General features: G+C 45.0%; 59 protein-coding genes (1 of these 59 cut by a window edge). 40 read left to right on the forward strand and 19 right to left on the reverse strand.

All coding sequences use genetic code 11. From position 1 onward, the window contains the following. Window positions 1-471: the 5' portion of a UTP--glucose-1-phosphate uridylyltransferase GalU gene (galU, locus tag AC0VZ9_RS04600; protein WP_034297303.1), read on the reverse strand. The gene continues 390 nt to the left of window position 1, outside the view; 471 of the gene's 861 nt are visible here — the first part of the coding sequence; it begins with the start codon at window positions 469-471; its stop codon lies off the left edge, out of view. Window positions 472-642: 171 nt separating this feature from the next. Between galU and AC0VZ9_RS04605 the strand changes: the two genes are divergently transcribed. Genes AC0VZ9_RS04605 through AC0VZ9_RS04615 form a run of 3 tightly spaced genes read left to right on the forward strand, consistent with a single transcriptional unit; the run spans window position 643 to window position 3,719 of the window. Then, the gene (locus AC0VZ9_RS04605) at window positions 643-2,274 is read left to right on the forward strand and encodes a DUF6044 family protein (protein ID WP_372675475.1); all 1,632 of its coding nucleotides are present in this window, start codon (window positions 643-645) and stop codon (window positions 2,272-2,274) included. Between the two features lie 16 nt (window positions 2,275-2,290). Then, window positions 2,291-3,328 carry a glycosyltransferase family 2 protein gene (locus AC0VZ9_RS04610; RefSeq protein WP_217035854.1) on the forward strand — a complete coding sequence of 346 codons (1,038 nt, stop codon included), beginning with the start codon at window positions 2,291-2,293 and terminating at the stop codon, window positions 3,326-3,328. Next, a complete protein-coding gene (locus AC0VZ9_RS04615) occupies window positions 3,303-3,719 on the forward strand; it encodes a GtrA family protein (RefSeq protein WP_251263894.1) in 417 nt (138 codons plus the stop codon). The genes AC0VZ9_RS04610 and AC0VZ9_RS04615 overlap by 26 nt, the downstream gene beginning before the upstream one ends. A 91-nt stretch (window positions 3,720-3,810) precedes the next feature. On the opposite strand, the gene AC0VZ9_RS04620 is transcribed toward AC0VZ9_RS04615, so the two are convergent. Next, the gene (locus AC0VZ9_RS04620; protein ID WP_009335137.1) at window positions 3,811-4,344 is read right to left on the reverse strand and encodes an MEDS domain-containing protein; all 534 of its coding nucleotides are present in this window, start codon (window positions 4,342-4,344) and stop codon (window positions 3,811-3,813) included. 573 nt (window positions 4,345-4,917) lie between these two features. Between AC0VZ9_RS04620 and AC0VZ9_RS04625 the strand changes: the two genes are divergently transcribed. After that, window positions 4,918-5,118, forward strand: coding sequence for a cold-shock protein (locus tag AC0VZ9_RS04625; RefSeq protein ID WP_009335135.1), 201 nt, complete (start codon window positions 4,918-4,920; stop codon window positions 5,116-5,118). Window positions 5,119-5,346: 228 nt separating this feature from the next. On the opposite strand, the gene AC0VZ9_RS04630 is transcribed toward AC0VZ9_RS04625, so the two are convergent. Then, on the reverse strand, window positions 5,347-6,174 hold the full coding sequence (locus AC0VZ9_RS04630; RefSeq protein WP_475397060.1) for a MerR family transcriptional regulator: 828 nt from the start codon (window positions 6,172-6,174) through the stop codon (window positions 5,347-5,349). Window positions 6,175-6,273: 99 nt separating this feature from the next. On the opposite strand from AC0VZ9_RS04630, the gene norA reads away from it, so the two are divergent. Both norA and AC0VZ9_RS04640 read left to right on the forward strand, forming a co-directional pair. Continuing rightward, on the forward strand, window positions 6,274-7,461 hold the full coding sequence (gene norA, locus AC0VZ9_RS04635; protein ID WP_009335133.1) for a multidrug efflux MFS transporter NorA: 1,188 nt from the start codon (window positions 6,274-6,276) through the stop codon (window positions 7,459-7,461). Between the two features lie 89 nt (window positions 7,462-7,550). After that, the gene (locus tag AC0VZ9_RS04640) at window positions 7,551-7,994 is read left to right on the forward strand and encodes an SRPBCC family protein (RefSeq protein ID WP_019379388.1); all 444 of its coding nucleotides are present in this window, start codon (window positions 7,551-7,553) and stop codon (window positions 7,992-7,994) included. Window positions 7,995-8,100: 106 nt separating this feature from the next. On the opposite strand, the gene AC0VZ9_RS04645 is transcribed toward AC0VZ9_RS04640, so the two are convergent. After that, window positions 8,101-8,250, reverse strand: a complete 150-nt coding sequence (locus AC0VZ9_RS04645) for a hypothetical protein (protein ID WP_157380255.1) — start codon at window positions 8,248-8,250, stop codon at window positions 8,101-8,103. Window positions 8,251-8,947: 697 nt separating this feature from the next. On the opposite strand from AC0VZ9_RS04645, the gene AC0VZ9_RS04650 reads away from it, so the two are divergent. The 3 genes from AC0VZ9_RS04650 to AC0VZ9_RS04660 all read left to right on the forward strand — a co-directional run bounded on the left by AC0VZ9_RS04650 (window position 8,948) and on the right by AC0VZ9_RS04660 (window position 11,251). Further along, window positions 8,948-9,397, forward strand: coding sequence for a GreA/GreB family elongation factor (locus AC0VZ9_RS04650; protein WP_009335131.1), 450 nt, complete (start codon window positions 8,948-8,950; stop codon window positions 9,395-9,397). Between the two features lie 221 nt (window positions 9,398-9,618). Further along, on the forward strand, window positions 9,619-10,740 hold the full coding sequence (locus AC0VZ9_RS04655) for an NADH-dependent flavin oxidoreductase (protein ID WP_009335130.1): 1,122 nt from the start codon (window positions 9,619-9,621) through the stop codon (window positions 10,738-10,740). Window positions 10,741-10,972: 232 nt separating this feature from the next. After that, window positions 10,973-11,251 carry a DUF3951 domain-containing protein gene (locus AC0VZ9_RS04660; protein ID WP_475397061.1) on the forward strand — a complete coding sequence of 93 codons (279 nt, stop codon included), beginning with the start codon at window positions 10,973-10,975 and terminating at the stop codon, window positions 11,249-11,251. Here AC0VZ9_RS04660 and AC0VZ9_RS04665 read toward each other — a convergent pair. Together AC0VZ9_RS04665 and AC0VZ9_RS04670 are read right to left on the reverse strand one after the other, a co-directional pair. Then, window positions 11,248-11,742 (reverse strand): FixH family protein, encoded by a 495-nt coding sequence (locus AC0VZ9_RS04665; RefSeq protein ID WP_256816008.1) that lies wholly within the window; start codon window positions 11,740-11,742, stop codon window positions 11,248-11,250. The genes AC0VZ9_RS04660 and AC0VZ9_RS04665 overlap by 4 nt on opposite strands. Beyond that, the gene (locus AC0VZ9_RS04670; protein WP_009335127.1) at window positions 11,735-13,108 is read right to left on the reverse strand and encodes a PepSY-associated TM helix domain-containing protein; all 1,374 of its coding nucleotides are present in this window, start codon (window positions 13,106-13,108) and stop codon (window positions 11,735-11,737) included. The genes AC0VZ9_RS04665 and AC0VZ9_RS04670 overlap by 8 nt, the downstream gene beginning before the upstream one ends. A gap of 191 nt (window positions 13,109-13,299) precedes the next feature. On the opposite strand from AC0VZ9_RS04670, the gene AC0VZ9_RS04675 reads away from it, so the two are divergent. From AC0VZ9_RS04675 to AC0VZ9_RS04700, 6 genes are all read left to right on the forward strand, one after another. Beyond that, window positions 13,300-13,695: an MmcQ/YjbR family DNA-binding protein gene (locus AC0VZ9_RS04675; protein WP_192908237.1), complete on the forward strand. Its 396-nt coding sequence runs from the start codon at window positions 13,300-13,302 to the stop codon at window positions 13,693-13,695. A 422-nt stretch (window positions 13,696-14,117) separates the two neighbouring features. Then, a complete protein-coding gene (locus AC0VZ9_RS04680; RefSeq protein ID WP_475397062.1) occupies window positions 14,118-15,671 on the forward strand; it encodes a vanadium-dependent haloperoxidase in 1,554 nt (517 codons plus the stop codon). A gap of 300 nt (window positions 15,672-15,971) precedes the next feature. Then, complete coding sequence (locus AC0VZ9_RS04685) at window positions 15,972-17,171, forward strand: S1C family serine protease (RefSeq protein ID WP_475397063.1); 1,200 nt, start codon at window positions 15,972-15,974, stop codon at window positions 17,169-17,171. A gap of 14 nt (window positions 17,172-17,185) precedes the next feature. Further along, on the forward strand, window positions 17,186-18,064 hold the full coding sequence (locus AC0VZ9_RS04690; protein ID WP_009335123.1) for a peptidylprolyl isomerase: 879 nt from the start codon (window positions 17,186-17,188) through the stop codon (window positions 18,062-18,064). Between the two features lie 13 nt (window positions 18,065-18,077). Continuing rightward, a complete protein-coding gene (locus tag AC0VZ9_RS04695; protein ID WP_475397064.1) occupies window positions 18,078-19,538 on the forward strand; it encodes an ABC transporter permease in 1,461 nt (486 codons plus the stop codon). Between the two features lie 14 nt (window positions 19,539-19,552). After that, window positions 19,553-20,251: an ABC transporter ATP-binding protein gene (locus AC0VZ9_RS04700; RefSeq protein WP_475397065.1), complete on the forward strand. Its 699-nt coding sequence runs from the start codon at window positions 19,553-19,555 to the stop codon at window positions 20,249-20,251. A 145-nt stretch (window positions 20,252-20,396) separates the two neighbouring features. Here AC0VZ9_RS04700 and AC0VZ9_RS04705 read toward each other — a convergent pair whose 3' ends face one another. Next, complete coding sequence (locus tag AC0VZ9_RS04705) at window positions 20,397-21,014, reverse strand: TetR/AcrR family transcriptional regulator (protein WP_217036199.1); 618 nt, start codon at window positions 21,012-21,014, stop codon at window positions 20,397-20,399. Window positions 21,015-21,131: 117 nt separating this feature from the next. Here AC0VZ9_RS04705 and kynU point away from each other — a divergent pair, with 117 nt between their 5' ends. The 6 genes from kynU to AC0VZ9_RS04735 all read left to right on the forward strand — a co-directional run bounded on the left by kynU (window position 21,132) and on the right by AC0VZ9_RS04735 (window position 27,309). Next, entirely contained in the window at window positions 21,132-22,400 is a 1,269-nt protein-coding gene (gene kynU / locus AC0VZ9_RS04710; protein WP_475397066.1) for a kynureninase, read from the forward strand. Next, entirely contained in the window at window positions 22,397-23,026 is a 630-nt protein-coding gene (kynB, locus tag AC0VZ9_RS04715) for an arylformamidase (protein ID WP_019379373.1), read from the forward strand. Before kynU ends, kynB begins: the two co-directional genes overlap by 4 nt. 306 nt (window positions 23,027-23,332) lie before the next feature. Continuing rightward, entirely contained in the window at window positions 23,333-24,184 is an 852-nt protein-coding gene (gene kynA / locus AC0VZ9_RS04720; RefSeq protein WP_019379372.1) for a tryptophan 2,3-dioxygenase, read from the forward strand. An 80-nt stretch (window positions 24,185-24,264) separates the two neighbouring features. Continuing rightward, window positions 24,265-25,608 (forward strand): sodium-dependent transporter, encoded by a 1,344-nt coding sequence (locus tag AC0VZ9_RS04725; RefSeq protein ID WP_009335116.1) that lies wholly within the window; start codon window positions 24,265-24,267, stop codon window positions 25,606-25,608. Window positions 25,609-25,811: 203 nt separating this feature from the next. Next, a complete protein-coding gene (locus AC0VZ9_RS04730) occupies window positions 25,812-26,648 on the forward strand; it encodes an STAS domain-containing protein (protein ID WP_475397067.1) in 837 nt (278 codons plus the stop codon). Between the two features lie 73 nt (window positions 26,649-26,721). Further along, entirely contained in the window at window positions 26,722-27,309 is a 588-nt protein-coding gene (locus tag AC0VZ9_RS04735; RefSeq protein ID WP_342025962.1) for a class I SAM-dependent methyltransferase, read from the forward strand. A 33-nt stretch (window positions 27,310-27,342) separates the two neighbouring features. On the opposite strand, the gene AC0VZ9_RS04740 is transcribed toward AC0VZ9_RS04735, so the two are convergent. Together AC0VZ9_RS04740 and htpX are read right to left on the reverse strand one after the other, a co-directional pair. Continuing rightward, a complete protein-coding gene (locus tag AC0VZ9_RS04740) occupies window positions 27,343-27,576 on the reverse strand; it encodes a DUF378 domain-containing protein (RefSeq protein WP_009335113.1) in 234 nt (77 codons plus the stop codon). Window positions 27,577-27,830: 254 nt separating this feature from the next. Beyond that, on the reverse strand, window positions 27,831-28,712 hold the full coding sequence (gene htpX / locus AC0VZ9_RS04745; protein ID WP_009335112.1) for a protease HtpX: 882 nt from the start codon (window positions 28,710-28,712) through the stop codon (window positions 27,831-27,833). A gap of 175 nt (window positions 28,713-28,887) precedes the next feature. Between htpX and AC0VZ9_RS04750 the strand changes: the two genes are divergently transcribed. The 6 genes from AC0VZ9_RS04750 to AC0VZ9_RS04775 all read left to right on the forward strand — a co-directional run bounded on the left by AC0VZ9_RS04750 (window position 28,888) and on the right by AC0VZ9_RS04775 (window position 32,500). Continuing rightward, complete coding sequence (locus AC0VZ9_RS04750) at window positions 28,888-29,619, forward strand: DUF1836 domain-containing protein (protein WP_009335111.1); 732 nt, start codon at window positions 28,888-28,890, stop codon at window positions 29,617-29,619. 292 nt (window positions 29,620-29,911) lie between these two features. Next, window positions 29,912-30,091: an alpha/beta hydrolase gene (locus AC0VZ9_RS04755; protein ID WP_009335109.1), complete on the forward strand. Its 180-nt coding sequence runs from the start codon at window positions 29,912-29,914 to the stop codon at window positions 30,089-30,091. A gap of 90 nt (window positions 30,092-30,181) precedes the next feature. Then, window positions 30,182-30,334, forward strand: a complete 153-nt coding sequence (locus AC0VZ9_RS04760) for a hypothetical protein (protein ID WP_475397068.1) — start codon at window positions 30,182-30,184, stop codon at window positions 30,332-30,334. Between the two features lie 198 nt (window positions 30,335-30,532). After that, window positions 30,533-31,462: an iron-hydroxamate ABC transporter substrate-binding protein gene (locus tag AC0VZ9_RS04765; RefSeq protein ID WP_475397069.1), complete on the forward strand. Its 930-nt coding sequence runs from the start codon at window positions 30,533-30,535 to the stop codon at window positions 31,460-31,462. Between the two features lie 244 nt (window positions 31,463-31,706). Next, window positions 31,707-32,051, forward strand: coding sequence for a MerR family transcriptional regulator (locus tag AC0VZ9_RS04770; protein ID WP_019379364.1), 345 nt, complete (start codon window positions 31,707-31,709; stop codon window positions 32,049-32,051). Then, complete coding sequence (locus tag AC0VZ9_RS04775; protein ID WP_009335105.1) at window positions 32,048-32,500, forward strand: SRPBCC family protein; 453 nt, start codon at window positions 32,048-32,050, stop codon at window positions 32,498-32,500. The genes AC0VZ9_RS04770 and AC0VZ9_RS04775 overlap by 4 nt, the downstream gene beginning before the upstream one ends. Before the next feature lie 40 nt (window positions 32,501-32,540). Here the strand turns inward: AC0VZ9_RS04775 and AC0VZ9_RS04780 are convergent, their stop codons facing one another. Together AC0VZ9_RS04780 and AC0VZ9_RS04785 are read right to left on the reverse strand one after the other, a co-directional pair. Then, window positions 32,541-33,878 (reverse strand): ABC transporter permease, encoded by a 1,338-nt coding sequence (locus tag AC0VZ9_RS04780; protein WP_475397070.1) that lies wholly within the window; start codon window positions 33,876-33,878, stop codon window positions 32,541-32,543. Further along, window positions 33,875-34,564, reverse strand: a complete 690-nt coding sequence (locus AC0VZ9_RS04785) for an ABC transporter ATP-binding protein (protein WP_019379362.1) — start codon at window positions 34,562-34,564, stop codon at window positions 33,875-33,877. Before AC0VZ9_RS04785 ends, AC0VZ9_RS04780 begins: the two co-directional genes overlap by 4 nt. Window positions 34,565-34,770: 206 nt before the next feature. On the opposite strand from AC0VZ9_RS04785, the gene AC0VZ9_RS04790 reads away from it, so the two are divergent. Continuing rightward, entirely contained in the window at window positions 34,771-35,997 is a 1,227-nt protein-coding gene (locus tag AC0VZ9_RS04790) for a DUF819 family protein (RefSeq protein WP_475397071.1), read from the forward strand. Window positions 35,998-36,282: 285 nt separating this feature from the next. Next, on the forward strand, window positions 36,283-37,590 hold the full coding sequence (locus AC0VZ9_RS04795; RefSeq protein WP_217036172.1) for a uracil/xanthine transporter: 1,308 nt from the start codon (window positions 36,283-36,285) through the stop codon (window positions 37,588-37,590). 26 nt (window positions 37,591-37,616) lie between these two features. Here AC0VZ9_RS04795 and AC0VZ9_RS04800 read toward each other — a convergent pair whose 3' ends face one another. From AC0VZ9_RS04800 to AC0VZ9_RS04815, 4 genes are all read right to left on the reverse strand, one after another. Beyond that, window positions 37,617-38,495, reverse strand: coding sequence for an aminoglycoside 6-adenylyltransferase (locus tag AC0VZ9_RS04800; protein ID WP_475397072.1), 879 nt, complete (start codon window positions 38,493-38,495; stop codon window positions 37,617-37,619). Window positions 38,496-39,119: 624 nt separating this feature from the next. Then, window positions 39,120-39,284, reverse strand: coding sequence for a hypothetical protein (locus AC0VZ9_RS04805; RefSeq protein WP_386850070.1), 165 nt, complete (start codon window positions 39,282-39,284; stop codon window positions 39,120-39,122). Between the two features lie 369 nt (window positions 39,285-39,653). Further along, entirely contained in the window at window positions 39,654-41,138 is a 1,485-nt protein-coding gene (locus AC0VZ9_RS04810) for a class I adenylate-forming enzyme family protein (protein ID WP_071157523.1), read from the reverse strand. A 29-nt stretch (window positions 41,139-41,167) separates the two neighbouring features. Next, complete coding sequence (locus tag AC0VZ9_RS04815) at window positions 41,168-41,557, reverse strand: MerR family DNA-binding protein (protein WP_009335098.1); 390 nt, start codon at window positions 41,555-41,557, stop codon at window positions 41,168-41,170. Between the two features lie 93 nt (window positions 41,558-41,650). On the opposite strand from AC0VZ9_RS04815, the gene AC0VZ9_RS04820 reads away from it, so the two are divergent. Next, window positions 41,651-43,264, forward strand: a complete 1,614-nt coding sequence (locus tag AC0VZ9_RS04820; protein WP_475397073.1) for an acyl-CoA dehydrogenase family protein — start codon at window positions 41,651-41,653, stop codon at window positions 43,262-43,264. Window positions 43,265-43,361: 97 nt separating this feature from the next. On the opposite strand, the gene AC0VZ9_RS04825 is transcribed toward AC0VZ9_RS04820, so the two are convergent. Next, on the reverse strand, window positions 43,362-43,619 hold the full coding sequence (locus tag AC0VZ9_RS04825; RefSeq protein ID WP_217025827.1) for a DUF3949 domain-containing protein: 258 nt from the start codon (window positions 43,617-43,619) through the stop codon (window positions 43,362-43,364). Window positions 43,620-43,753: 134 nt separating this feature from the next. On the opposite strand from AC0VZ9_RS04825, the gene AC0VZ9_RS04830 reads away from it, so the two are divergent. Further along, entirely contained in the window at window positions 43,754-44,125 is a 372-nt protein-coding gene (locus tag AC0VZ9_RS04830) for a hypothetical protein (protein WP_019379353.1), read from the forward strand. A gap of 163 nt (window positions 44,126-44,288) precedes the next feature. Next, a complete protein-coding gene (locus tag AC0VZ9_RS04835; RefSeq protein WP_009335094.1) occupies window positions 44,289-45,050 on the forward strand; it encodes a MerR family transcriptional regulator in 762 nt (253 codons plus the stop codon). Between the two features lie 46 nt (window positions 45,051-45,096). On the opposite strand, the gene AC0VZ9_RS04840 is transcribed toward AC0VZ9_RS04835, so the two are convergent. Beyond that, window positions 45,097-45,339, reverse strand: a complete 243-nt coding sequence (locus AC0VZ9_RS04840) for a hypothetical protein (protein ID WP_475397074.1) — start codon at window positions 45,337-45,339, stop codon at window positions 45,097-45,099. Continuing rightward, window positions 45,336-45,662 (reverse strand): hypothetical protein, encoded by a 327-nt coding sequence (locus AC0VZ9_RS04845; protein ID WP_475397075.1) that lies wholly within the window; start codon window positions 45,660-45,662, stop codon window positions 45,336-45,338. Before AC0VZ9_RS04845 ends, AC0VZ9_RS04840 begins: the two co-directional genes overlap by 4 nt. Window positions 45,663-45,802: 140 nt before the next feature. Between AC0VZ9_RS04845 and AC0VZ9_RS04850 the strand changes: the two genes are divergently transcribed. After that, the gene (locus tag AC0VZ9_RS04850; protein ID WP_475397076.1) at window positions 45,803-46,357 is read left to right on the forward strand and encodes a CBO0543 family protein; all 555 of its coding nucleotides are present in this window, start codon (window positions 45,803-45,805) and stop codon (window positions 46,355-46,357) included. A gap of 417 nt (window positions 46,358-46,774) precedes the next feature. On the opposite strand, the gene AC0VZ9_RS04855 is transcribed toward AC0VZ9_RS04850, so the two are convergent. Beyond that, a complete protein-coding gene (locus AC0VZ9_RS04855) occupies window positions 46,775-49,834 on the reverse strand; it encodes an efflux RND transporter permease subunit (protein ID WP_475397077.1) in 3,060 nt (1,019 codons plus the stop codon). Window positions 49,835-51,006: 1,172 nt separating this feature from the next. Here AC0VZ9_RS04855 and AC0VZ9_RS04860 point away from each other — a divergent pair. The 7 genes from AC0VZ9_RS04860 (at window position 51,007) to AC0VZ9_RS04890 (ending at window position 56,502) form a co-directional block, all read left to right on the forward strand. After that, window positions 51,007-51,312, forward strand: coding sequence for an antibiotic biosynthesis monooxygenase family protein (locus AC0VZ9_RS04860; RefSeq protein WP_009335090.1), 306 nt, complete (start codon window positions 51,007-51,009; stop codon window positions 51,310-51,312). After that, entirely contained in the window at window positions 51,309-51,674 is a 366-nt protein-coding gene (locus tag AC0VZ9_RS04865) for a globin family protein (RefSeq protein WP_019382658.1), read from the forward strand. Before AC0VZ9_RS04860 ends, AC0VZ9_RS04865 begins: the two co-directional genes overlap by 4 nt. A gap of 1 nt (window position 51,675) precedes the next feature. Continuing rightward, window positions 51,676-52,320 carry a cobalamin B12-binding domain-containing protein gene (locus tag AC0VZ9_RS04870; protein WP_019382657.1) on the forward strand — a complete coding sequence of 215 codons (645 nt, stop codon included), beginning with the start codon at window positions 51,676-51,678 and terminating at the stop codon, window positions 52,318-52,320. Beyond that, complete coding sequence (locus tag AC0VZ9_RS04875) at window positions 52,307-53,092, forward strand: STAS domain-containing protein (protein ID WP_475397078.1); 786 nt, start codon at window positions 52,307-52,309, stop codon at window positions 53,090-53,092. The genes AC0VZ9_RS04870 and AC0VZ9_RS04875 overlap by 14 nt, the downstream gene beginning before the upstream one ends. A gap of 105 nt (window positions 53,093-53,197) precedes the next feature. Further along, complete coding sequence (locus AC0VZ9_RS04880; RefSeq protein WP_475397079.1) at window positions 53,198-54,403, forward strand: benzoate/H(+) symporter BenE family transporter; 1,206 nt, start codon at window positions 53,198-53,200, stop codon at window positions 54,401-54,403. Window positions 54,404-54,459: 56 nt separating this feature from the next. Beyond that, window positions 54,460-54,843 carry a MazG nucleotide pyrophosphohydrolase domain-containing protein gene (locus tag AC0VZ9_RS04885; protein WP_448897484.1) on the forward strand — a complete coding sequence of 128 codons (384 nt, stop codon included), beginning with the start codon at window positions 54,460-54,462 and terminating at the stop codon, window positions 54,841-54,843. Window positions 54,844-54,915: 72 nt separating this feature from the next. After that, on the forward strand, window positions 54,916-56,502 hold the full coding sequence (locus AC0VZ9_RS04890) for a helix-turn-helix domain-containing protein (RefSeq protein ID WP_256816146.1): 1,587 nt from the start codon (window positions 54,916-54,918) through the stop codon (window positions 56,500-56,502). Window positions 56,503-56,508: the final 6 nt, after the last annotated feature.

The following is a 56,508-nucleotide window of genomic DNA, read 5'->3' on the forward strand; positions in this document are numbered from 1 at the left end:
GCATCCGAGGATGCTTGCCCCCGTTTGGTTATACTGCTCAATCATTTGCAGCATGGCAGGAGGTTCCCCATCAATAATATCATCGCCAAGGAGGACGGCAAACGGCTCCCTGCCAATGAACTTTCTCGCGCATAAAATGGCATGCCCCAATCCGAGCGGCTCCTTTTGCCTGACATAATGGATATCAGCCAGATTGGTTATTTGGCGCACTTCCTCAAGCATTTCAAGCTTTCCGCTTTTCTGTAGGAGCAGCTCCATTTCAACCGATTTATCAAAATGGTCTTCAATGGCCCGTTTGTTTCTCCCCGTTATGATGATAATATCCTCAATTCCTGAAGCAATAGCTTCCTCCACAATATATTGAATGGCGGGCTTATCGACAATAGGGAGCATTTCCTTTGGCTGTGCCTTTGTGGCAGGCAGGAAACGGGTTCCGAGGCCTGCAGCGGGAATGACCGCTTTTTTAATCATAAAAATCCCCCTTTCCACTCTATTTTTATGTAGGTGGAGGGTTGTATTATCCCTTCCTGAATATTTTGCCCCTGTTCGTGAACCCTAAAATTGTAAATAATCTTGAACCCAGAGGTGTAGAGATTGCTTTTGAAAAAAAATAAAGCCGAGAAAAATCTCCTTATTCTGGCCATGATTGCCCTGGTCCTGTTTGTATCCCCCCTATACATATTAGGTGAAGACGCGCATATCCGCGTTCATGATAATCTTGACAGCAATCTGGCATGGTATAAAGTCCTTGCTGAAAGCGGACAGCTGAGAGGACCGATTGACGCTGTCATTCCACAAGTTATGAACGGAAATTTGTCCCGCAATGCGTTTGGCTCGGAATTCACATTAATTGTTTGGCTGTATGCCCTTTTTCCGCCGATGATTGCTTATGCACTCAGCCAGACGATCACAAGGGTGTTTGCTTTTATCGGTATGTATGTGCTTTTGAAAAAGCACTTTCTTAAAGAAGAAAAGTGGGCGCCCATTACGATTGGGACAGCCCTTGCTTTTGCCTTCACGCCATTCTGGCCCTCCGGTATGCTGAGCACGCTTGGGATGCCGCTTGCTCTGTGGGCCTTCTTAAATATCAGGCAGGGGGAAAGGTCGTGGAAAAATGTCCTTGTATTAACCCTATTGCCTTTTTATGCGAGCATTGTCCTTGGGTTTTTCTTTTTTTTGAGCGCGATGGGGATCTTCTGGCTGACGGACGTCATCAGGAAAAAAGCATGGAATTGGCCATTTCTTTTATCGATTGTGTATATGACCGGAATTTTTTTCATCGTGGAATACAGGCTGGTTTATTCCTTTCTTTTTGACGATGAGCCAAACAGCCGGGATGAGTACTTCCATGCGAGGCTCACTTTCTGGCATTGCGTCAGGCTGACATTCAAGAACTTTGCTTTGGGGCACCACCATGCTGCCTCGATGCATACTCTGGTCATTCTTCCGCTGATGTTTGTAGCTCTTTTTATGACGCTAAGGCAGAAAAAGGGGAAGAAGGACAAGGTGTTTTTGTTCCTGTTTCTTCTTAACTTTGCCCTATCAGCATGGTATGCCTTCTGGTTTTATAAAGGCTGGCTGCCTCTGACAGAGCGTTTTCATGTTCTTGATACCTTCAACTTTGCCAGGTATCACTTTTTGAGGCCGCTGGTTATCTATTTGCTTTTCGCGCTGACCCTGAAAATCATTTGGTCTCATGGACCGTTCTGGAGGCGCCTTGTTCCGGTTTTTGTGCTTGCACAGATCATGACCGTTTCCTTTTTCAACGAGGAAATTCTTTTTCAGGATAAGCCAACGGTCAAGCAATTTTACGCAGAAGAACAATTCTCGGCTATTAAAGAATACATTGGGCTTCCGCAGGAGGATTACCGGGTGGCAAGTATTGGGCTTCATCCGGCCATTGCCCAGTATAATGGCTTTTACACGCTGGATTCGTATAATAATTTCTACCCCTTAACATACAAATATCAGTTTAGGAAAATCATTGAGAAAGAGCTGGAAAAAAATAAAACACTCCGAATTTATTTTGATGAATGGGGCGGAAGATGCTATCTCTTCACGGACGAGCTTGGCAAGCATTATATGTTTAAAAAGCGAACGAAAAAAAGGCTGAAGAATCTTGAGTTAAATACAGAAGCCTTTAAGGCCATGGGCGGTTCCTATCTTTTTTCATCTGTACCGATCGATAATGCGGAAGAGAATCTGCTTCGGCTGGAGAAGGTTTTTGAATCAAAAAGCTCTGTGTGGAAAATCTACCTTTATAAAGCCATATAAGCAGGAGGAATTAAGAATGACCAACCCAGTACTCACCATCGTAGTTCCTTGCTATAACGAAGAGGAGGTACTGCCGGATACAATTAATCAGCTGAATGGGCTGCTTGAAGAATTGCTGGATGATGAACTTGTTTCTGATAAAAGCAAAATTTTGTTTGTAGATGATGGCAGCAGGGACCGGACCTGGCAGATCATTTATAAGCAGAGCCTGAATAACCCCAAAGTGCGAGGGCTGAAGCTTGCCAGAAATGCGGGACATCAGAATGCTCTGCTTGCGGGCTTAACAGCTGCAGGGAAGGCTTCGGATTGCACGGTGTCCATCGATGCCGATCTTCAGGATGATATTGCCGTGATCCGGGAGTTTATCCTGAAATTCCGCGAAGGATATGACATTGTCTATGGAGTAAGAAAAAAGAGGGACCGTGATACGTTTTTTAAAAGAAACACGGCACAGGGATTTTATAAAATAATGAAGATAATGGGTGTCGATCTTATCTATAATCATGCTGATTTTCGCCTGATGAGCAAGCGTGCGTTGGAAGAACTGCAGCGCTATGAGGAAACCAATCTTTTTTTGCGCGGAATTGTGCCTTTGCTGGGCTTTAAAACGGCCAATGTTTATTATGACCGCAAAGAGCGTCTTGCCGGGGAAACAAAGTATCCGCTGAAAAAGATGCTGGCCTTTTCCTTTGAAGGCATTACTTCTTTTTCCGTTACACCGATTCGAATGGTATTGGCATTGGGCATCGGCTCTTTTTGTATAAGTTTTCTTTTTGGCCTCTACTTTCTTGGATTGCGTTATTATGGTGAAACCGAAACCGGCTGGACCTCGTTAATCACCTCGATTTGGATGCTGGGGGGACTTCAGCTGACAGCCATTGGCCTGGTGGGGGAATATATAGGGAAGATCTATAAAGAAACGAAACGCAGACCTAAATTCTCTATTGAAGTAGATGCGTTTAATCTGCCGATTTCCCGCCATTTGATTACGGACGGAGACCATGATGATGAGCACGCGGACATTCATTTTGGAACATTATCTGAAACGAACTAATACCTTTATTCGATTTTTGCTTGTGGGAACAGTCAATACAATTGTGGGGCTATCCATGATATTTATGCTGCTGGATTTAGCGGGGCTGACGTATTGGACTGCAACATTTCTGGGGAACAGTATGGGGGCAGCGGTCAGTTATTTCCTTAACAGAACGTTCACCTTCAGGAGCAGGGACAGCCTTCAAAGCAGTGCGGTGCGCTTCATTCTTATTTTGTTTCTGTGCTATATTCTTTCTTATTCCATAAGCGGCATGGCTGCAGAATTTATGCAGACTGTTACGATTCTCAGGCATGATGTTTCACCTGAAGAGCTTGCGGTTCTTTTAGGAGCTGGCATTTACACATTAACTAACTATATCGGACAAAAATACCTCGTTTTTACTAAATAGAGAAAGTGAACTGCCAGCAGAGCAGGTTCTTAGGAGAAGGTTCACAGGGGAGCTAAATTAGTCTCACTTATTAAAGGTGAGACTAATTTTATCATTCATTTACAAGAAAATTGTGGCAAGATAGGAGACTTTCTTTTAATTCATTACTAACCCTTTCTGAATCGTAGGCACAAACGGATAGAAGTTTTGTTTTGGCAACGATCAGATCCGCTTCTTTTTCAGATACCGATAATTTTTTACAGACTTCCGGTTCTTCACGCCATTCGACATGAGCCCAGCTTCTGACAGCTAAATCCTGTTCTGAATAACCTTCAATTAAGTTCGGAAGATAATCGAAAATAGAATTAACTCTAAAGTCCCCCTTGGCATAATAGAAGTCATAATTATTGACGAACATTACTTTTTTCAGACAGTTATTATTCAATTTCTCTGTGAGACTTTTCTTAATCAATGGAGTCATTCGGTCATTTTCTATAATGATGCAGTATTCATTTCGTTCTAAGCCCGAAAGAACAAATTCAATGACATTTGAAATATAGTGGTCCGGATTCTTGAAAAAATATAATACATGTCCCTTAGTAAGGTCTTGAATTTCATGGACTTCTTTTAAATGTAAACTTTCCAAATTTGCACCCCATTGAATTTTGTCATTTTATGCCTGCAAATTTAGTTTATCATACTTTGATATTGAAAGGGTTCACTAGCGAAAGGAGAAACTCTGCTTATTAAGAGCCCTGTTGATTGATTGTAAATCAAATGCAATAGTGTTACCCTGAAACGACATAGTGTTTTTCCCTATGTAAAAAGGAGCGAATACACTATGCTTAGTAAGGAAGAAAACTTACTATTCATTAGAGAACTTGGACGTTTACAGGCTGATTTTGAGAACTGTAGCGATGATCAAGTACGCAACAGCATTCATCAGGATATTCTATTACTTCTTAAGGCACTATCCATGACTGCTATGAAATAGCAGTCTTTTTTATGGTTAATTTCGAAGTTTTTGCATGCCCGCATGGAGAAATAATGTTTTCCTTTTTGTGTTTTCTTGCATATAATTCAGAAAAGTGTTAAACTAAATAAGAATTATTTTTGTTCGGTGTAAAGGATAGTTTGAGTAAAACTTTACGTCTTGATGATCACTGAGAGCAAGGATAGTAACACAATGTGTGTTTATACGCACAAGGAGGCAACAAAAATGGAAAATGGTAAAGTAAAATGGTTTAACAGTGAAAAAGGCTTCGGATTCATCGAACGCGAAGGTGGAGAAGACGTATTCGTTCATTTCTCAGCTATCCAAGGCGAAGGTTATAAATCTTTAGAAGAAGGTCAAGAAGTGACTTTCGATGTTGAGCAAGGTCAGCGTGGAGCTCAAGCAGCTAACGTGCGTAAAGCTTAATTAAAACCAAAACTCAGGGCAGGCTCTTTATGGGCCTGTTTTTTTGTGTGTGAAAATAAGGAAGTATTAATTTTGAACGTTGATAACTGTCTAGCTCTACGCTTTTCTAATAAGGAACCCCGCTCACGAATGAGCAGGGCACATGTACACAGTAAATCAAATGGTAAACAAAGTGTATCATATTATTGCGAATTTTCCTAACACCTTTGATAAAGATTGGCGGAAATCCTATCCCCTGATAATCTGCATCATAATTTTAGTGACAAACTGCTCCTTATTATTCTGTACAACGGTATCATAAATGTACTCTTCAAAAACATGCTCCCCTAAGGTTAAATGCAGCCGCTCCATCTCTGAGAAAAACCGCTTATATGTATGGCTGATGGTTTTTTCGCTCCCAACATGATAGCCGATGAGAAAATCACCTTTTACAGCCCGAAAATACGGATGTCCTTCCTTTGGATTTGGCTGCTCGATATACAAGTAACTGTAATTGGAGAATTCCCCTTTCAGCACCTGTTCCCGCTTCGTTATAGTTCCAATCGGATACCCTGAATCAAGCTGTGAGATCTGCAATTCATTAATGAAATCCGAGATGACCTCAACAAATTCTTCATCAGATATATTTTGGATGTTCCTGCTTAGATAGAGGGTTGCTTCCGGCAATGGCTGAAGCGCAATTCGATTAAAATCAAGCTTGGAAGCTTCTTCCATTAATCCGATTTTGGCCTCGATCATTTTCTCCTTCATTTCGATCTCCTGCCGTTTTTTTATAATCTCTTCTTTTTTCCGGTACATGATGGATAAAAAGCTTTCGGGCGATTTGTTTTGCATATACTGCTGAATATCGTTAAGCGACATGCCAAGATCCTTTAATAAATCAATCACAAAAAATAACTCTAATTGATGAATGGAATAATAGCGATAGCCTTTTTCATTTTTCTTTACCGGGGACAAAATCCCGATTTGATCGTAATAAAAGATTGTCTGCTTGTTAACCTTGCAAAGCTTTGCGAATTCGCCAGTCGTTAAATATTTGCCATCTTTTTTACTCATTTTTTACATCACCGCCCTTGACTATATAGTTACTATATACACTAGGATAAAACGTATAAATAAATCAAGTTTGACTGTTTTGTAAGGAGCATGATATAGATGAAGACACAAAAAATCACTTTAGGTTTATTATTGACGAATTTATTTATAGCCTTTCTGGGAATTGGCCTGGTCATTCCTGTTCTGCCTACATTGATGAATGAATTGGGCATAACGGGCACAACGATCGGGTATTTAACAGCCGCATTTGCATTGGCTCAGCTTATTGTTTCCCCGTTTGCAGGGAGAGCAGCCGATAAATGGGGCAGGAAAATCATGATTGTCACCGGCCTATTTATTTTCGGTTTATCGGAGTTTTTATTCGGGATCGGCCAAGAGATCGAGGTGCTATTCGTTTCCCGGATCTTGGGCGGAATTAGTGCGGCCTTTATTATGCCGGCCGTGACTGCCTTTATCGCGGATATCACGACGACGGATACCCGTCCAAAGGCACTCGGGTATATGTCAGCGGCCATTAGTACGGGATTTATTATCGGTCCCGGCATCGGCGGATTTTTAGCGGAATTTGGAACGCGTGTGCCATTCTTCTTTGCAGGAGCAATGGGTGCACTGGCAGCTGTGCTTTCGATGATTTTATTATCTGAGCCTGAACGCATTGAAGAAGAAAATCAAGAAGGGGCTCCAGAGGGCAGAAGCGGCTTCAGACGCGTAATGGAGCCAAAATATTTCCTGGCCTTTATTCTGATTTTCATTGCCTCATTTGGGCTGGCTGCGTTTGAGTCATTCTTTAGCTTATTTGTGGATCACAAGTTTGCTTTCAAACCATCAGATATCGCCATTGTGATTACAGGCGGAGCCATTTTCGGAGCTGTATCGCAAATTCTGCTGTTTGACCGCCTGACCCGTATTTGGGGAGAAATCAAACTGATCCGCTACAGCCTAATACTATCCGGACTGCTTGTGTTTTTAATGACTGTAGTGCATTCCTACTTCGCGATTTTACTTGTAACATTCATTGTGTTTGTAGGATTCGACTTATTCCGTCCGGCTGTCACTTCCTATCTTTCCAATATCGCCGGCAATGAACAAGGCTTCGTGGGCGGCATGAACTCGATGTTTACAAGTCTGGCGAATATCAGCGGACCTATTATAGGAGGGATGCTGTTTGATATCGATATTAACTACCCATACTACTTTGCGACGGTCATAATGGCATTGGGGATTGGGCTGACCCTGCTCTGGAAAAAGCCTGCAGAGAAGGCATCCAAAGTGGTGAAAGCAGTATAGCAGCTAATTAACATACTCATTCCACAAAAATAAAAGAGTTCAGGATATAATAAAAGAATATTGATTACCTGAAAGAGAGTTGATTTATTGTGGATACTCAAATAACTGCGAAATTAAAAATAAATAAGCCAGCCAGCGAGGTGTTTGATGCCATCGTTGACCCAGTTAAAATCGGTCATTTCTGGTTCTCATCGAGTTCAGAAAGATGGGCACAAGGCAAGTCCATTACTGTGAAATATGATGAATATGGCGCAGAAGGCATTTTAAATGTATTAGATTTTGAGGAAAATAAGAAAATCGTGTTTTCATGGGGCGTAGAAACGAATGAAGAAACAGTTGTTGCCATTACACTGAATGAGACGAATCATTTGAGTACCATCATTGAGGTGAACGAATCCGGTCTTGACGAAAATGACCCTGAAGCCGTAAGCAAAATGCTGGGGCAAAAAGAAGGCTGGATCTACATGCTGACTTGCCTTAAGGGCTATTTGGAACATGGCATTAGTGATTTGAGAGCAGCTTTAATCCATTAATAAGATTTCGATTCTGTTATCGACTGTACCAGGCGTAATGATTGGGAGGCTTGCATGCTTAAAGCAAAAAGAGTGAATTAACGTCTAATTCACTCTTAGCCTATCATTAACTTTTAGCACCATTATCCGGGTATGGCTGACCGTACCCTTCTACTTTCCCAGCACGCTCTCTTTCGTATTCTGAACCTGAACCTTGACGATTTTCAACTGAGGGTTTCGCTGCTTGCTTCTCTGACTTGCCGTTCTGATGTGACAATATCTTCACCTCCCATACACAGTTTAGATTGCTTAATAATTGTGAAACTATTCAAGTGGGATGAGGAGAAGTGTAGCTGGAGCGATATTTGATAAGAGGGACCGGACATCTGTCCCTCTTTTTACTGTTCGGACAAGACCGGAGGGAATCCGGTTGGAGGAGTCCGAAGCGGGTTTTCCTTCGGACGGATTAGGTAGAAATCCTAGGGGAAGAGTCCGAAGTTGGCGGACCTTCGGACAAGATAGATGGAAAACCAAATGGATGAGTCTGAAGTTAGTGGACCTTCGGACACAAGAAGGACAAATCCGAGTAAAGGAGTCCGAACCCGACACATAAATTCTGGGATGTGCAAAAAAGCGTTCCTGCAAAAACAGGAGCGCTTTTTTTTGCCTAAGGCGGCTTAGATAAAAAGGAAAAATGATACAAAAGGAGAATTATTTGGGGAGAAGGAGTGGTTTTTTTGGCGGATGTACAAATGTTCAATTCGACAATAAAATCCTCCGAAAGCCTGCCAATGACCCACAAGTTAGCTGGCTTTTCAGGTACATATATGCTATGTTGTAAATATATAGTAGACCTTTCTTTATAAACGGGAAAGGTCTGCTTTTTATATATTCAAAAGAAGGATGGTGCATGGAAATGACAGTAGAAATGAAGTTTTGCAAGGTGTTTGATCCCAGCAGGGGGGTTATCTACTATGAACCATAGTATCCCCGCCCTCACTGAAAAAGAGTACTTTATTAAGCAGCTGACGTTTATTGATGATAACTATCAGGATCTGAATAGCCTTTATTTATCTTCCACTCCGCTCAAGGAGAGGAAAAAGGACTTCCTTAGTAATTATGTAAGTGAAGTGGAGAAATACATTACACTTTGTAATCAAGCTCCAGCAGAACCCCCTTTGCGAAAAGTATTGATTGGAACAAAGGTAACTGTGTTATTTGACGGGGAGGATGACCGGGAGGATTATCATATCTGTCTGCCCGATCAGTCTGACCCTGATAATGGCTGCATTTCATTCTTATCCCCGGTTGGCAGGCAGCTTCTGTTAAAAAATATGGGTGAACAAACATCCCTGATTATCCCAAGCGGCCAGCTGGATGTAGTTATCGAAAAAATATCATACTGGGACAAGGAGACAGGTTAACGGATATTATTTGGAGCGGAGGGACAAATTTGTCCCTCTGTCCAGGCGGAGAGAGCTTCCGATTCAAATAATTGACTTCCTGAACTGTAACATATAACATTACAGTAATCTTTCGCTGCCTTCTTGCAGGGTAATTCTCAATTTGCGCAGTTTACTATGCGTAAACAGAAGAAATAAATAACAAACTAGGTTTGAAAGGTTATAAAAAGGAGTGTTTTTTTGTGAATCCAAGCTATAAACCGCTATTAGAATCTCTTAAGTTAAAGAATAATGTGGAGTTAAAAAACAGAGTGGTTCTGGCTCCAATGACCAATTTCTCATCCCATGCGGATGGAACCGTGTCAGATGCCGAGATTGATTATTACGTACACCGCTCCAAAGGGGTAGGAATGGTGATTACGGCTTGTACAAATGTGACAGCAAACGGAAAAGGATTCCATGGTGAATTTGGCGGCGATCACGATGGGATGATTCCAAGTCTTTCGAGGCTGGCAGCCAGCATTAAAGAGCAGGGTGCCAAAGCAATACTCCAGATCTTTCATGGCGGAAGGGAATGCCCTCCAGAGCTCGTTCCAAATGGCGAAACAGTCAGTGCCAGTGCGGTTGCTTCTGAAGGAAGCGGGAACACTCCAAGAGCACTGACGGAAAAGGAAGTGGAGGACATCATTGCCGCTTTCGGCGAAACAACCCGCCGGGCCATCCAGGCAGGCTATGATGGCGTTGAAATCCATGGAGCCAATGGCTATTTAATTCAGCAGTTCTTTTCTCCGCATTCAAATCGCCGTGAGGACCGATTCGGAGGAAGCCTTGAAAAGCGCATGACGTTCCCTCTTGCTGTGGTGGACGCAGTCCAAGAAGCGGTAAAAGAACATGCGAAAGAGCCATTCATTGTGGGGTACCGTTTTTCACCGGAAGAGCCTACTGAGCCGGGAATCACCATGGAAGATACTCTTCAATTGGTCGATGTACTGTCAGATAAAGGGCTGGACTATCTTCATGTCTCCCTGATGGACTTCTGGTCCAAACCGAGACGCGGGGCTGATGATGCTAAGCCAAGAATTCAGCATCTGTTAGAAAAAATGAATAACCGCCTGCCGCTTATCGGAGTAGGGTCCATTCATACTCCTGATGAAGCTGTAAAAGCACTGGAAACGGGAGTGGCCATGGTCGCCCTTGGCCGGGAACTGATTATGGAGCCGGATTGGGTGCAGAAGGTGCAGGAAGGAAAAGAGTCTGAAATTGCCACCACTTTATCCAAGAAGGATCAGGAAAAGCTGGTCATCCCTGATCCGCTCTGGCAGGCAATTGTAAACACTCCGGGGTGGTTTCCGGTTGTAGATTGAGGATGTCTTCAGGATTGAGCGCTTATATTAAGAAAATATTTGAAAAGGGACTGCTGAAGTCCCTTTTCTTTATTTATCAGTGGTGGCCATAAATTGTTGGAGAGCAGCAGTCATTAGTGCTTCGAGCTCAAGCAGGAATAAACGCCTTCTTTATTGAAGTTAACAGGGCAGGTTAGCTGCAAACGAAACCTATAAACATATACCAGATATCCATATGAAAAGGGGAGGGCAAATGAACCTGATTGATTTAATGGCAGCCGGTTTCCCATTAGCCATAGTCATACTAGTGCTTATAGGGTTTTATAAAGTGTTTGTAAAAAAGAAAAGTGTTCAGCCTTTCTATACCCCATTTGATGAAATTACAGGTCAATCTGAAGTGGAGTTTCACGAAGACAAGAAATCCTGGCTGAAGATGAAATTCAGGGAAATAAAAAGAAGCAGGAGGAGAAGAAAAAGGATAGATAGCAGGGAACCTCTCCTGACAAACTCTATCCTTTTTGTTCTAAATTAATGATGATGACCCTGCCCCGCTTCCTGCTTGCCTGTTCCTTTTTGCAGGAATTCCACGTCGCTTTTCGACAGCTCTCCCACAATAAACTGCTTTTGCGGCATGATCAGGCTGCCGCCTTGCTGGGCGTGCACTTTTACAAAGTAAAGGCCATCCTTGTCAAAATCCTTGCTGATGCTGTAGACGCCCCCGCCCTCATTGTCTGCTTCCTCCATCCCATAGTGGACAGTGCCGTCCTGCTTCCAAATTTCGAAATGAACAAAATCAGTATGATCAGCCGGTTTGCCGTCCTGTGTGAGAGTGGCTTTAACTGTTTCCTGTTCTCCGGCTGTAAAAGTGTCCGGTGTTTGTATTTCCAGTTTCAGCGGAGTTTCCTGTTTGTAAAGCTCTGCTGCATTCTCATTAAGTGAACATGCACTCAGAAAAGACAGCAGCAGGATCATAAAGACATATTTTTTCACGGCATTAGACTCCCCTATCATAAACTTACGCATTCAAAAACCTCTTCAACGCTGGTATTCTCCGGATTAAGAAAAAGTCAATTATCAAAACAGCGATGATCGTTAAGCCGACTAATGGGAAGAGGACTCCCATGGCAATTAACAGAAGGAAGAATCCCTTTGTGTTGTTAAACCCAGCTGTTTTTGGTGCGCCCATGTCTTTTTTCGGCTTGCGTTTGAGCCACAAATAATAGCCGCTTACCACCACAAGGATGATGCCAAGGCAGATGAATAAACTGATTAATTGGTTAATCAAGCCAAATTGTGTCCCTTTATGAAGCGTAATTCCCCATGCGACTAGTTTCCCGATCCACCCGTAATGGTCATAGCGGTAATCTGTTAAAACCGCACCTGTATACTGATCGACATGCATCGTAATTTCATCCTGCGCTTTTGGCGGGAAAGCTGAAATTGTATACACTCCCGTTTTATCCTGTGGAATATAAATGGAATAGCTGGGATGGACGCCTTCACGTTCTGCAGCAGAAACCACATCATCAATCGAAAGCGGAATAAATCCCTGAAGGTCTGACACAGGCACGTCCAGATTTTCGGCAGCCCATGGAACATCGGCAATGTCTTTCGTCTGGATGGTTGACTGGGGTCCGCTTCCAACCCAGACACTAGGGGGATATCCTTCCCCGGTATTGGTTGCCATCGATTGAAAGTTTGTGCCCCAGAATCCGGACCAAGGCAATCCTGTCATGATTAAAAAGAGCATCCCAGCAGTGACCCAGAAGGCAGGCACTGCATGCAAATCTCTTCTGAAAGTCTTTTTCCCTCTATTCAGCCGGGGAAAAAGGACGCCGCCCATGCCAGGCCTTTTCTTCGGAAACCATAAATACAGTCCTGTTACAATGAGCACAACTGCCCAGCAGGCCGCCAGCTCTACGATCCGGTCTCCCAGCGTGCCGGCCATCAGTTCCCCGTGAAACTCTTCTATCTTATCCATAATCCGGTCCTCGCTGTTTAAGGCCCCGAGGGACTCACCTGTATAAGGATTGATAAAAACAGTAAGCGATTCATCGTTATTCACAATGCCGACTTCACTTGAACGATCGGCGCTTTCCCCGGGACGGTACACCGTCACTGCTGCATCCGGATATTGCTTCTTCACTTCTTCAATCTGCTGTGAAGCTGAAATTTTTTCATCCTGAGGGGTGACTTCATAATAATCCTGATAGAGGACACCCTCGATTTGCGGCTTAAACAAATAGATTGCTCCGGTTACCGCCAGAATAAAAAGAAATGGCGCAAAAATTATGCCCGCATAAAAGTGCCATCTCCAAACCGTTCTGTATAGAGAGGTGTTAGTCTGCGGCGGTTTCTGTATATCAGCCGTTTCTTTAACCGTTTCCATGTCATCAAAAACTCCTCTTCGTTAATCTTCTTTTCATATCTTAAAAGTGGAATGTGAGAAATGAATGAAGTTTTGAAAAAAGTTTTTTGGCAAAAAGCTGTCATAACAGCCAGAAACTTTCTTTTTTAGACAAGGGTTTCTAAATATAGTGTTGAATATTATCATGAAAGAACTGGCAAGGGAGTGTTAAGATGATCCATAAACAATTAAAATCACAAAAAAGCATAGAGATTCTGACAAAGGTAAGGGAGATTGCCATTGGTTTTCCTGAAACCGCCGAACAGGCTGATAAATTTGGACATACTTCATTTAGAGTAAAAGATAAGCCTTTTGTTATTTTGGGAGAGAACGAAGAGGGCATTCCGTCCATTGCCATGAAAACATCGAAAGAAACACAGGAATTTTTAGTGCAGGAAGGCAGCCGTTTTTTCAAGACACCCTATATTGGACAGCATGGCTGGACCTCGATTTTAGGTGATCATGAACTAGAGTGGGTTGAGGTTGAAGGCTTGATAAAAGAAGCTTATTTGCGGACGGCGCCTAAATCCATCCTGAAAAGCTTGAAAATAGGGGGGAGTCCATCCTAGTAGCATAAAACCGACACAAACCGTCATGATTCAGCTAAAGGAAAAGCGCAGTCAATCCGCCTATTAATAAAAGAATGGTACTTGATAGAATGGCGATTTTGCCTGTGCGGTCTGATTTATGAAAAAGTCTAATAAACATTTTCACACCTCACTTTTAGTTAGTTATATTTATAGTACGATTTGGGATTGAAAAAATGTCATGCGCAGAGAAAGTTTCTCTGCGCATTTTTTTATGGAAAGAGATTCCCATTCTCTCCTTCATCCGGCATAGCATTCCCAAACTCTTTTTTTCCGGCTAGTTAGGAGGAGGACGAATAAAATGGTTAGGAGTTACTAGTTTGATGCCCAAGCTTACAACTAGCCTGTGAATATAATGAAATAATCATCATGAAATAACAAATAGAAGTTACAGAGGAGCTACTATGGAAGAAAAGAAAATTTACTATCATAAGGAAAAGGGCTGCTTAATAGCACCTAAAACAGGGTGGAAGCGAATGAAGGCAGCCTTTTGCATCCGTCTTATGTCTGCTGCTTCTCACCTGCTTGTGCCGCCAAAAGAACATTCATGCAATGGAGATGAACAGCTTCCCGGGAAAATAGGCAGCTACTCTAAGGGGCTTCCCCATAATTCTCTTGGAGAAGTTGTATCCGAGGCGTATGAACAGTATATGGAAGCTTTAAAGTCCGGAAATCCAGAAGATTTTGAATCGATCCCAATGGGTGGGAAGGTGAAGCTTTCAAATCCCCAGGCTTCCTATGTGTATGATTTAATAGGTCCTGATTGCCATCAATTGAATCTGTCCAAGCCTCCAGCTTTCAGCAGCGCCTTGGAGGCGGGAGAAATGGCAGAGTTATACTGGCAGGCGCTTACCAGGGATATTCCTTTCCGGGCTTATGAAAGTGATCCCCTGATTGCCGAGGCTGCTGGTGACCTATCAGGATTTTCTGATTTTCGGGGACCGAAAGATAACGGAAAGGTCACTCCTGAAACCTTGTTCCGCAGTGAGTTTCCAGGTAATCTTACAGGTCCCTATCTTTCACAGTTCCTCTGGAAGGACATTCCATTTGGTTCTACAGTCATTCCCCAGAAATACCGCACCGCTTTGGCTGGGTCTGATTATATGACTTCTTATGAAGAATGGCTGGACATCCAAAATGGTTCATTACCCCGAGAATCGATAAAAGATCCGGTGCCCCGTTATATCCGCAACGGGCGTGACTTAGGTGAGTATGTACATTATGATTTTTCATTTCAATGTCCGTTATCGGCCTGCTTAATTTTGCTTAGTTATGGGCCTGAGGCTCTCGATCGGAACAACCCTAATCTTAAGTCGGCTACCCAGGGAGGTTTCATTACCTTCGGGGCTGCTCATATATTGGACATGGTCACAAAAGCAGGGAGGATGGCACTGGAAGCTTCCTGGTTCCAAAAGTTTCTCGTCCACCGCAGGCTCCGTCCAGAAGAATTTGGCGGGCGTGTTCATAACCATATGAATGGAGCGGCTAAATACCCGATCCACTCAGAGCTTCTTGAATCTGAAGCCCTTTCTAAAGTATTCAGCAAATATGGCTCTTATCTTCTGCCTATGGCCTATCCGGAAGGATGCCCGACCCATCCTGCCTATCCTGCAGGTCATGCGTGCATAGCCGGTGCAGGGGTTACGATCCTTAAAGCATTTTTCAACGAATCTTTTGTGATTCCGGATCCGGTGGAAGCAAGTTTGGATGGACTCTCACTGCTTCCTTATCCGGGCAAACCTCTGACAGCAGGAGGGGAGCTTAATAAGCTTGGTGTGAATATTTCCCTGGGCAGAGACACAGCAGGTGTTCATTGGCGCTCTGATGGCATAGAAGGGCTAAAGCTTGGTGAAGCAGTGGCCATTGGGCTCCTGCGGGATTACAGCTCATCCTTTAATGAGCATTTTAACGGTTTTACGCTAACCAAATTTGACGGAAAAAAAGTAACGATTATCTAAGCATTATATACACATGTGCGAGCCTCAGCGCCATGTGTTTTTTTGTGCAATAAGAAAGGGGATCTGGATAAAAATCCTGATCCTGGCATCTGCCATTCCGGCTCGTCATTTATTTGATGGGAGCGGAAATTCTCAGAAGCGTCTTGTAGAGCCCAATCCCTATTTATCAAGAGTGGGACAAGTTTTTTTCGAAAAAAGTTCCTTTGACATTTTCCTGACACATTGGGCCTTTAAAGTATGACTTGTAAGGCAAACGAAAACTATTCAAATTCAAAATAGATAAGAAGGAAGTGTTTAATCATGACAGAGTTTAACGAAGAAAGCAGAACGGAAAATCGGGCGGCCAAAAAACCGGTCTGGAAAGGGTTCCTGTCAACCGTGGCGGCTGGTGTGCTGGGTTCGGCGCTTACGCTGACAGCCGTTCCGTATTTCCAGGAGGATACGCCGCAGGCAAGCGTTCCGGATGAAACTGGACAAGCTGAAAGCTCATCCAATCTCGATGTGACGCCAGTATCTTCTTCATCCAATTCCCTGGCCGATACAATTGAGCAGGCATCGAAAGCGATTGTCGGCGTTGTGAATATGCAGCAGCAAAACAATAATCCGTTCAGCCAGTCGAGTGAAGCTTCAGAAAGCGGTACGGGTTCGGGTGTAATTTTTAAAAAGACAGATGATGCGGCATACATTGTGACCAATAACCATGTGATTGAAAATGCGAGTGAGATTCAGGTGACATTGCATGATGGTGAGAAGGCAACGGCAGAATTGATTGGAACCGATGCGCTGACAGATATTGCGGTGCTGAAAATCAAAGGGGATGTAGACGCTCAAGCCATGGCGTTTGGTGATTCTTCCAAGCTGAGAGCTGGTGATCAGGTGCTGGCGATCGGCAATCCGCTTGGCCTGGATTTATCCAGAACAGTGACTCAGGGAATCGTGAGTGCGGTCGACCGCTCGATTCAAGTCAGCACGTCTGCAGGGGAATGGAACTTAAATGTCATTCAGACAGATGCAGCGATCAACCCGGGCAACAGCGGCGGCGCATTGATGAATACAGCCGGCCAGCTGGTCGGGATCAACAGCCTGAAGATCGCGGATAGCGGGGTGGAAGGCCTTGGATTTGCCATCCCAAGCAATGAAGTGAAAACACTGATTGATCAGCTGATTGAAAATGGACAAGTGGTCCGCCCGTATCTTGGTGTAGGCCTGGCAAGCTTTGAAGAAGTGCCGCCTCAATATTTAAGAAATCTCCCTGACGGCGTGACTAGCGGGGCAATAGTGGCGAATGTTGATCCGGATTCGGCCGCTGCCAAAGCCGGACTTCAGGTAGAGGATATTCTCGTCAGCATTGGCGGAAAGCAAATCACGAATTCCGGAGATTTGCGCAAGCATTTATACAGCTGTTTTTCGATTGGCGATAAGGTGAAAATCGAATTTTACCGCGGCGGCGAATTGAAAACGGCGGAAGTCACGCTGACAAGCAACCAGAAAGCGAATTAGGAGAGGAGAACAGGATGAAGAATAAGAAAGTTATCTATTGGATTTTAGGCAGTGTAGTAACGATCGGGGCAGCGGCAGCCATCTTTTTTACAATAAAGGAGGATGATGCTGCTGCGACCGTAAACGGGGAAGAAATCAGCAGGGATGAGCTGCATGAGCGTCTCGTTGCCCAGTATGGGCAGGAGCTTCTGGATTCGCTGATCACCGAGAAAGTGATTGATCAGGAAGCGAAGAAAGAAAATGTGAAAGTGACACAGGAAGAAATTGATGAGGAAAAGGCTGTATATGCGGAGTCATACGGCGGGGAGGATGCTTTAAAGCAGACGCTCGAATCAAGCGGCCTCTCAATGGCTGATTTTGAGGAGGATATCGAATCCTACCTGGCAACCAAGAAGCTGCTGGAACCAAGGATTGAGATTTCAGAAGAAGCTATGAAAACCTATTTTGACGAAAACAAAGAAAGTTTTGCCCAGGAGGAACAGGTATCAGCGAGCCATATTTTAGTAGAGGATGAGGAAACGGCAAAGGAAGTCATCGGAAAACTGAATGATGGCGGTGATTTTGCGAAGCTTGCGGCTGAATACTCGACCGATGAAAGCAACAAAGATGCTGGCGGAGACCTCGGCTTTTTCGGAAAGGGAGATATGGTCGAGGAATTTGAAGAGGTCGCCTTCTCGCTGGAACCGGGAAAAATCAGCGATCCTGTTAAAACCGAATATGGCTATCACGTAATCAAAGTGGCAGAAAAGCAGGAAGCCAAAGAAGCAGCCTATGAAGATGTGAAAGAAGAGGTTAAAAATACATTATTTGAAACAGAGATGCAAACAGAATATACGGCTTGGCTGGAAGAAAAATTTGAAGAATATGAGATTAAGAACTATTTAGAGGGCTGAGGGGAAACTTGAGATGAATTTTTTAAAACGAGCGTTTTTAAGCGTGAAGGCCAGAAAAGGGAAAAGCATTCTGCAGATCTTCGTATTTACCGTGATTTGTGTATTAGTGCTGGCAGGATTATCGATCCAGACAGCTGTCGAAAAGTCGGGAGATCTCGCCCGCCAAAAGCTGGGGGCAGATGTCACCCTGCAGGCTGATATGGAAAAACTGAGAGAGCAGGCGATGTCCCAGCAGCAGAGCGGAGGGGAGCGGATGCGTTTCCAGTCAGTTCCTGTCCCGCTTGATGCCGCAGAGGAACTGGCTTCTTATGACCAGATTAAAGGCTATAATTTCTACTCATCCACCACTGGGCTGGCCTCCGGTTTTGATCCGATTGAAAGCGACTCGGCTGCCTCTGACACATCTGAGGAAAGCGGTGAAGGGCAGGAGCCTGGGAGAGGCATGCCGGGCGGAATGATGCAGGGAGATGTGAGCCTGCAGGGGGTTGCATTTACAGACGCGGTTGCGGAGTTTATGGATGGGACCTCATCGATGGTTGAAGGAACCGGGATCACAGAGGAGCATATCGGTAAAAATGTCACGCTGATTGAACAGACATTGGCGGAAGAAAACGAGCTGGGAGTTGGCGATAAGATTACCGTCACAAACCCGCGTGATGAAACGGCTGAAATGGAGCTTGAAGTGATCGGAATCTATCAGACAGCTTCTGCCGGATCTGATCAGGCAATGGATTTTACAGCACTGAATCCTTATAACAAGCTGTATGTTCCATACACTGCTGCTGCAGCACTAAAGGGATCTGACTATGAAAATACAATCGATAGCGCCATCTACTACATAGAGGATCCTGCCGATATGCAGGACTTTATCGATCAGGCAAAAGCAGAGAGCAGCATCGATTTCGAAACGTTCAAGCTTGATGCCGATGACCAGCTTTATCAGCAGATGGTCGGCCCGATTGAGAATGTAGCCGGATTTTCGAAAAATATTGTGTACCTGGTATCCATTGCCGGAGCAGTCATATTGGGTCTGATCGTCATGATGTCAATCCGTGAGCGGAAGTATGAAATGGGCGTCCTGCTGGCGATCGGGGAAAAAAGGTGGAAGCTCGCAGGCCAGTTTATGGCGGAAATTTTAGTAGTGGCTGTGTTATCGCTCGGCATTGCCACAGCGAGCGGCAATGTGGTGGCGGGCCAGCTTGGCGACCAGCTCCTGAATCAGGAATTGGCATCAGCAGAACAGACGAATACACCGGAGTTCTTCAGAGGAAGGGGCATGGGCGGCTTCGGTCCTGGGATGATGCAGACTCAGGAAACAGTGGAGACGGTAGATGAAATGAATGTTCAGGTGACAGGAGAAGATCTTGGCTTCCTTGCACTAATTGGCCTCGTGATTGCGGCATTGTCGGCACTATTGCCTTCGTTAACCGTATTGCGCCTTCAGCCAAAAGCCATTCTAAGCAAGCAGGATTAAAAGGAGATGGAAAAATGAGTTCATTGCTGGAATTCAAAAATATCAGCTACTGGTATAAACATGAAAATAAAAAACACGATATCTTGAAAAATATTAACGTGAGTTTTGAAAAAGGGAATTTTTACAGCATAATCGGGCCGTCCGGATCCGGGAAAACGACATTCCTTGCTCTGGCCAGTGCCCTGGATGTTCCGAAGGACGGAGAAGTGCTGTACGAAGGAAAGGATATCCGGAAAATTGGGCTGACGAGATTCCGAAATAAGTTTGTCTCCATTGTCTTTCAATCTTATAATCTGCTTCCGTATATGACGGCTCTGCAGAATGTATTGACCGCAATGGAGATTACCGGATCCTCTGCGAAAAATAAAAAAGTGATTGCTGTGGAGATGCTGAAGCGGGTCGGGATTTCTGAAATCCAGGGCCGGCAAAAAGTGCTTACTTTAAGCGGCGGCCAGCAGCAGCGTGTGTCCATTGCCCGGGCTTTGTGCTGTGACGCCGAACTGATTGTCGCGGACGAGCCGACCGGCAACCTGGACGAAGACACGGCCCAGGAGATTGTCGGTCTTTTACGGGCACTGGCACATGAAGAAGGGAAATGCGTGATCGTCGTTACGCATGATCCCGACATTGCGAGAGATTCGGATGTGGTTGTGAAGCTTTCAAAAGGGAGTATTACGGTTACAGCGAATGAACCCGAGCTGGTTTCGAATTGAAAAAGGTGCCTTTTCCTGAGGGAGGAGGCACCTTTTTTAAAATTTTGAAACAGACGGTGGAATGGGAAGTGGCGCATTAATGAGCAAAATTTGATTGTAAAATGGAAGAGGGGCACACAAATCATGACAAGTGGGACATGAGTCTTTATTCATACAGCCCGCCCGTATACATTCTGGTCAGATTCACAATCACGTCATCCATCTGATACTTTTCCTCATTCATCACCAGCTCCCACATGAACATCTCATTTGAATAAAACCAGCCTCTCGCGGTAAGGGCCGGATCGAGTTGCTCTTTGGCAAGCTTTTGCGCCTGTGCGTAGCGGATATCGACTGAAATCCGCTCGATGAAGCGTTCGCGGATTCCGTACCATTTTTCCTCTATCTCAGGTGAGACGCCGATTGCCTCTTTTACGACCTTCATCATGTCCCGCTCATCCAAAGCCAGCCGCAGGAACAGCCTGACCTGCTTCTTAATATTTTCATAGGCCTCTTCTTTGGCCTGCGGCTTAAAGGGCATCTCTGCCACTTCGTAAAATTGGTTCATGAGATCTTCCATTAAGGTAATGAAAAGCTCATCTTTATTTTTAAAATAGACGTACGCCGTGCCGTAGCCTGTATTTGCTTTTTTGATCACTTGGGAGATGGTTGCTTTTTGGAAGCCATTTTCGAGAAAAACTTCTTTTCCGGCCTGGAGAAGCTTATGGCGTGTTTTCAGGGCCTGCTGCTGCCTTGCCGGTAATTGATCGATCGGATTCTTCATTTATTTCATTCCTTCGTTCAGTTTCTGGCAACTATACTGACATTATATCATTGACATAGTGTCAATCAAACCATATAATTTTCGTAAATAATTAATATTCTGAAAGGTTGGAAATCTATGGATTTTACAAGAGAGTATGCAATCGGACTGGATGCCGGGAATGAGCTGTCCTACCGGGAAGAGTTTTATATAAAAGAAGACGGAATTTATCTGGATGGCAATTCACTTGGACTGCTTTCAAAGCGTGCGGAAAAGTCACTCCTTGACCTGCTGGATTCCTGGAAGCACCATGCTATTGATGGCTGGACAGAAGGGGACAATCCCTGGTTCTATTTATCTGAAAAACTAGGAAAAGAATTGGCGCCAATCGTGGGAGCACATCCGGAGGAAGTGGTTGTAAGCGGTTCCACAACCATTAATCTGCATCAGCTTGTCTCGACTTTTTATAAGCCGGAAGGAAAAAGAACGAAGATACTGGCGGATGAATTGAATTTTCCAAGCGATATTTATGCGCTGCAAAGCCAGGTAAAGCTGAAGGGCTATGATCCTGATGAGCATCTTGTCCAGGTAAAAAGCGCGGATGGCCATACGCTGAAGGAAGAAGACATTGTCGCGGCGATGACAGATGAAATCGCGCTGATTGTCCTGCCGGGTGTTTTATACCGAAGCGGCCAGGTGCTGGATATGGAGTATCTCACTGCAGAAGCACATAAGCGCGGGATTGAGATTGGCTTTGACCTATGCCATTCGGTTGGATCTGTCCCGCATTCCCTGAGTGATTGGGATGTGGATTTCGCGTTCTGGTGCAACTATAAGCATCTGAATGGCGGACCTGGCTCGACGGGCGGATTGTTTGTGAACAAGCGCCATTTTGGCCAAGTGCCGGGACTTGCCGGCTGGTTCAGCTCCCGCAAAGATAAGCAGTTTGATATGGAACATGTGCTGACTGCTGCTGAAGATGCAGGCGCATATCAGATTGGAACTCCGAATATCTTTAGCATGGCGCCAATTATTGGATCACTCAGCATGTTTAATGAAGCTGGCATGGAAAGAATCCGCGAAAAATCTCTTAAATTGACTGGCTATATGATTAAGCTGATTCAGCATGAGCTTGACGGACACGGATTTATCCTGCGCAACCCGCTTGATGAAAAGAAGCGCGGCGGCCATATTTATCTGGAGCACCCGGAAGCAGCAAGGATCTGCAAGGCGCTGAAGGCAGAGGGAGTTATCCCGGATTTCCGTGCCCCGAACGGAATCCGTCTGGCTCCGGTAGCGCTGTACAATACGTTTGAAGATGTCTGGAAAACAGTTCAGATCCTTAAAGGTATTATGGATCAAGAAAAATACAAGCAATTCGAAAATAAGCGGGGAGTCGTAGCATGATGAAAAAGGGATGGATCGATATTTCACAGCCGCTGACTAATGCCATTGCCCACTGGCCCGGAGATACGCCATTCAGCTATGAAACAGCTTTTACAAAAGAACAAACCGGCTCTGTCAATATTGGCAGGATTACGACCAGCCTGCATACCGGCACCCATGTCGATGCACCGTTCCATTTTAATGACGAAGGCGAAAAGATCTTGGACCTGGATATCGAGCTGTATATCGGGCCGGCGTGTGTGATAGATGTATCAGCCTATGAAACGGTGGATTCGGAAGTTCTGAAAGGATTTGATCTCGAAGGTGTGGAACGTGTTCTGCTCAGGACCTCGGTTCCGAATCATTCGGAAGTGTTTCCGAATCAGATCCCTGAACTGACCGAGGATATGGCAGACTACCTCGGCAGTAAAGGGGTGCGCCTGCTCGGAGTGGATGTGCCATCCGTCGATGCGCTCGACAGCAAAGAGATGGAAACACACCATGCTTTATATCGAAATGGCATTCATATTCTGGAAAATATCATGCTGGATGAGATAGAAGAAGGAAATTACGAGCTAATTGCCTTGCCGCTCCCAATAAAAGACGGAGATGGCAGCCCGGTGCGGGCGGTTATTCGGCCAATTTAAGCGGGGGAACGGCCAAAACCTCGAATTTATCGGCCAAACGCTAAACTTCTGCCTTGCTGGAAGTGCAGTAGCCAGCAGAAATAGCCTTTACCGGCCAATTTGAAGGAAATACCGGCCAAAAACGTACAATCACCGGCCAATTTCGATAAAATACCGGCCAAAATGCGGGTTTACCGGCCAAATGAAGTCCGGCTGCAATCCGCATCAGATATATCGGTCACTTTCCCAATATATCGGTCAGTCGCTGAAATAACAGGCACGGCCCGAATCGGGAACTACAAGAACAAATCTCAAGGAGGACATAACATGAAAGAAACACACCAGGACGTAAACGCGACAACCTCTGAAAAGAGCATTCATACAGATTTCACCAACAACATGACATACGGTGAATACCTGCAGCTCGACAAAATCCTATCCGCGCAAAACAGGCTTTCCGGACATCATGATGAGATGCTGTTTATCGTCATCCACCAGGTGAGCGAGCTGTGGATGAAGCTGATTCTTCATGAAATGGGTGCAGCCATTGAATCGATTGAAAACAATGATTTATCCACAGCACAGAAGCGATTGGCGCGCGTTTCGAAGACACAATCGCAGATTATTCAGGCATGGGATGTGCTGTCCACATTGACGCCATCCGAGTATATGGAGTTCCGCGATTCACTTGGCCAGGCATCTGGCTTCCAATCCTACCAGTATCGTATGGTAGAATTTGCGTTAGGCTATAAAACCGAGCATGTTCTGAAAATCTATCAAAAAGACCCGGATCTGCATGCAAAGTTAACGGAAGCGTTCGAAAAGCCGGGCCTATACGATGTAGCCATCCGCGCGCTTCATAAAGCAGGCCTGCCAGTTGATGAAGACATTCTGAACAGAGACGTAACCAGAACATATAAAGAAAATGATTCGGTCCGCGCAGCCTGGATGACGGTGTATAAAAATCCTGAAAAGTACTGGGAGTTATACGAGCTTGCGGAAAAACTTGTGGATATCGAAGATTGGCTTCAGCAGTGGCGCTTCCGCCATATGAAAACGGTGGAAAGAATCATCGGCTTCAAGATGGGAACAGGCGGTTCATCCGGTGTCGGTTATTTGAAAAAAGTATTGGATCAGCGCTTCTTCCCTGAACTTTGGGATATCCGCACAGAGTTATAATCTAGGATTTAAAGGGGAATCGGGGCCCGAAAGTCTTCCTGAATCGGGCCTTGCATAAAAATAGAGAACAGGGGGGTACTATGAGTACAAATCGAGAGCAATGGTCTTCTAAATTCGGCTTTATCATGTCCTCGGCCGGTGCCGCGATTGGCCTGGGAGCGATCTGGAAGTTCCCGTATGTAGCCGGAACGAGCGGAGGAGGCGCCTTTTTGCTGATGTTTATCGCGTTTACGATTTTGATTGGTCTTCCGATGCTCATTTCAGAGTTTATTATCGGACGCGGGGCACAGAAAGAAGCAGTGTCTGCCTATTATAAATTGGCTCCAAACAGTCCGTGGACCATTACCGGCAAGCTTGGCGTTGTCGGCTGCTTCCTGCTGCTGAGTTTTTATTCGGTTGTTGGGGGCTGGGTGCTGATTTATACAGTCCTGTCGATTGGCGGCCAAATCATTACGCCGGGCGCAGCCTATCCGGAACTGTTTGGCATGATTACATCCACGCCAAGCTGGACTCTAATGGGGCTGGCAGCTTTTCTGCTTATTAACATTGTGGTCATCACATTCGGAATCCAAAATGGGATTGAAGCTGCAAGCAAATATATGATGCCGCTATTATTCATCTTTTTTATCGTGCTTGTGGTACGCGCACTGACACTGGATGGAGCGATGGAAGGAGTCAAGTTCTTCCTGAACCCGGACTTCAGCAAAATCACAGGGGAATCGGCTCTTTATGCATTGGGACAGTCGTTCTTTGCACTGGCAGTCGGCTTCTCATGCATGGTCACTTACAGCTCTTATCTGGATAAAAAAGTAAGCATCCCAAATTCAGCGGGCTCTGTTGTCATCATGAACATCATAATTTCCGTTTTAGCAGGATTGGCGATTTTCCCGGTTGTGTTTGCATTCGGATTTGAACCAACGGAAGGCCCGGGACTTTTGTTCATGGTCCTGCCGGCCGTCTTTTCACAAATCCCATTAGGGGAAATGTTCCTGGCGATCTTCCTGCTGCTTTTCTTATTTGCCACTTTGACATCATCGTTCAGCATGCTGGAAATCATCGTCTCTGCATTCATCGAGAACGGAAAGCATTCCCGGAAAAAAATCTCCTGGATCTCCGGCATTGTCATGTTCGCCGCCGGGATTCCTGCTGCGCTGTCGTTCAGCCTGCTTGGGGACTTCACCATTTTCGGGAAAAATATATTTGATGCAACCGACTACCTTGTCAGCAACATCCTTCTTCCTCTCGGCTGCCTGCTGATTGCCCTCTTTATTTCTTTAAGAATGGACAAACAGCTAGTAAAAGAGGAATTTCTGCTCGGCAGCGATATTTCTCCAGCCATGTACACAGCGTGGAACATCCTTATGAAAGTATTGGTTCCTGCTACTATTGTTGTTGTGTTTATCAGCACATCCGGAATTTTTTAAAAAGAAGCGCCAAGTCCTGGCGCTTTTTTTCAGTAATTTTTAAAAAAAATCAAATTAAAGGTTTATGGGCAAATTAGAAAGGGTATTAAAATTTTGGGGTCTGATAAAAGGGTGCTATTATCTTCCATATTAAGTTCAAGAAGGATTTTCCGTGATTAAACCGAAAGTGTATAGTATATAAAACAAAGGGGCGTATGCTTAAAATGGAAGCAACTTACAAAGAAACTAAGGATATAGCAGAATTTATTGTTGTGAATCGTGAGAATTTTCAGGCGAAATTACTGTCCGAGGCTGTAAATGTTGCCTCTAAAATCAATGAAATCCTGCAAAGAGGCAATATCGATCTTTTAAAAAATGCCGAGAGGCTGGCTTTATATGTTGTCGAAAATGAAGAAGAAGAGCTGATTGCCTTTGCCAGGCAGGAAGGTGTTGCCTGGGCCGAGCATTCCCTGACACTTTCATTTAAGCTGGAATGGGTACAGGCGATCCGGCGTACTTTGTGGCACTTCTTATTCCAATACGACAAAATTAAAGGGAGGAATAGAGTAGGAGAGGACTTTTATATTCTGGAAAAGAATGTAAATGACCATGTTGACCAATTTTTAAATAACTTCTTCATCAGCTACTCTGATTATAAAGATGAGATGCTTAAATCACAGCGCAAACTGGTTGAGCATTTGTCAGTGCCGATTATCCCAGTCAGCACTTCTGTTGCTGTTCTGCCGCTGATTGGCATGATTGATTCTTACCGGATTCAGACGATTGAAGAGAAAGTTCTGATGGATATCTCATCCATTAAAATCCAGACCTTAATCATGGATCTCTCCGGAATTGCCGATATGGAAATCGATGTCATTGTACACTTCAAAAAGATCCTCAGCGGCATCAAAATGATGGGATGCGAGGCGGTTCTTACAGGCCTTCGTGCTGAACTTGTCCGAAAAATGATCCATGCCGGCGTTTCATTCGAAAATCAGGCGGAAACAAAGGGAACATTGCAGCAGACTTTAAAAGAATATCTAGGGAATGAATCGAAATAAATACAACATATCACAATGCCTGGTGCTGTCCAATTGGGATGGCGGCAGGCATTTTTTAGCGGAGGAATCCAGCATGAAAAATTTTGATGAAATACTTAACATCCATACAAGCGGTGACCAAATAGGATTCCATAAATCTTTCCACTACCACCGCTACGAGCCAACTCCATATCAAGGCCTGGAAAAACTGTTCAGTGAATACGGGTTAAGAAGCAGCGACCGCCTGGTGGATTTCGGCTGCGGCAAAGGCAGGCTGCCTTTTTATATTCACCATACATTTCGGGCATCTGCTGCCGGCGTGGAGATGAGTGAGGACTTTTACCGTGAGGCACTGGAAAACCTGCGGACTTACAAAGGAGAAAAAGCCAGAATCAGCTTTCAGTGCATCCTGGCTCAGGAGTATGAAATAACACCGCAGGACAGCCACTTTTACTTTTTCAATCCGTTTTCGGTGAAGATCTTTATGAAAGTCGTCAACAGCATCCTGCTCTCAGCCGAAGAGAACCCGCGCAAAATGGACATCATCTTATATTACCCTTCAGAAGATTATATTTTTTATCTGGAAAACAGCACCCCGTTTGAGCTGATAAAAGAGGTGGTCCTCGAGGGCGATGAAAATGAGCGTTTTTTGGTCTATCGGTTTAATCAAACGTTTGATTGAACCCCCCCAGCCATATTGGAGGGGGAATTTCTTTTATCGAACAGGCCTTGATTCCGGTTCTCTTTCATATTCACGGCTCGGTTTAAAGAGGAGTCCTAGATTGATCAATCCGGCAATTCCCACTAAACCATAGATTATTCTTGATAAAACTGCATCCTGTCCTCCGAATAAGCTGGCAACTAAATCAAATTGGAAAAACCCAATCAGCCCCCAATTGATGGCTCCAATAATCGTCAGTACAAGTGCAATGCGCTGGAAACCGTTCATGTTCATAGCCTCCTCGTGTTAATAAATTTTCCAGGGTGCTGCATCGGGACAAACCGTCACAGCTTTAGTCCCGATGCTTTTCCTGCTGTCTATTAGGAGATTACCCGGATATTGAGGGGACAAACAATTTTCAGAGAGTTAGAGATGAAAGAATATGAAAAGGGTGCCCCATCCAGGGCACCCTTTTCATATGTCTAACACAAGCAGCCTCCCCCTCGAGTGTCGGGGTGGACAAGGCGTGTGCGCTTTTCTGCTTACTTCGCACTCAAACGTCTGATACGCTCATCCAAATCCGGATGCGTCGAGAACAGTGAAGCTTTGCTTCTGTTATTAATTTTCAAAGTGGAGATCGCTGTCTGCTCTTCACCCTTGATGCGGCTGGAGTAGGCCTTCAGCATCTGCAGGGCATGTGTCATTTTGTCTTTGCCGGCAAGGTCAGCACCCCCGCGGTCCGCATGGAACTCACGGTGGCGGGAGTAGGCGAAGACCACAAGGCTTCCAAGGATTGAAAAGGCGATTTGGAACACGATTACAGCTATAAAGTGTACAATCGGCGCCATTTCTTCTCTGACAAAACGGGATGCCACCCAGGCTGCGATTCGAGCAAGGAAGACAACGAATGTGTTGACAACCCCCTGGAGAAGGGTCATGGTGACCATGTCTCCGTTCGCGATGTGTGCGACCTCATGGGCGATGACACCTTCAATGGCATCGTCATCCATTTCCTGGAGCAATCCAGTTGAAACCGCCACAAGAGAGCGTTTTTTCGTAGGACCTGTTGCAAAAGCGTTCACTTCAGGGGAATGGTAGATTCCCACTTCAGGCATATGTGTTAAGCCTGCTGCTCTTGATAGGCGATGAACTTTTTCCACGATGTCGCGTTCAGCTGCTGAAAGGGAACTATTCGGATCCAGCACCTGAACATTCATCATTCTCTTGGCCATCCAGCGGGACATCCACAGGGAAATGAAGGAGCCAGTGAAACCAATTACGGCACTGACCACAAGCAATGCGCCGAAATCAATGCCGCCCTGGGCATTGATGTAATTACCTCCGCCAATCAGCGAGAAAATAATACTGATGGTCAATAGAACCAGCACGTTCGTCAATAAAAAGTAAAAAATACGTTTACCCATTTCCTCACCCTTTAATCTATTTTGAGTTCATATGAACTTGTCATCTGACTATATAATACAATTTTTCGATTAAAATGACAAGTAAAAACTAGGCGGTAAGGAAATAGACGTTGACTGTTATCATGTAAACCATTAGGATGAAAGCATCGAAAAGAGAACGCAGGGGCTGATTATCTTGGAATTATTCCAGCTATCGAGGAAAAGCATGGCTGACTTCCTTCTGTCGCTGAAGGGGGAAGGGGGGCATTCACCCAAACAAATTCTCCAGCAGGCATGGGCGGCCGCTCATGAAAAGAAAGGAATATCAACGGAAGCTTTTCTGGATACCAAAATGCCGGCTATATTTGAAAAGTTGCTGCGGGCAGATTTGCAGAAAATCGGCTTTTCCATCAATGAAATTGTCGCACTGGGAAACCAGATTGAATTTACCCATCTATCTTCGACTGCTGTGCAAAACTGGGTGAAGCGGGATGTTAAGGACCTGATAGGCAGTCCGCAGCTCGGCAAGAAATATTCGGCCGACCAGGCTGCCATGCTTTTTATCGTGGAGGATCTGAAAGCGACGCTTGATTTCGATTCGATCCGAAAAATTCTTGCCCTCCTTTTTAATGATCTGGATGACCGCACAGACGACCTGATTGGGCCGATCCCTTTTTATTCTGCTTACGCGGCCATTTTTGAAAAGGTCCATCAGCACAATGGTGCCGAAAAAAGCATATACGATCAGACAGAACAGTGCATCAAAAAAGAAGCATTGAAAACAATGGAGAGTTTCCAGGATTTTACTGAAAACCAGAAAGACATCGTTTCCAATATTCTTGTAACGGCTTCACTGACAGTTTTATCGGCCTACTACAAGTCGCTGACAAAGAAATATGTAACAGCTACCTTATTTTTAAATGGGTAAGCCAAGAAAACATCGCAACTAGAGGGCGATGTTTTTTTGTGCTCTTGTTTTATAAAGTGATATTGATGATCATTATTGCTAGAAAGAACAGGAGTGTTAGAAATAAATACTGATTGCTTTGCGTTAGAAGACCTCATATTCAGGCTGAGAAAAATAGAAATATAAAAGAAGAAATGCAGTGGCAGCTGGAGGATCAGTTTACCAATCAGCATATATTGCTCGCCGTTGTGAACGGAGCGGGAGATTTAACGATCGAAAAGGACCGCTTCCGGTTTAAGGAGAATAAGGGATATTGGATTCCCCGCCGGAGTTCACTTTTGAAATGACAGAAGATTCTCCGGAAGCCATGGCCAAGGAGCGGGGGAGCGGGAAATTCCTGCAATTTATTGAACAGGAACTGAAGCCGAAGGTGAATGAAATGTTTGAGGCTGATCCTGCGAGGCACATCTTCTTTGGCCATTCCTTAGGGTGACTGTTTGGTCTGTATGCGCTTTTTACAAAGCCGGAAGCTTTTCATAGCTATATGATCAGCAGCCCCTCGATTTGGTGGGAAAAACGATTCATGGTGGAGGATGTAAAGGAATTGGCAGAGCGCTTAACCCTCTTGAAGGATTCACGGCTTGATATTATGCTGGATATCGCCGAGGGGGAAAACTATATCTCTGTAGTGCCTGCCGCTTTAAGCAGGTCTTTGAGATTTGTGTTAAAACCATAAAAGTACAAGTACCTTAACGGTTGTTGCTTTTGAGGTTTTTTATATTTAAATGGAGAATAGATGCGGTTCAAATTCTATTAGAAATAAAATATATGATAAAAATGAATTGAAAAACGAGCTGAACTGTTTTATTCTTATTGATAATGATAATCATTTACACTTGCTGTTGATAGAAAAATATGATGGAGATGAAAACCAGTGAAAAAAACGAAGTTTATATTAATTGTCATCACACTGTTGTTAGCGTGTATTTTATCTGCCTGCGGAGAAAGCTCAGGCAAAACATCAAGGGCAAGCGCTGACTCTGGCACAAGGACATACCATGGAGAAGATGGAGATGTCCAGGTTCCTGCCAAGCCTAAAAGGGTGGCGGTATTGGCACATATCTATGTGGGGAATGTATTGAAGCTTGGAATTACCCCTGTTGCCGTGAATGAATGGGTAAAAGGAAACAAATTTTTCGGGGATAACCTAGAAAATACAGAAGTTGTTGCGGAAGGGTCCATCGAAAAGTTAATAGAATTGGAGCCAGATTTAATTATTGCTTTTTCGTCTGATAAGAATCTAAAGAAATACTCGGAAATTGCTCCAACTGTTGCCCTGACAAATACAGAGTACGATTATTTACAGCAGCATATTGAAATTGGGAAAATTGTAGGGAAAGAAAATGAAGCAGAAAAATGGGTAGAAGAATGGACTGAAAAAGCTAAAGAAGAAAAGGAAAAGGTAAGAGCTGCCATTGGTGAGGATGTAACTGTAACAGTACTCGAAACAATGGGAAAAGAAACATATATTTACGGAAAGAATTGGGGACGGGGAACGGAAATCATTTATCAGGCCCTTGGAATTCAGGCACCTGATAAGGTAGAAAAGGATGTGTTTGGACCCGGCTATAAATCCATATCGACTGAGTTAATCCCAGAATACGCCGGTGACTTTATGTTTGTTGGAACAGGAGATGAAACAAAGAAGGGATCCTTTATGGATACAAGTGTATGGAAGGAAATTCCTGCTGTACAAAACAACAAGGTGATAGAATTTGATTCCGAATCATTTTGGTTTAACGATGCCATTTCCCTTGAAAATCAGCTGGAATTTATAGTGAATGAATTAACTAAAGGAAAATAATGGCAGCAATTCAATCGATTAATCCTATATTGGCGAGTATGCAAAATAAGAATAGGAAGAGGAAGCGATTCGCTCCCTGGTTGAAATCTATAACGGAATAAAGCCTCAGCGGTTCATGCCGCCTGAGGCTTTTTCTATCTCTTTCTATCGGATGTGCATTGTGATATACATAATACAAAATATTATTTAAAAAAGCATTGACCGTGTGGTGCACCCCACAGTTTAAGATAAATGGGAGGAAGCGATGTACAAGATCAGCGAGTTTTCGGAAATGACCGGGTTAACGAAGGAAACATTGCGATATTACGCAGAAGTGAAGCTGCTGGAGCCTGCTTTTATTGACTCAAAAAACAATTACCGGTATTACGATGACGGCAGCTATTTTTTGGCTATTCTGTTAATAAAACTAAGAAGACTAGGCTTCACCATTCAGGAAATGATTTCCGTGATGGAGGATGAATCATTCGCCAATCTGGAAGCATTGCTGCTGCAAAAAAGAAAACTGATCGAGAAACAAATGGAAGAGCTTCAAGGCCAAATAGATGAAATCGATGCCTTTTTGGAATCGGGGAAGGAGGAAGAATCGTGATTCAATGGAAAGAAGAAATCATGATTGAAAGGAATATTGAAAAGGTGTGGAGGTTGTTTTCCGACCAGCACATAAAGAAAATCATGCCCAAGGTCGAAGAGCACACCCTGATCGAAAAAAGGGAACATGAAGCAGGGGCAAAGCACAGGCAAACCTACAGAGAAGGCAAGCGCCAGGAAACTTATATTGTCGAAACGCTGGCATATGAGAATGCAGAGGATAAAAAGCATAAGCAGATCCATTTTGTATTGGGAAAGGCCTTTGAAATCACCCTCGCATTTACGCTGGTCAAAATCGATGACTCCCATACCAGGTTTATTTATGAAGGGGAAAATAAAGGGGTTAACTTCGTAGGAAGGGCCATGCTGAAGCTTGGCGGCGATAAAAACAACCTGAAAGTGGTTGAAGAATTTTTGCAGAAGGTTCGCGAAGAAGCATTCAAGTTATAATAAAAAACACCGCCGGCTCATACCAGCGATGTTTTATCTATTAAACTTCCCGTCTCATTGCCTTCAGCACATCCACTTGTGTCGCGCGCTTGGCCGGACGCCAGCCTGAGAAGATGGTAACTGTCAGACAAATCGCCACACTGATCAATGTCAGGGACCACGGAATGTAGGAAAGCATGAGGCCCTCAGGCGGGGCTTCCTCAAATACTCTTTCCAGCACGAGCGGAAGGGCCAGGTTGACCGCATAGCTGATTCCATAAGCAACAATCGTCCCAAACAGGGCGCCAAGCAGGCCGATATAGCTGCTTTCAAGGACAAAGATCCGCTTAATCGTTTTCGGATGGGCGCCGATCGCTTTCATGATCCCGATATCGGGGGCGCGCTCCGTAACGGCCATCGTCATCGTATTATAAATGCCGATGGAGGCAATGATCAAAGCAATGGTACCGATGAAGAGAAGACCGATTTTTAAAATCGTAAAAACCATATTAATCTGCTTCATCTCGTTCACGATGGAATAAACCATATAATTGCCGTCTTTCAATTGGTCATTGATGCCTGTGACAGCCTCGACATCTTTAGCGTAAAGGCTGACAGTATCGTATATTCGGCCAGTATCCTCGGAAGCTCCCTCCACTTGCTCCGGACTGCCGGCAGGTGTACCGGTGAATGCTTCCACTTCCTTAAAAATATCTTCGGAAATGAAGACCGTGCGGATCTGCATCCATTCTTTAGAAGGCTTTTTCGTGACCCCGGTTATGGTCAGGGGAATGGACTTTTTGATTTCCTTGCCTTCCTCCATTTTGATAACTTCCATTTCAATCGTCTTTCCGACTAACTCACCCTTGTAGGCGTATTCTTCTTTTATCGTTCCATCCTCATTAAAGGCATTCTCTCCTTCTTTCGGCTCCAGAGACAGACCATCCGCAAAGGAGGAGCCAACCACCACTTCATTCCCTTTTTCCGGGAGTCTTCCTTCAGAAAGCTCGAATCCTGCTTTCACTTCTTCCGGGAAATAGGCCGAAACAGCTTCTGATTGAGAGGTATAATCCCCTGTTTTAAAGATCGGGCTTTGCTGCAGAGATTGCCTGCGGGTAACTGCTTTTACCCCGGTGATTTCTTGAAAATGTTTGATATCTTCATCTTTGATGCCCTGAAAATTTCCTTCGCCCGCTTCCTTGCCGTGAACCTGGACTTCCGTAACAAGGCTGTCTTCCATTACATCCTGGATGATCGATTTATGAAGCCCGAATCCGACCGATGCCAGCACAATCAGAAAGGTACATCCAATCGCTGTGGCTAAAATCGTCATAAACAGCCTTGTTTTATTCTTTTTCATATTTTGCCTTACAAATCTGAATTGATCTTTTAAATTCATGCCAATACACCCTCCATAACCCTTCCATCTGTGATTTCAATTGTCTTATGGCCGATGGCTGCCACTTTTTCGTCGTGCGTAATAATCAGAAACGTGATGCCCAGATCCCGGTTCAGCTCTTGAATGAACTGCAGCAGCTCGTTTTCTGTTTCACTGTCCAGGCTGCCTGTCGGTTCATCAGCCAGAATGAGGGGAGGATTTACCACAAGCGCCCGGGCGATGCTGACGCGCTGCTGCTGTCCGCCGGAAAGCTCACTTGGATAATGATCTTTATATTCGATAAGGCCTACCCGCTTTAACGTCTCTTCCGTCTTCTGCTGTCTTTCCTTTTCAGTCATCCCTTTGAGAATGAGAGGGAGCTCGACATTTTGGTAAGCCGTCATGCTCGGAATCAGCTGAAAGCTCTGGAAAATGAATCCGAGATTCGCCAGGCGGAAATCAGCGAATTTGCCTTCGTTATAGTCACTGACCTTTTCACCCTGTATCCAGACCTCCCCATGCTTTGGCTTAATAAAACCGCTGATGATATTCAAGAGCGTCGACTTCCCGGATCCGCTCCTGCCCACAATCGTGACAATCTCGCCTTTTTCCACTGAAAAAGAAACATCCTCCAATACCGGAATTACCGTCTTCTTTTCTTTTTTGCCAATCTCAAACGCATGGCTTAATTCTCTAACTTCTATCACGCAATAACCTTCCTTCTAAAAAAGTGTCTGCAATCTAGACGTACGAAAGGGCACTTTCGGCTTCAAAAAAATATAAAATAATTTTTGGTGACAGGCACCACCCGAATTTTGTTGAATCAATTCCGTCCGGTTTGAATATTTTGAATTTTTAAAGAGATAGAGCTACTATGAGTAGTAGTGACACTGTAAAAAAGGAGGAAATGTTATTGGAGCAGACACTTATTAAAGCTGATGATTATGTAACACTATGGGGAATTATTGTGGTATGGGCCTCGGCAAGCATCTATCTGGAGCAGCGTTACAGCTGGGCAGCAAAAATTTCAGGGGCGATTGTTACCCTGATTGGCGCCATCATTCTATCCAATACCGGCATTATTCCGACAGCATCGCCTGTATACGATGCAGTCTGGACTTTTATCATTCCGCTTGCGATCCCATTGCTTCTTTTTCATGTGAAGATTAAAAGAATCTGGCAGGAAAGCGGCCGTCTGCTGATTATCTTTCTGATCAGCTCCATCGGGACAGTGGCAGGGGTGATCATCAGTTTCTTTTTACTGAAAGATCATATACCTGTCCTTGATAAACTAGGCGCGATGCTCAGCGCGTCCTATATTGGCGGCGGGGTAAACTTCGCGGCCATGGCAGCAAAGTTCGAGATGCCTGGAGAAATGGTATCAGCCGCAGTAGTCGCCGATAATTTAATGATGGCCATTTACTTCGTCGTTCTGATGATGGTACCGGCCATTGGCTTTTTCCGGCGCCGGTTTAAAACGCCGCATGTAGACCAGGTGGAAAGCGGCAGTATAGGAGTAGAGGGGAAGACACTTGCGGAAAGCTATTGGAAGCGAAAGGACATCTCCTTAAAGGATATCGCGTTATCCGTCGGAACAGCTTTTTTGCTGGTGATTGTTTCATTTAAAGTTGCTGAATTCCTGGACTCCGCCATTCCTTCCGGGGATGACGTTTCTTTCTTTATCAATCTCGTAAACGGGCTGTTTGGAGACAAGTATTTGATGCTGACCACTCTGACGTTCCTGGTATTGGCCATGTTTCCGAGGTACTTCGAGTCTATTAACGGAAGCCAGGAAATCGGCACATTCCTGATTTACCTGTTCTTTGTCGTGATCGGCATCCCGGCATCGATTCCGCTGATTATCGAAAATGCCCCGCTGCTGCTGGTGTTTGTGTTCATTATCGTCGTAGTGAACCTGACTGTATCTTTAACAGCAGGCAAACTGCTAAAATATGACCTCGAAGAAATCCTTTTGGCCAGCAATGCCAATGTCGGCGGCCCGACTACCGCTGCCGCCATGGCCATCGCCAAAGGCTGGAAGGATCTGATCGGACCCATACTCGTCGTCGGAACGCTGGGCTATATCATCGGCAACTACGTCGGAACCGCGCTCGGACTGTGGTTTTCGGGGTTTATGTAAAAATGGAGAAGCGCCCGCAATGGATTTTGCGGGTTTTTTCTATTTTGCATGGCCGTTAACATCTCTAGTATTTCGGTCAATTAATGGATAACGGTCAAAATTTCACTTTATCGGTCAGCTTTTCAATATATCGCTCAGCCGCTGATATTCCAGGCTCCAGCTCCGCTTTCTTCCAAATTCCATCCTTCTGCAAGAAAAATCCAAAGAAATTTTTCGCGATTTGTACTATAATAATAGCTGGTTTATTTTTAGAGAAACGAAATAATAGAAAGCGGTGTTGATACCTTGGATAAACGGTTTGGTACCGTAACGATATTTTCTTCTGTTCAATGGCTATTTTTTATTTTTGCTAATACAGTGATGGTCCCAATTTCGGTTGGAACAGTCTTCGGGCTGCCGGGAGAAACGATTGCGATGATGCTGAGAGCCTCGCTTATCTTTACGGGGCTGGCAACCATTTTTCAAGGCTGGAAAGGGCATCGGTATCCGCTCATGGAAGGCCATTCCGGCTTGCTGTGGGGAGTCATCTTAAACCTTGGACTGTCGGCATCGTCCCTTGGCATGAGCTATACGGAAATCGGGGGCGGAATTGCGACAGGCGTACTGCTCGCTTCGGCTGTCACTCTAATTCTAGCAGCTTTCAACGGCATCTCTCTGCTAAAATCGATATTCAGCCCGATGGTGATGTCCGTTTACCTGTTCCTATTAACCTTCCAGCTGATTTTCATCTTTTTCAAAGGCATGATGAAGGTCAGTGAACAGGGCACCATTGATGTTCCCATCACCCTTTATTCCTTTGCACTCGTCATTTTTGTGAGTTTATTAAAATTAAAAGGGAACGCCGTCATCAGTAATTTTTCCATCTTAATAGGATTGCTGGCAGGATGGATAGGCTATGATCTCCTGTTTGCCGGTCAAGCGATGCAGGGGACAGCGTCCGGAGATGTGAGCTTTACACTGTTTCCGCTGGGACAGCCTAACCTCGAAATCGGAATTGTGGCCGTCGCCTTTTTTGCCAGTCTGATGAACCTGAGCAACACAGTCGCTTCCATCAGCTCCAGTGACCGTTTATTTAAAAAAGAATCCGGGAAACGCGAATACCGCGGATCGATTTTTATCACCGCAGTTTTCACAGTGATGGGAAGCGGGTTTGGTCTCGTGCCGTATACGCCATTCACCTCATCGATCGGATTTCTGCAAAGCACGAGAATATTGATGAGAACACCATTCTTCATCGGCGGCGCGCTCCTGACGGTCATTGGCCTGATTCCGCATCTCGGGTCATGGCTGGCGGGCATGCCGGTAACAGTCGGGAACGCCGTGCTGTTTGTCGCATATCTGCAGTTATTCGGGACAGCTTTCAACAGCTTAAGCGGAAAAGTGTTCAACTCAGACACAATATTCCGTTTAGCCGCACCCGTCCTGATCGGAATCAGTTTGATGAATACACCGGCCGCGGTATTCGCAGAATTGCCGGTTTTGATTCAGCCATTCCTATCTAACGGGCTTTTGATGGGCGTCCTGATCTCCATTCTTCTTGAAAAAATGGTGAACTGGTCTGCGTTCGAACAGCTGGAATTGAAGAATAACTAGAAAAATCCCCTGTGAAGGGGATTTTTTTAATGGATGGATGATGCATTGGCAGGCAGGATGCGGACATGCTTTAAAAAAGCAGTTACACGCTTATCATCTTCAAACGGGTATTCGAAGCCCAGCTTTTCTGCGACCTCGACGGCCGTTTCTCTGAAAAGGGAGCACATTGTAAAAAGGGCTTCCCATATGTGATGAAAATCGGCGTCTGAATAGGTGGATTCGAACTGCTCCCATACCTCGTCAGGAAGAAAATCGGGCAGATACTTGCCGGCTTTGCCTGCGCTCTTTGTAAAATCGTCTGTGATGCCAACCTTCCATTCGAGCATGGTAATTAGCACATTGCGGTTGATCTGCTCATGCATAAACATCGCATAAGTAAGCTCCCTGCGCCAAAGCCCTTTGCTGATATTCATCGTGATCCACCAAAATTCATTGCAGAGATCTGCAAATTCCTGGGCATCCGGTTTCTTGATCAGATAATCCCGGTCACTGGCTGGCGGCAGGTACCCAATCAGTCCATCCTTATCAAGAAGCAGCACACTCAGACTGTCGGGCTCCAGCAGCTCATCCATCTCGTCAGCCAGAATCAAAGTCAGATCAATCCGGTTCCCGTCCATAAACTGCATCAAATAGGGGAAGCGTCCGTGCCCATCGGCAGGCGGCAGCACCTTCTCCTCCGGCATCTGCATCATAACCCGCTCGCCAAATACATCCACCCAGCTATGATCACAGGTAAAGGACTCCATTTCCCTAACTATGTATACAATATCGTAATCCTGGAAAATATCCTTCCTCACATTCGGATTCGCGCGCGAGCCATTCAGAATAACCGCGCGCACCCGTTCATCTTCCCGGGCTGTTGATAAAATCAGATTCATCATCTCGGTTTCGGTTCTTGATTTCATGTGGCCTCCTGGATTGTTTGGTTATACTATTAAGATACTTTCTTTAAGGGGGAATTCCTCCTGTTTTCATCATAAACCCGAAAAAGGGCAACTGAGTGGGAGGGAAGGGCTTCAGTATTTCTGCTGAATCCCTCATTTGGCCGATAATGATTCGGAATAACTCCCATATTTCATGGTGTATCTCTCATTTGGACGATAATGATTCGGAATAACTCCCATATTTCATGTGGCATCTCTTGTTTGGTCGTTAATGATTAGAATTAACTCCCATATTTCATGTGGCATCTCTTGTTTGGTCGTTAATGATTAGAATTAACTCCCATATTTCATGTGGCACCTCTTGTTTGGTCGATAATGATTAGGATTAACTCCCATATTTCATGTGGCACCTTTGTTTGGTCGATAATGATTCGGAATAACTCCCATTTTTCATGTGGCACCTCTTGTTTGGTCGATAATGATTAGGATTAACTTCCATATTTCATGAGGCATCACTCAATTGGTCGATAATGATTAGAATTAACTTCCATATTTCATGGTGTATCTCTTGTTTGGTCGTTAATAACATGGACTAACGATCATTCCTCATGGATGGATTTCCCTTTTTGTCGTTATACCTTGAGATTAAATAATTTGAAGCCTTCGTGAAGCCGAAAAGGCACCAAAAGCAGAAGAATGGTCGCCATGGATCGCCGATGAAGCCGAAAAAGCACCAAAGCCAAAAAAATGGTCGCCATGAATCGCCGATGAAGCCGAAAAAGGCACGAGAGGCAGAAAAATGGTCTCCATGAAGCTCTCATGAAGCCGAAAAAGGAGCCAGAGGCAGAAGAATGGTCTCCATGAAGCTCTCATGAAGCCGAAAAAGGAGCCAGAGCCAGAAAAATGGTAGTCATGAAGCCTTCATGAAGCCGAAAAAGGCATCTGAGCCAGAAAAATGGTCTCCATGAAGCTCTCATGAAGCCGAAAAAGGAGCCAGAGGCAGAAGAATGGTCTCCATGAATCGCCGATGAAGCCGAAAAAGGCATCTGAGCCAGAAAAATGGTCTCCATGAAGCTCTCATGAAGCCGAAAAAGGAGCCAGAGCCAGAAAAACGGCCGCCATAAATCCTCCATAAAAAAAGAACCAGGTGCCTTCCTAAGCTCCTGATCCCCAATACAATTAAGCATGCACCAATTTCACCTGCTGCTTTAAAATCTTCCCGCTCGCATTCCGCGGCAATTCATCCACAAAGGAATATATCCGCGGACATTTAAACTCAGCCAGATGTTCAGCCGCAAATGCGCGCAATTCCTCTTCTGAAGCATCTCCCTTCAGCACGACAACAGCCTTAACGGTTTCGCCCCATTCTTCATGCGGCACACCGACCACACAGGATTCCAAAACCGCGTCATGCTTCGCGAGTACTTCTTCGACTTCACGCGGATAAATGTTGACGCCGCCCGAGATGATGACATCCTTTTTACGGTCGACGATATAAAAGTAGCCATCCTTATCCCGATAGGCAATGTCACCAGTATAGAGCCAGCCATCCTTCATCGCGGCATTTGTTTCATCCGGGTTATTGTCATACCCCAGCATGAGGCTGTCACCTGTCAGAAGAATCTCGCCGTATTCATTGGGAGCCGTATCGGTGCCATCCGGACGGACGACCCGGATTTCCATATTAACCGTCGGATTTTTGCCGATGCTTCCCGCCTTTTCCAGATGCTCTTCCGGATATAATAAAATTCCATTCGGGCCCGCTTCCGTCAACCCGTAAACCTGATAGAAGTTTTCGTTCTGAAATGCTTTTTTTACATGATGATAGGAGGCAAGTGCCAGCGGACCGCCGCCATATGCAAAAACACGCATGCTGGATAAATCATAAGAAGCCAAATCCGGATCCTTTGCCGCAAGCAAATAGGCAACCGGAGCCGCAAATGAGAAGGTCGTCTTTTCCTGCTGAATCCAGTTCAGGAACCCTTTAGGCGTAAAGTCCCCAATTACATGAGAGGCGCCGCAGTAAAACCCGCTCATGAAAAAAGTATTCAAAGGAGCAGAGTGGGAGAGCGGCATTAGGGTAAGCATGGAATCACTATGCGATAAGCTGAAATTAACCGAAACCGCGGCGGCAATCGAAAGTATGCGTTCATGGTTAAACACAACTCCCTTTGGCGTACCGGTTGTTCCGGATGTAAAAAGAATCTCGCAGACATCCCGTGAATCAATCGGCACATCGAGATTGCCGTCAGAAAGATGAACTGAAGCCTCAACCGCATCCTGAATCGAAACATAGAAATTCAAATTCTCTTTTAACGCCGTCACCGTTTCAGTAAGCTCATCCTCATACAGAACCCCTGCAGCACTCGCATTTTGAAAAATAGCCCCCAATTCCTTCGGTGTCAGACGGACATTCATCGGCATTGGAATGGCGCCGATCTTCATGCAGGCAAAAAAAGCATAAAAGAAGTGCTCATTATTGCGGGACATCACTGCAATCCGGTCACCCCGCCGGATACCTTCACCCTGAAGATATCGTGCCAGTCTGTTGCATGTACGGTTCATGTCTGCGTAAGTAAGGCGGTTCGACGCCGTAATAAAGGCGTCCTTTTCAGGAAACTTCCTTGCATTTCTCTCCAATACTCCGTGAATCGTTGCTCCCACTTAGCTCAGCCCCTTTTAATTGAATAATTTTATGTTTTCACCCGGCTGTTTTCATACTTTTCTTTGTAAGTCAGAATGTCTTCCCGCAGCATCTGCAGCTGCATGATCTGCTCTTCAATTTCCTTTAGCTTGCTGTCAGCGAATGCAATAATCCTGCTTTTTTCCGCTTCACCTTCCGGATTTAATTCATAAAGATCAATCATTTCCTTGATTTCCTGAAGGCTGAAGCCTAGTTTTTTTCCGCGCAGAATCATCTTCAGCCGCCGGCGCTCACGATTCGTATAGCTGCGCTGTTTAGTCATGCTGTCACGGTTTTCCGAAGTCAGCATGCCAATTTCCTCGTAATAGCGGATCGTCCTTGAGCTGATGTCAAACATCGTCGCAAGCTCGCTGATGGTGAAAATCTTTTCTACTGTCATTATGTATCCTCCTAGTTGACGTTAACGTTAGCTTAGTTTTATAATAATTCTGAAAATTAGTATTTGTCAATCAAAAAAAGGAGTGATTTTTCCATGACGATAACTTCCCAGGACCAGCAGATAAGAGGAAAGAATTCATACACATTTGATGAATTTTTAGAGAAGCGCAGCAATCTGGATTGGTATAAGGATGATCCATTTTTGCAAAAGGCCTTAAAGAAATATGCAGGCTCACAATATGAACAGATACATATTGAGCTGCAGCATTTTTCTCCTGCTGTTTCTTCCAGATGGAGCACCCTTGCAGAAAGAGCGGCAAGGCCGGAAGTCCGTCCGTATTTGCTTCATTTTGATGCCTTCAATCACCGCATTGACCGTGTCATCCGTCCAATGGAAACACATCAGCTGGAAAAAGAAGTGTTCAGTACAGGTCTCTTTTCAAGCAAAATGCCAGCCTGGGAAAGTTTTGCCAAGCGGATGCTGATACATCAGCTGGGGGAAGCCGGTGTCGCCTGCCCGCTGACATGCACGATTGGATTAATTGCACTCCTTGAACAATATCCGAATGAAGATATTCCAGAGCTGGAGCAAATTTTACAGCATACGAAAGAGGGGCTGGGTGGGGACTTTGCGATAGGTGCCCAATTCATGACAGAAATCCAGGGAGGATCGGATTTGCCTGCCAATGTACTTGAGGCTGTTCCAGATGGAAAAATCTATCGCCTCTACGGCAATAAATTTTTCTGTTCGGTTGCCCATGCCGACTATTCGGTGGTCACTGCGAAAATTTCCGGCACTGATAAAGTATCGACATTTATTGTTCCGTCCTGGCTTCCGGGAGATAAAGAAAAAGAAAAACGCAATGAGTATGAAATCAACCGGATCAAGTGGAAAATGGGAACGGCCGAGCTTCCGACAGGGGAATTCCAGTATAATGGGGCTCTTGCTTATCCGGTTGGCCCGGCAGGAAAAGGGGTGGCCGTTGCGGTCGGTATCGTCCTGACACTATCCCGCCTTGAAATTGGCATTGCCTGCGCAGGATTCATGCTCCGGGCAGCACGTGAAGCCAGTCTGTATGGAAATTTCCGGACTGTTTTTGGCAAAAAGGTAAAAGATTATCCGCTATCAGCGAGAACACTGAAGAAAATTGAAAACGCTGCACACCGCACAGCGGCAGGCGCTTTTAAAATCTATGATCAATTCCTGCTTCTTGATCAGCCGCTGAATGCCGGTATTCCGGTTGATCAGCCAATTGAACTGAGAAAACAGCTGTTTAACCTGAGGGAGCTTGTGCTTCTGCAGAAAGTCTGTGCAACAAACGAAGGAGCAGAGGTGCTGCGCGATGCCATCTCCGTCTTTGCCGGCCATGGCGTCATGGAGGAATTCTCCTCACTGCCGCGCATTTTCCGCGATATTGTCGTCAATGAACAGTGGGAAGGCCCGCGCAATCTGCTGCTGACGCAAATTTACCGCGATATTCAGAGAGTGACAGACTGGTATCCGCCAGCTGATTTTGTTGCGAACGTGCTGGAAGGTGCATCTCAGGCAACGATTGATCGATTTGCCGAGCAGCTGACAGATCTGCTCCAGCGACCGGTGTGCGGGGGAGTCAGCGAAGCTTCCATGGAAGCGGCTGAAGAATGGGATGTGTTCTGTGATTCCATTTTTAAAGCGTATCAGAAAATTGCGCTGGAAGAATTGCAGTAAAAAGAGAAGCCTGGCGGAAGCCCGCCAGGCTATTTGAGTACTTAATCGCGAAATTTTCAATATAAACGCGAAATCTAAATCTTATCCGGGAAACCGGTCAATGCTTAATCCGATAGATAACCGATGCCAGGAAATTAGCCAGAAAAAAGACCGGGTTTCCCTGAATGTTTTCATGCAGAACCAGTTCGCCTGCTCTCATATTGTCATACATTTCTCCCTGTCTTTTCCCCTTCGCCTTACTTTTGGCTTCTTCTTTTTTTATAGCGGTTAAATAGCGGTATTGCATCGGCAGGATCAGGAGAGATAGCAATACATAAAGTCCGAGTATTCCCCAAAAAATGTTTAAAAGCATCATGTCCCCTCCTATTTAATTCCATTTTACACCAAATCTTTTGTGTTTGTATTTAGGAACGTATGTTCTTTGTTTATGCATAAATTTCCCTCTTCCAAAATAAGATGAAATATCATCCAAGAAAAGAGGCGATCCACATGATTACAAAAGAGATGCTGGTCCGTTTTGATGAGCTGAACCGCAGGAAGAAAGATTTGGAAGCCGAACTCGATAAACTTAAAGACATGTTCCACCAGTATTTCGATACAGCAGTGGGACAGAATGAAAAAGGAGAAGTGAAGATTGACAGCTACAAATTGCAGAGGCAGATTAGAAGGACAGAAAAATTCGACCCCGCTCCAACTGTCAGCAAACTGGAGGAGCTGAATCTTCTCGACCTGATTCAAAAGCGACCTGATGAAGGGAAAATAAAATCCGCTGTGGATCTGGGATTGATTAAGGAGTCAGACCTGGAAGGATGCAGAATTTCCAAGACGACCGCAGCTCTCCTGATTAAAAAGCTGGATTAATCATTTTTTTATAAAAAGTGTTTGACCTTCACGCTGCGTAAAGGTGTATCGTAATAAACAGAAAGTACTTTCTAGATTTTTCAATGTCTAGCTTCAGCGCCTAACCAGTATTTTCGTCTTACTGTGCAAGGCGCTTCCGCTTTTCTTGAAAGGAGGCAATCGCATGGAATACACAGTGCAGAAGCTTGCGCAGATGGCCGGGGTCAGCTCGAGAACCCTCAGGTATTATGATGAAATTGGCATTCTTAAGCCGGCAAGAACCAATTCGTCAGGATACCGGATTTATGGCCAGCAGGAAGTTGACAGACTGCAGCAGATTCTGTTTTACAGAGAACTTGGCATCAGCCTTGATCAAATTAAGGAAATTATCTCTGCACCCGCTTTCGATGCTGCCGATGCACTGAAGGAGCACCGCGAGAAACTCCTAGAGAAAAGAAAGCAGCTCGATCTGCTTATTACGAATGTAGAAAAAACCATAGCGTCAGCTGAAGGGAGAACGACCATGTCAGACAAAGAGAAGTTTGAAGGATTCAAAAAGAAAATGATTGAAGATAATGAGGAACAATACGGAAAAGAAATCCGTGAGAAATATGGTGATGAGACGGTTGATAAATCCAATGCCAAACTCATGAACATGACCCAGGAGGAGCATGAGGCCGTAACGAAACTGGCTGAAGAGGTGAACACTGCTCTAGCCGAAGCCATGCAAACTGGCGATCCGGCAGGCGAGCTTGCACAAAAAGCAGCCGATCTGCACAAGCAGTGGATCACTTTCTACTGGAGTGAATACAGCAAAGAGGCCCACGCCGGTCTTGCGGAAATGTATGTGGCAGATGAAAGGTTTAAAGCCTATTATGATAAAATTCGCCCAGGTGCGGCCGAGTTTTTAAGAGATGCGATTAACATATATACTGGACAGCAATAGAAATGAAAGCGGCTGGCTCTGCCAGCTGCTTTTTTGTGTGAAAACTTTATGCGCCGCTGCTGCTGATTATTGCGTTGTTTTGGTGGATCATTGCGCTATTCTGCATTATGATTGCGCCGTTCGCCCAGTAAAATGCGTCAACATCACCAGTAAATGCGCCATCATGCCAGATATGCGCCGCTTCATCCAATAAATGCGCCGATCCGCAACGTGATAGTGCCGTTCGCCCAGTAAAATGCGTCAACATCACCAGTAAATGCGCCATCATGCCAGATATGCGCCGCTTCATCCAATATGTGCGCCGACCCGCAACGTGATTGCGCCGTTCGCCCAGTAAAATGCATCAACATCACCAGTAAATGCGCCATCATACCAGATATGCGCCGCTTCATCCAATATGTGCGCCGACCCGCAACGTGATAGTGCCGTTCGCCCAGTAAAATGCGTCAACATCACCAGTAAATGCGCCATCATGCCAGAAATGCGCCGCTTCATCCAATATGTGCGCCGACCCGCAACTTCCGCCCAAGTAAATGCGTATGCATCACCTGTAATTGTGCCATCACACCAAATATATGCCGATTCAATCAACAATTGCGCCATCCCCACCATAATTGCGCCCGCCAGCAGAATATTTGTGCAATCCCACTAACCCGCCAATATTTCACTAAAACCATCGGCTTACTGTATGTAACTCACTGCATGGGGAAAGATGAATAACATGATACCAACTCGGGCAGGCAGGTGATGAGATGAGCCGCATTCCTTCATATAAAGATGAGCAAAACCTTAGGGAAAAGTTAAGAGATGTTTCTTTTGAGCATTGGCTGAATGAGGATTTGTTCAGTTTTAATTGGTGGCTGCTGCTGGCTGCGAGCATTTTGCCGTTTTTTATTTGGTGGAGGCTGGTAGATAAGGGCCGGTTCTTTGAAATACTTGCTTTCGGGCTGCTATGTGCAATCTTCGCCTGTTTTCTTGATGTTGTAGGATTGAACTTTATTTTGTGGGGATATCCGGATAAGCTGTTCCATTTTATTCCGCCGTTAGTGCCTGCGGATTTTGTGGTGATACCCATATCGGGAATGCTGATTTATCAGTATTTTAATACGTGGAAAAGCTATGCAGCTGCAGCGGTAGGCCTTGGAATCCTGTTTGCTTATATCTTTGAACCGTTATTCAGCTTTTTGAATATGTTTGTCCTTATCAATTGGAAGCACACCTATTCCTTCATCGGTTTTATCATCTTTTTTCTTGGCGTCCGCCTCTTAATGGTTTCCTTAAAGTGTGCGGCAGAAAAAATAAAGTAAGCGGTCAGCAAAGCTGGCCGCTGTTTTACTGGATTAATAGTCATATCTATGGGAACATTTTTTACAGCAGCAAAAATGCAGGTGTTCGAATGAGCATTTCTTGCATGGACAATGATGAATTTCCGGTGAGCATTTTTGGCAGGAACATCTTTTATGCTCATCAGAGCATTTTTTACAGGGACAGTGAGGTTTAAAATCACTCGTGCATTTCTTACAGCCGTGATGTTCATGTTTGTCCTTCTTTTTGCAGCAGACTTTCTTCTTATAATAATATTCTTCAACACAATATTGGCACATGGGATTCACTCCTTTCTCTCCTACTAATATATGAAGGAAAAAACAGAAGGAAAGAGCCCTTGTCCATAGTGCTTGAAAATCCGCAAAAGCCCCCTCAGTATTTGAGGGGGCGGAAGTATGTTATTTAATGGTCTCAGGAATCACTTTAACATCGCTGCTTTTCTTTTCTTGCTTTTTCTTCAGCCAGCCAAAGCGGAGGCTGGATGTTGTGAACAAGCGGTAAACCGCCGGGATCAGCAGCAGCGTGATAAAGGTCGCAAACAGCAGGCCGGAAATAATGACCGTTGCCATTGGCGCCTGATAGTTGCCGGAAGTTCCCGATGCAAGGGCAAGGGGCAGCATTCCGCCAACCGTTGTCAGGGTAGTCATGAATATCGGCCGGATCCGGTTTTTGCCTGCTTCCAGAAGGGCCACTTCAACAGAGAAGCCTTCCAGGCGGAGCTGATTCGTACGGTCGATCAGCAGGATGGCGTTATTGAGCACAATCCCAATCAGCATCACAATTCCCATTCCTGACATTACGCTAAGCTCCATCTGTGTCAGAAACAAACCGAGAATGACGCCGACGATGGTCATCGGAATGACAGACATGACGATCAGCGGATGGCCAAGGTGGTTAAATTGGACAGCCATCACCAGGTACACAAGGAAAATCGCAATTGCTAAAACAAACACCATATCCATGATTAATTCCTGCTGCTGTTCAAGATCCCCGGCAGCTGCCACGCTATAGCCAGCAGGTGCATCAAAATCATTGATCAGCTTTTGGACATCCCGGTTCACGGCACCAAGGTCCTTGCCTTCAATATCAGCAGAAATGGAGATGAAGCGCTCCCCGTCATGATGGGAAATTTCATTTGGTGTATCTACACTCTTCAATTCAATAAAGGAAGATAATGCTTTCTCGCCCTGGGCAGTTGGAACCTTTAAATCCAGAAGATCTGACCTGGAATCTGTCTTCTCAGCCCATTTCAAGGCAAGCGGCACATTTTCTTCATTCATGGACATTTCCCCGACAGGCATTTCCATGAACGCCTGCTCAATAAACTGCCTGATTTGCAGCTGGGTTAAGCCTGCCGTTTCAATCGCTTCTTCTTTTAATACAACAACCTGCTCCTCAGACGTACGCTCCATTGAGTTGGTCACACCGACGATGCCGTCAATCTTTTCGAGCTCCTCAGAAAAATCACCGGTAAGCTTCTGCAGATCTGCAAAATCTTCGCCCGTAATATTCACCTGGACCGGTGATCCGCCGCCAGCCGACATCGCACTCTGGACATTTTTAACCGGAAGGGAATCCGATAGGCTGCGAAGTTGCTTCATAATATCTTCATTGACATCTTTTTGCTCTCTTGAAATGTCATCGCCTTTTGTCATATTGATGATTGCATAGAACATGCCGCCGCTGTCCATGACATAATTGGACTCTACATCTTCAATCGACTGTAGTTTCTGATTGATTCCTTGAGCGATGTCTTCTTTATCTTCAACAGAAATACCTGTTTCCAGGTCAACCATCAGCTCTGTGTAGCGGTTAAACATATCCGGCATAATCGTCATCGGAATTTTCGTCACAAGCGTTAATGAACCGGCAAACATCAGGAAGAAAATCGCAATGACTGCAAAACTGTACCGCTTTTTCCGGATGGTCCAGGCCACAATCCGGCTATAAAGGCGCATAATCGGCCCTTCTTTGCGCTCCTTCTTCGGCTTGGGCAGTTTCAGCAATTTTTCTGAAAGCGAAGGGATCAAAGTAAACGAGACAATAACCGAACTGATGAGTGTAATGGCTACAACTGCAGACAGCATGATCATGAATGTACCCACATCGCCGCCAATGAGGCCGATCGGCAGGAATACCACGATCGTAGTGAGCATCGAAGCAATAACTGCTGATGAAACCTCTTTCGTTCCTTCCAAAACGGACTCAAGCCTGCCAAGTCCCTGTTCCTTTTTTCGATAGATGGATTCAATGATGACAATCGAAGAATCCACCATCATCCCGATCCCCAGGCCAAGCCCAATCAGGGTCAGGATATTAAAGCTGTAATCAAAAACCCACATCGCCGTAAACGTCAGAAGGATGGAAGTGGGGATCGACAGTCCGATGATAAAGGTGGCCCTTACATTCCTCAAAAAGATTAAAAGAATGGCAATGGCAATGACGCCGCCGGTTAAAATGTTGCCGGTCACGCCATCAATTGATTCCTGCACATAATCTGCCTGTGCCACCATTTCGTTCAGCTCAAAGCCTTTTACCAGCCCGTCTTCGCGGATGTTTTTCACTTCATCGCGGACCGCAGCTGCCATTTCAATTTGCGTGGCATTAGCAGCACGGCCAACCTGGACAAAGATGAAATCCTTTGTTCCGTTTTTCCAGACGAACGATGAGCTTTCAATCGGCTGAAATTGAACATCTGCAACATCTTTCAAATCAACAAATCCATTTGGTGATGGGATTTTAATATTCTGTACATCCTCCACATTTTCGAGCTTCGTATTCCAGCGGAGGGAAGGAGAGCTGGCATCCCTGCTGAGTTCTCCCAGTGTGGCTTCGCTGTTAACCTGCTGAATCGCACCAATCACAGCTGTAGAATCCAGCCCTTTTTCAGCCAATTTGCTGCGGTCCAGTTCAATGATTACCTCGTGCTCCTGAACTCCTGCAAGCGATACGTCGCGGACTTCCGGCAATGCTTCCAGGCGCGGTTCAAGAACCTTTTTGGCAAAAGCGGTCATATCCTCCATGCTGCCGCCGGATACATCCATATAGAATTCATAGCTTTGCGTGGTCCCATACTGCCCTGAAGTAACATCCGTGATCGCGGCATTCTCACCTTTAGCGGCGTTTGCAGCCGTTTCTACTTCTTTAAAAAGTTCATCGCCCCGACCCTGTTCAAACGTAATTTGAAGTGAGCTCCGTCCAATCGCCGATGTGGAGTCAACCGATTCTACTCCCTCAATCCCCCTGATTTGCTGCTCCAGGGGGTTGGTTATCGATCGCTCCACTTCAATAGCTGCCATTTCACCGGCATTGACCTCCACATAAGCGCCATCCATCGTTACCGGCGGCATCAGCTCTTTATCCAATTCGATAATGGAAAAGCTGCCGATGGCCAAAATCAGCACCGTCATAAGGGCAACCAAAATCTTTCTCTGCACAATCATTTTTAATAATTTCATAAACAGTCTCCTTACTCCCTAATAGTGAAAATTTGCACCCAAGACCTATTTATACAGAGGAAAATAGGTATTAATAACTGCTCTTTCTTTAATTTTCCAATAATTCGACCGACCTAATTCGGCAAAATATGATCTTGTTTGCAGGAAAAACTTAACAATTCTTACAAATACTATCTTAACCGGGATTAACTCGAGTCATAACGAGCCAGAGACATATCTTGGCATCGGGCTTGAGGCTGAGAAGAAGGGGGATTAAGGACGAAAAGTGGGGAGAGGAGAGAAGATGGTAGTTAATCATCCGGATTAACGACGAAAACGTGGAGAGAGTAGAGAAAATGGTAGCTAATCAACCGGATCAACGACGAAAACGTGGAGAGAGTAGAGAAAATGGTAGCTAATCAACCGGATTAACGACGAAAACGTGGAGAGAGGTAGAAAAATGGTAGCTAATCAACCGGATTAACGACGAAAACGCGGAGAGAGGTAGAAAAATGGTAGCTAATCAACCGGATTAACGACGAAAACGTGGAGAGAGGAGGAGAAATGGTAGCTAATAATCCGGATTAACGACGAAAACGTGGAGAGAGTAGAGAAAATGGTAGTTAATCATCCGGATTAACGACGAAAACGTGAAGAGAGGTAGAAAAATGGTAGCTAATCAACCGGATTAACGACGAAAACGTGGAGAGAGGTAGAAAAATGGTAGCTAATCAACCGGATTAACGACGAAAACGTGGAGAGAGTAGAGAAAATGGTAGCTAATCAACCGGATCAACGACGAAAACGTGGAGAGAGTAGAGAAAATGGTAGCTAATCAAGCGGATTAACGACGAAAACGTGGAGAGAGGTAGAAAAATGGTAGCTAATCAACCGGATTAACGACGAAAACGTGGAGAGAGGTAGAAAAATGGTAGCTAATCAACCGGATTAACGACGAAAACGTGGAGAGAGTAGAGAAAATGGTAGCTAATCAAGCGGATTATAGAGGAAAATGTGGAGAGCAGCGAGAAAATGCTAGTTAATCATCCAAAATAACGACGAAAAAGCTTCAGTTATTCCTCCAGCAAACAAAAAACTTCAGCCATTCCCTATAACCCTTCCAAAATGACAATCCCAATCAGTATGTTATACTGAAAAAAAAACAGAAAACTCCCAAGTTTGGAGGAGAGTTCATGTATACAGTCTTTTCAACATTTGACGTACCCGACGAAAAGTCAGAGGAAGTCATTAGCATATATAAAAATCGCTCGCGGTCGGTCGATCAGGCGGAGGGGTTTATCGATTTTCTGCTGCTGCAGAATGATAAGCGCCCTGGCGAACTGACGGTGCAGCTCATCTTTGATACAAAGGAAAATTATTTAAATTGGGTTCGCAGCGAGGATTTTAAGAGAATCCATGATTTAGAGAAAAAGTATCCGGATCAGGAACTGGCAGCAGTGGTTCCAAAAGTTTCGCAATTCAAGGTGGTGGCTAAGTGAGCTTTGAAAAGATCGTAAACCATGTAACCGAAAAGATCTATGAACGCGAGCCTTTCCTGCTGGAGCGGTTTGGCGAACAAGGAAAAGAGAAGTGCCGCGAAGATAACCATCATCATATGAAGCATCTCGAGACAGCGTATGAGCTGAACCAATCTGCTTTTTTCACTGATTATGCCGTATGGCTTGATGGCATTTTAAAGAAGCATGGGATGAATACCCGGCATCTGATCGACAATTTCGAAATCATTCAGGCTGTGCTGGCTGAAGATAACGATTCTCCTGAAAAGGCAGAGAGATTCCATCTTTATCTGGCGGAAGCCATTGCTGTTTTGAAAGGTGAACCTGTTAAGGGAGGAGTGTAAGATGAACCACGCTGAAACACTCGCTTCCTTATTGCTTCAAGGTGATTCTGCGAAAGTTTGGGAGAACATTCAAAAGCAACCGCAGCTATCGCGCCTTGAAGTTTATCAAAATCTGATTACACCTGCGATGCAGCACATCGGCCACCTATGGGAGACGAATCAAATCACTGTGGCAGATGAACATCTGGCAACAGCAACATGTGATTTTGTCCTCTCAAAGCTCGCATACCGGCAGGAAAAAAGACAATCAAACCAAAAAGCCATGTTTCTCTGCCTGGATGGGGAACAGCATTATATTGGCCTGAAAATGGTCAACAGCCTTTTTGAAGAGCACGGCTGGGAGACAAAGTACTTTGGCCCGAGCCTTCCTTTGGAATATGCACTGAAAACGGCAAAGGACTGGAAGCCGAGTGTAATCGGTCTATCGGTCAGCATCGTCTATCACCTGCCGAAGCTGAAGGAATATGCCGAAGCCTTTGCCAAGCTGACGCATAAGCCGGCTGTTCTTCTTGGCGGGCGCTTAGCCGGCAAGTATGACCTGCTTCCTTATTGCTCCGATCATACGGTCATTCTAAAGGATTTGCCGGAAACAAAGGAATGGCTGCAAAACAATGAAGCGGGAGGACAGCAAAATGCAATATTTTGATCAGCCGCTTCCGCTTGCGTTTTTAAAAGCTGACAGGAACGGAAAAATAGTAAGCTACTCTGGCATAGCACGGGAAAGCTTTGACCTGAGCGAGGGGCATTTAAAAGGAATCATCGATGAGGAAAGCATAGAAAAGCTGATTCAGTACAGCTGGGAGCCTGGGCTGGATCCTGTGAAGCTGGAACTGAATATGAAGACCAGGGAAACACCGCTATCTTTATTTGAGGTCCATATTCAATGGGACAGCGAGGGTTATGCCAATATGCTATTCTTGCCAAAAGACAGCTCTAATGAAAACTTGATGGATAAGCTGATGCAGCTGCAGCAGCGCCTGTCCTCAACTGACTTTGAACTTCTGGAGAAAAAAGAAGAGCTGGAGCAGGTGCTGATCCGCTTAAATCAGCTGTCCGGGCCGTTTATTCCGCTGTCGGAAACGCTCTGCATGATTCCTTTATTTGGGGATATTACAGCAGATAAAATAAACGTTATTTCCGAAAGCTGTCTCAAAGCCGTTTTTGCCGGCGAATATGAAGAAATTCTCTTTGATCTGACGGCGGTTGGGGAAATTGAAGGAAAAGGCATTGAGAAATTCACCCAGCTGCTTAAAACGCTCAACTTCATGACAGGCAGCATCATTAAATTGATTGGCATTAAGCCAAACCTGGCAAAAGTGCTGAATACCTATAAGCTGGATGAATGGGTGCAGATCGATCAATCCCTGAAGCAAGTCTTAAATGTTTATTTTATTCGGAATGAGTTAGGGGCCTCTTAGGAGGTCTTTTTTTTGTCAACACTTCTGAATGCGAAATAGTTTGACAATTACCTTATTTAAAATCATGATAGTAAGTAAAATAATCGGAAGTCGGGGGCAGGAAAAATGGGTTTGCCGAAGGAAAGGCATAGCGGATACAGTCAAGAAGTACAGAAGGGTTCGTTCTTAAGGGATCTGACAGCGGAAAACATTTCATCTGGAATCATTGCAAGCACACTGGTTATGACGGGGCCGGCCCTGATCATTTTACAGGCTGCGTCAGCAGGGGGATTTACTGATCAGCAGACGATTAACTGGATGTTTGCGGTTTATTTTTTCGGGGGTGTATACAGCATCCTCCTGCCGCTTCTATATAGGATTCCCATTACAGGAGGGCATTCGATTACTGGAGCGGCCTTTTTGGCGACTGTGACTGCCCAATATTCGTATCAAGAACTGATAGGCGGGTATGTGATGTCCGGGCTGCTGATTTTTCTGGTTGGCATTTCAGGGCTGTTTACAAAAATCATTGGCTGGGTGCCGAAAGAAGTCATCGCATCCATGCTTGGCGGATTGGTTGCCGGCTATGTCGTGAAGCTCGTACCGGCCATCCAGGAAATGCCTGTTATCGGGGGAGCGGCTTTAATCAGTTTTCTGCTTTTTACGAGATATGTGAAGAAGTTCCCGCCTGTGCTCGCGGCCGTCGCGATTGCCTTTGCGGTATTGTATTTGACAGCTGATTTAAATCCGGCTAAGGAGATTGCTTATTTCCTGCCATCTATTCAAGTACCGGAATTCAGCTGGATGGGGTTTGTGACGATTGCCCTGCCGCTTGCGATGCTGATATTGAGCAATGACGCTGCGCCAGGAATTGGGGCACTGGAAAGTGAGGATTTCAAGCCGCCTATTCGTAAAATCGTCTCGTCAAGCGGCGCCTTCTCCATAATCACCAGCTTCTTTGGCGGCCAGTGTGCCAATATCGCCGGCATGATGAGCGCCATCTGTGCCGGGCCGGATTCAGGGCCTAAGGAAAAGCGGTATATGGGAGCTGTTGTTTCAGGTGCTATTACGATTGTTTTCGGCATATTTGCCTGGAAAATCGTGCCCTTTATCCAGTCGCTTCCGCAGGCCTTCGTTTCATTGCTGGCCGGGTTCGCTCTGATCGGCGTCCTGCATTCCAGCCTGCAAATGGGCTTCTCTGAAAACCGCTACCGGCTAAGCGCGCTCGCAGCCTTCATCGTCACTTTGTCAGGCATAAGCTTTCTCCATATCAGCGCACCCGTTTGGGGACTCATTGCCGGGGCGGTATTGGCCCGGACAATAGAAAGATAAGTGGTTGACAGGCACCACCCGAAATCTGTCGAATATATCGAAGAGGTGTTAATAGATTGAAAGAATTGCAAAGCTTTATGAGAGAGTATCAAAAAGAGATGGGCTGGGAGATCAGCAATGAGAATTATGCCAGGAGCCGCGATTCCCTATTAAATAACTATATGCTGCTGACAACCGAAGTAGCGGAGGTTGCTGAAGAGCTGCGCAAGGCCTTTAACCTTGTCCGCGAATATGCCGAAGAAGGAATGGATGAAGAACTGGCCTTTCAATTAGCTAGTGATCAAGTAAAAGAAGAACTTGGCAAAGAACTCGCAGACTGCCTGGCCTATCTGATTAAATTCTATAACTTCTTTGGCATTGACTTGGAGGAGAGTTTTTACGGGAAAATGGATGAAGTCAGGAAAAGAAGGAATAAGGATGGGAGTTTGGCAGAAAAATAGATAGTTTGCAGCAATATAGATTGTAATGTCCTTGAGTGAATTTCACGAAACTTATTAGATAGGAGAACAGCCATGACCATCATGCAGGACAAAATCACAAGCCTTCTGGAAATAAACCGCAGTTTAACCCAGTCTCTTGACCTGGAGGAGATTCTAAAGAGGCTGGTGCAAGCTGCCTTTGATTTAGTAGACCATGCTGACACGACCATTCTTTACACGTTAAAGGAAGATGGATTATTGCATTTTTCCAGCGGGGTTGGGGTGGAGACAGGCTTTATGAGCCAGGTGAAGTTTGAGTCTGGTGAATCCTTGACGGGACAGGTATTTCTGACTAAAAAGGGCGTCATTGCATCAGGACCTGAGTTCAGGGAGCATATGAGCCGTATGTCTGAGACAAATTATGTTCATTTTTTTAATGGAGTCTACCGGCGTGAAGTAAAGAGCGGTATCGTTGTCCCATTGGTTTATAAGGAGAATTGCATCGGTGTGCTTGTGGTGGATAACTTCGACAAGGATGTACAGTTTACTGAAGCTGACTTTCAAGTGCTGGAGGTGGTGGCAGACCAGGCGGCTATTGCCATCATGAACTCGAAGCTTTACGAAGAAGTAAGGCGGAAAAATGAGGAACTGAGCCAATCCCTTGATATCCACCGGAAATTTACGAAGATTCTGCTGGAGGGAAGGGGGACTTCGTATATCCTGGATACCATCAGTCACATTTTGGGCTCCCCTGTCATCTTTGCAGAGTCACCAATAAATCCATCCAGTTCTTTTCCGATTATAAACTCCAACGAGCTTTTCGGATATTTCCTTCTTGATGGGCCGGTTGAACGTTTGACGAATATCCAGAAGGCTGCTCTTGAGCATGCTTCAACGGCTTTGTCACTGGAGTTTGTCAGGCAGAATACGCTTTTTGAAAAGGAAATGCACCTAAGGGAAGAGGCCTTTCATGATTTGATCAATGGCGGACGCCTGAATGCAAGGATTCTGGAAAAGTTCCGCATGAATGAGAAAAGCAGCATCGCTTGTATGATGGTGGACTGCAAGTCTGGTTTTTTATGGGATGCAGCCTCCATCCTTCAAAAAGAAAAACTCATCCGCTCGATTGAGCAGATCATCATGAAATACTGTGAAACCTCAATCGTTTTTACGAAATCAAACCAAATCATTGCACTTCTAGTGAATGGTCGAAAACGGTATGACCAGTCTCTAGCTGATGATATTCAGAGAAAAGTGAGCAGAGCTGTCATTGGTTTGGGCAGAGAGGTTGCTTTAACAGATATGACAGATACTTATCAGGAAGCTGCCGAGGCTTTATCATTTGCCAAAAACCATCAGCACAAAACCTACATCACTTATTCTGAGCTTGGTGCTGAAAGACTGTGGCTCAACACCGACCGCAGCTTGCTGAATAAATTTGTCTCCGATAAAATAGGCTCTCTTTTAAAAATGGAGCCTGAATACTTAAAAACGATGCAAGCCTTTCTGGCAAATAATCAAAGCCATAAACAAACAGCAGAAGAGATGCATATTCATCCCAATACCCTTGCCTACCGGCTTAAAAAAATCGAGAGTGAACTGCAGCTGGATTTTTCCCGGAAAGAAGATTGGATTACAGTGGTCCTGGCATTCCAGGTCTTTGATTTTTTAAACCCATAATTGGTG

This window comes from Cytobacillus sp. QJM3NY_8 (assembly GCF_056173585.1).

What these genes read in the sequence shown, in the direction of transcription:
- AC0VZ9_RS04605 (WP_372675475.1), top strand. Translation starts at nt 643, where the DNA reads ATGATTGCCCTGGTCCTGTTTGTATCCCCCCTATACATATTAGGTGAA.
- AC0VZ9_RS04610 (WP_217035854.1), top strand. Translation starts at nt 2,291, where the DNA reads ATGACCAACCCAGTACTCACCATCGTAGTTCCTTGCTATAACGAAGAG.
- AC0VZ9_RS04625 (WP_009335135.1), top strand. Translation starts at nt 4,918, where the DNA reads ATGGAAAATGGTAAAGTAAAATGGTTTAACAGTGAAAAAGGCTTCGGA.
- AC0VZ9_RS04630 (WP_475397060.1), bottom strand. Translation starts at nt 6,174, where the DNA reads ATGAGTAAAAAAGATGGCAAATATTTAACGACTGGCGAATTCGCAAAG.
- norA (WP_009335133.1), top strand. Translation starts at nt 6,274, where the DNA reads ATGAAGACACAAAAAATCACTTTAGGTTTATTATTGACGAATTTATTT.
- AC0VZ9_RS04650 (WP_009335131.1), top strand. Translation starts at nt 8,948, where the DNA reads ATGAACCATAGTATCCCCGCCCTCACTGAAAAAGAGTACTTTATTAAG.
- AC0VZ9_RS04660 (WP_475397061.1), top strand. Translation starts at nt 10,973, where the DNA reads ATGAACCTGATTGATTTAATGGCAGCCGGTTTCCCATTAGCCATAGTC.
- AC0VZ9_RS04665 (WP_256816008.1), bottom strand. Translation starts at nt 11,742, where the DNA reads ATGCGTAAGTTTATGATAGGGGAGTCTAATGCCGTGAAAAAATATGTC.
- AC0VZ9_RS04670 (WP_009335127.1), bottom strand. Translation starts at nt 13,108, where the DNA reads ATGGAAACGGTTAAAGAAACGGCTGATATACAGAAACCGCCGCAGACT.
- AC0VZ9_RS04675 (WP_192908237.1), top strand. Translation starts at nt 13,300, where the DNA reads ATGATCCATAAACAATTAAAATCACAAAAAAGCATAGAGATTCTGACA.
- AC0VZ9_RS04680 (WP_475397062.1), top strand. Translation starts at nt 14,118, where the DNA reads ATGGAAGAAAAGAAAATTTACTATCATAAGGAAAAGGGCTGCTTAATA.
- AC0VZ9_RS04685 (WP_475397063.1), top strand. Translation starts at nt 15,972, where the DNA reads ATGACAGAGTTTAACGAAGAAAGCAGAACGGAAAATCGGGCGGCCAAA.
- AC0VZ9_RS04690 (WP_009335123.1), top strand. Translation starts at nt 17,186, where the DNA reads ATGAAGAATAAGAAAGTTATCTATTGGATTTTAGGCAGTGTAGTAACG.
- AC0VZ9_RS04695 (WP_475397064.1), top strand. Translation starts at nt 18,078, where the DNA reads ATGAATTTTTTAAAACGAGCGTTTTTAAGCGTGAAGGCCAGAAAAGGG.
- AC0VZ9_RS04700 (WP_475397065.1), top strand. Translation starts at nt 19,553, where the DNA reads ATGAGTTCATTGCTGGAATTCAAAAATATCAGCTACTGGTATAAACAT.
- AC0VZ9_RS04705 (WP_217036199.1), bottom strand. Translation starts at nt 21,014, where the DNA reads ATGAAGAATCCGATCGATCAATTACCGGCAAGGCAGCAGCAGGCCCTG.
- kynU (WP_475397066.1), top strand. Translation starts at nt 21,132, where the DNA reads ATGGATTTTACAAGAGAGTATGCAATCGGACTGGATGCCGGGAATGAG.
- kynB (WP_019379373.1), top strand. Translation starts at nt 22,397, where the DNA reads ATGATGAAAAAGGGATGGATCGATATTTCACAGCCGCTGACTAATGCC.
- kynA (WP_019379372.1), top strand. Translation starts at nt 23,333, where the DNA reads ATGAAAGAAACACACCAGGACGTAAACGCGACAACCTCTGAAAAGAGC.
- AC0VZ9_RS04725 (WP_009335116.1), top strand. Translation starts at nt 24,265, where the DNA reads ATGAGTACAAATCGAGAGCAATGGTCTTCTAAATTCGGCTTTATCATG.
- AC0VZ9_RS04730 (WP_475397067.1), top strand. Translation starts at nt 25,812, where the DNA reads ATGGAAGCAACTTACAAAGAAACTAAGGATATAGCAGAATTTATTGTT.
- AC0VZ9_RS04735 (WP_342025962.1), top strand. Translation starts at nt 26,722, where the DNA reads ATGAAAAATTTTGATGAAATACTTAACATCCATACAAGCGGTGACCAA.
- AC0VZ9_RS04740 (WP_009335113.1), bottom strand. Translation starts at nt 27,576, where the DNA reads ATGAACGGTTTCCAGCGCATTGCACTTGTACTGACGATTATTGGAGCC.
- htpX (WP_009335112.1), bottom strand. Translation starts at nt 28,712, where the DNA reads ATGGGTAAACGTATTTTTTACTTTTTATTGACGAACGTGCTGGTTCTA.
- AC0VZ9_RS04760 (WP_475397068.1), top strand. Translation starts at nt 30,182, where the DNA reads ATGGTGGAGGATGTAAAGGAATTGGCAGAGCGCTTAACCCTCTTGAAG.
- AC0VZ9_RS04770 (WP_019379364.1), top strand. Translation starts at nt 31,707, where the DNA reads ATGTACAAGATCAGCGAGTTTTCGGAAATGACCGGGTTAACGAAGGAA.
- AC0VZ9_RS04780 (WP_475397070.1), bottom strand. Translation starts at nt 33,878, where the DNA reads ATGAATTTAAAAGATCAATTCAGATTTGTAAGGCAAAATATGAAAAAG.
- AC0VZ9_RS04800 (WP_475397072.1), bottom strand. Translation starts at nt 38,495, where the DNA reads ATGAAATCAAGAACCGAAACCGAGATGATGAATCTGATTTTATCAACA.
- AC0VZ9_RS04805 (WP_386850070.1), bottom strand. Translation starts at nt 39,284, where the DNA reads ATGGAGACCATTTTTCTGCCTCTCGTGCCTTTTTCGGCTTCATCGGCG.
- AC0VZ9_RS04815 (WP_009335098.1), bottom strand. Translation starts at nt 41,557, where the DNA reads ATGACAGTAGAAAAGATTTTCACCATCAGCGAGCTTGCGACGATGTTT.
- AC0VZ9_RS04820 (WP_475397073.1), top strand. Translation starts at nt 41,651, where the DNA reads ATGACGATAACTTCCCAGGACCAGCAGATAAGAGGAAAGAATTCATAC.
- AC0VZ9_RS04825 (WP_217025827.1), bottom strand. Translation starts at nt 43,619, where the DNA reads ATGATGCTTTTAAACATTTTTTGGGGAATACTCGGACTTTATGTATTG.
- AC0VZ9_RS04830 (WP_019379353.1), top strand. Translation starts at nt 43,754, where the DNA reads ATGATTACAAAAGAGATGCTGGTCCGTTTTGATGAGCTGAACCGCAGG.
- AC0VZ9_RS04835 (WP_009335094.1), top strand. Translation starts at nt 44,289, where the DNA reads ATGGAATACACAGTGCAGAAGCTTGCGCAGATGGCCGGGGTCAGCTCG.
- AC0VZ9_RS04840 (WP_475397074.1), bottom strand. Translation starts at nt 45,339, where the DNA reads ATGAAGCGGCGCATATCTGGCATGATGGCGCATTTACTGGTGATGTTG.
- AC0VZ9_RS04845 (WP_475397075.1), bottom strand. Translation starts at nt 45,662, where the DNA reads ATGGTGGGGATGGCGCAATTGTTGATTGAATCGGCATATATTTGGTGT.
- AC0VZ9_RS04850 (WP_475397076.1), top strand. Translation starts at nt 45,803, where the DNA reads ATGAGCCGCATTCCTTCATATAAAGATGAGCAAAACCTTAGGGAAAAG.
- AC0VZ9_RS04855 (WP_475397077.1), bottom strand. Translation starts at nt 49,834, where the DNA reads ATGAAATTATTAAAAATGATTGTGCAGAGAAAGATTTTGGTTGCCCTT.
- AC0VZ9_RS04860 (WP_009335090.1), top strand. Translation starts at nt 51,007, where the DNA reads ATGTATACAGTCTTTTCAACATTTGACGTACCCGACGAAAAGTCAGAG.
- AC0VZ9_RS04870 (WP_019382657.1), top strand. Translation starts at nt 51,676, where the DNA reads ATGAACCACGCTGAAACACTCGCTTCCTTATTGCTTCAAGGTGATTCT.
- AC0VZ9_RS04875 (WP_475397078.1), top strand. Translation starts at nt 52,307, where the DNA reads ATGCAATATTTTGATCAGCCGCTTCCGCTTGCGTTTTTAAAAGCTGAC.
- AC0VZ9_RS04880 (WP_475397079.1), top strand. Translation starts at nt 53,198, where the DNA reads ATGGGTTTGCCGAAGGAAAGGCATAGCGGATACAGTCAAGAAGTACAG.
- AC0VZ9_RS04890 (WP_256816146.1), top strand. Translation starts at nt 54,916, where the DNA reads ATGACCATCATGCAGGACAAAATCACAAGCCTTCTGGAAATAAACCGC.